Source organism: Nocardiopsis sp. NPDC055551 (assembly GCF_053619415.1).
In genome coordinates this window covers 157,160-214,024 of sequence record NZ_JBSHJJ010000013.1, presented here as the reverse complement: position 1 = coordinate 214,024, position 56,865 = coordinate 157,160, and the positions used below count along the sequence as shown (strand labels likewise).

Annotated in this window: 55 protein-coding genes (2 of these 55 only partly in view); 22 read left to right on the top strand and 33 right to left on the bottom strand. The window is 66.7% G+C overall.

The genetic code is table 11. The features are described 5' to 3' along the window. A protein-coding gene (locus ACWGSK_RS22960) for an ArsR/SmtB family transcription factor (RefSeq protein ID WP_067597387.1) crosses the window boundary here: on the bottom strand, positions 1–74 show its 5' portion. Its footprint begins 253 nt before the window's first position; the window shows 74 of its 327 coding nt (coding positions 1–74); the start codon lies at positions 72–74; the stop codon falls past the left edge of the window. A gap of 113 nt (positions 75–187) precedes the next feature. Between ACWGSK_RS22960 and ACWGSK_RS22955 the strand changes: the two genes are divergently transcribed. After that, positions 188–1,252, top strand: a complete 1,065-nt coding sequence (locus tag ACWGSK_RS22955) for an LLM class flavin-dependent oxidoreductase (RefSeq protein WP_452456700.1) — start codon at positions 188–190, stop codon at positions 1,250–1,252. Between the two features lie 174 nt (positions 1,253–1,426). Here ACWGSK_RS22955 and ACWGSK_RS22950 read toward each other — a convergent pair whose 3' ends face one another. The 5 genes from ACWGSK_RS22950 to ACWGSK_RS22930 form a co-directional block, all read right to left on the bottom strand. Then, positions 1,427–2,188, bottom strand: a complete 762-nt coding sequence (locus tag ACWGSK_RS22950; RefSeq protein ID WP_452456699.1) for an immunity 49 family protein — start codon at positions 2,186–2,188, stop codon at positions 1,427–1,429. Positions 2,189–2,310: 122 nt separating this feature from the next. After that, a complete protein-coding gene (locus ACWGSK_RS22945) occupies positions 2,311–5,910 on the bottom strand; it encodes a hypothetical protein (RefSeq protein ID WP_452456698.1) in 3,600 nt (1,199 codons plus the stop codon). A gap of 67 nt (positions 5,911–5,977) precedes the next feature. Continuing rightward, on the bottom strand, positions 5,978–6,361 hold the full coding sequence (locus tag ACWGSK_RS22940) for a DUF6507 family protein (protein WP_452456697.1): 384 nt from the start codon (positions 6,359–6,361) through the stop codon (positions 5,978–5,980). Beyond that, positions 6,358–6,582, bottom strand: coding sequence for a hypothetical protein (locus ACWGSK_RS22935; RefSeq protein WP_452456696.1), 225 nt, complete (start codon positions 6,580–6,582; stop codon positions 6,358–6,360). The genes ACWGSK_RS22940 and ACWGSK_RS22935 overlap by 4 nt, the downstream gene beginning before the upstream one ends. 387 nt (positions 6,583–6,969) lie before the next feature. Then, positions 6,970–7,212, bottom strand: coding sequence for a GntR family transcriptional regulator (locus tag ACWGSK_RS22930; protein WP_067597371.1), 243 nt, complete (start codon positions 7,210–7,212; stop codon positions 6,970–6,972). Between the two features lie 163 nt (positions 7,213–7,375). Between ACWGSK_RS22930 and ACWGSK_RS22925 the strand changes: the two genes are divergently transcribed. Both ACWGSK_RS22925 and ACWGSK_RS22920 read left to right on the top strand, forming a co-directional pair. After that, a complete protein-coding gene (locus tag ACWGSK_RS22925; protein ID WP_452456695.1) occupies positions 7,376–7,714 on the top strand; it encodes a hypothetical protein in 339 nt (112 codons plus the stop codon). After that, positions 7,711–8,067, top strand: coding sequence for a hypothetical protein (locus ACWGSK_RS22920; RefSeq protein WP_452456694.1), 357 nt, complete (start codon positions 7,711–7,713; stop codon positions 8,065–8,067). The genes ACWGSK_RS22925 and ACWGSK_RS22920 overlap by 4 nt, the downstream gene beginning before the upstream one ends. Before the next feature lie 58 nt (positions 8,068–8,125). On the opposite strand, the gene ACWGSK_RS22915 is transcribed toward ACWGSK_RS22920, so the two are convergent. The 4 genes from ACWGSK_RS22915 to ACWGSK_RS22900 all read right to left on the bottom strand — a co-directional run bounded on the left by ACWGSK_RS22915 (position 8,126) and on the right by ACWGSK_RS22900 (position 11,698). Further along, the gene (locus tag ACWGSK_RS22915; protein ID WP_452456693.1) at positions 8,126–8,479 is read right to left on the bottom strand and encodes a hypothetical protein; all 354 of its coding nucleotides are present in this window, start codon (positions 8,477–8,479) and stop codon (positions 8,126–8,128) included. A 532-nt stretch (positions 8,480–9,011) separates the two neighbouring features. Further along, positions 9,012–9,815, bottom strand: a complete 804-nt coding sequence (locus ACWGSK_RS22910) for an FKBP-type peptidyl-prolyl cis-trans isomerase (RefSeq protein ID WP_452456692.1) — start codon at positions 9,813–9,815, stop codon at positions 9,012–9,014. A 197-nt stretch (positions 9,816–10,012) separates the two neighbouring features. Further along, complete coding sequence (locus tag ACWGSK_RS22905) at positions 10,013–10,498, bottom strand: hypothetical protein (protein WP_452456691.1); 486 nt, start codon at positions 10,496–10,498, stop codon at positions 10,013–10,015. Between the two features lie 6 nt (positions 10,499–10,504). Beyond that, positions 10,505–11,698: a hypothetical protein gene (locus ACWGSK_RS22900; protein WP_452456690.1), complete on the bottom strand. Its 1,194-nt coding sequence runs from the start codon at positions 11,696–11,698 to the stop codon at positions 10,505–10,507. Between the two features lie 794 nt (positions 11,699–12,492). Between ACWGSK_RS22900 and ACWGSK_RS22895 the strand changes: the two genes are divergently transcribed. From ACWGSK_RS22895 to ACWGSK_RS22875, 5 genes are all read left to right on the top strand, one after another. Next, the gene (locus tag ACWGSK_RS22895; RefSeq protein ID WP_452456689.1) at positions 12,493–12,750 is read left to right on the top strand and encodes a hypothetical protein; all 258 of its coding nucleotides are present in this window, start codon (positions 12,493–12,495) and stop codon (positions 12,748–12,750) included. A 575-nt stretch (positions 12,751–13,325) separates the two neighbouring features. Further along, positions 13,326–13,838 (top strand): OmpA family protein, encoded by a 513-nt coding sequence (locus tag ACWGSK_RS22890; protein ID WP_452456688.1) that lies wholly within the window; start codon positions 13,326–13,328, stop codon positions 13,836–13,838. A gap of 7 nt (positions 13,839–13,845) precedes the next feature. Next, positions 13,846–14,373 (top strand): hypothetical protein, encoded by a 528-nt coding sequence (locus tag ACWGSK_RS22885; RefSeq protein WP_452456687.1) that lies wholly within the window; start codon positions 13,846–13,848, stop codon positions 14,371–14,373. Between the two features lie 129 nt (positions 14,374–14,502). Further along, entirely contained in the window at positions 14,503–15,084 is a 582-nt protein-coding gene (locus tag ACWGSK_RS22880) for an aggregation-promoting factor C-terminal-like domain-containing protein (protein ID WP_452456686.1), read from the top strand. A 1,412-nt stretch (positions 15,085–16,496) separates the two neighbouring features. Next, positions 16,497–19,028 (top strand): glycosyltransferase family 4 protein, encoded by a 2,532-nt coding sequence (locus ACWGSK_RS22875; protein ID WP_452456685.1) that lies wholly within the window; start codon positions 16,497–16,499, stop codon positions 19,026–19,028. Positions 19,029–19,117: 89 nt separating this feature from the next. On the opposite strand, the gene ACWGSK_RS22870 is transcribed toward ACWGSK_RS22875, so the two are convergent. Both ACWGSK_RS22870 and ACWGSK_RS22865 read right to left on the bottom strand, forming a co-directional pair. After that, a complete protein-coding gene (locus ACWGSK_RS22870) occupies positions 19,118–19,507 on the bottom strand; it encodes a hypothetical protein (RefSeq protein WP_452456684.1) in 390 nt (129 codons plus the stop codon). Next, the gene (locus tag ACWGSK_RS22865) at positions 19,504–19,689 is read right to left on the bottom strand and encodes a hypothetical protein (protein ID WP_452456683.1); all 186 of its coding nucleotides are present in this window, start codon (positions 19,687–19,689) and stop codon (positions 19,504–19,506) included. Before ACWGSK_RS22865 ends, ACWGSK_RS22870 begins: the two co-directional genes overlap by 4 nt. 172 nt (positions 19,690–19,861) lie before the next feature. Here ACWGSK_RS22865 and ACWGSK_RS22860 point away from each other — a divergent pair, with 172 nt between their 5' ends. After that, a complete protein-coding gene (locus ACWGSK_RS22860) occupies positions 19,862–20,149 on the top strand; it encodes a GntR family transcriptional regulator (protein WP_452456682.1) in 288 nt (95 codons plus the stop codon). A gap of 9 nt (positions 20,150–20,158) precedes the next feature. Here the strand turns inward: ACWGSK_RS22860 and ACWGSK_RS22855 are convergent, their stop codons facing one another. Further along, a complete protein-coding gene (locus tag ACWGSK_RS22855; protein ID WP_452456681.1) occupies positions 20,159–20,545 on the bottom strand; it encodes a hypothetical protein in 387 nt (128 codons plus the stop codon). Between the two features lie 386 nt (positions 20,546–20,931). Here ACWGSK_RS22855 and ACWGSK_RS22850 point away from each other — a divergent pair, with 386 nt between their 5' ends. The 5 genes from ACWGSK_RS22850 (at position 20,932) to ACWGSK_RS22830 (ending at position 25,465) form a co-directional block, all read left to right on the top strand. After that, complete coding sequence (locus ACWGSK_RS22850) at positions 20,932–21,303, top strand: hypothetical protein (protein ID WP_358504199.1); 372 nt, start codon at positions 20,932–20,934, stop codon at positions 21,301–21,303. A 322-nt stretch (positions 21,304–21,625) separates the two neighbouring features. After that, positions 21,626–22,720 carry a pilus assembly protein TadG-related protein gene (locus tag ACWGSK_RS22845; RefSeq protein ID WP_452456680.1) on the top strand — a complete coding sequence of 365 codons (1,095 nt, stop codon included), beginning with the start codon at positions 21,626–21,628 and terminating at the stop codon, positions 22,718–22,720. 361 nt (positions 22,721–23,081) lie between these two features. After that, positions 23,082–23,954, top strand: coding sequence for a type IV toxin-antitoxin system AbiEi family antitoxin (locus ACWGSK_RS22840; protein ID WP_452456679.1), 873 nt, complete (start codon positions 23,082–23,084; stop codon positions 23,952–23,954). Next, the gene (locus tag ACWGSK_RS22835; RefSeq protein ID WP_358504208.1) at positions 23,951–24,568 is read left to right on the top strand and encodes a hypothetical protein; all 618 of its coding nucleotides are present in this window, start codon (positions 23,951–23,953) and stop codon (positions 24,566–24,568) included. The genes ACWGSK_RS22840 and ACWGSK_RS22835 overlap by 4 nt, the downstream gene beginning before the upstream one ends. A 75-nt stretch (positions 24,569–24,643) precedes the next feature. After that, positions 24,644–25,465 (top strand): hypothetical protein, encoded by an 822-nt coding sequence (locus ACWGSK_RS22830; RefSeq protein WP_358504211.1) that lies wholly within the window; start codon positions 24,644–24,646, stop codon positions 25,463–25,465. 13 nt (positions 25,466–25,478) lie between these two features. On the opposite strand, the gene ACWGSK_RS22825 is transcribed toward ACWGSK_RS22830, so the two are convergent. From ACWGSK_RS22825 to ACWGSK_RS22800, 6 genes are all read right to left on the bottom strand, one after another. Continuing rightward, positions 25,479–26,642: a pectate lyase family protein gene (locus ACWGSK_RS22825; protein ID WP_452456678.1), complete on the bottom strand. Its 1,164-nt coding sequence runs from the start codon at positions 26,640–26,642 to the stop codon at positions 25,479–25,481. A 201-nt stretch (positions 26,643–26,843) separates the two neighbouring features. After that, positions 26,844–28,559, bottom strand: a complete 1,716-nt coding sequence (locus ACWGSK_RS22820) for an ABC transporter family substrate-binding protein (RefSeq protein WP_358504216.1) — start codon at positions 28,557–28,559, stop codon at positions 26,844–26,846. Between the two features lie 70 nt (positions 28,560–28,629). Further along, the gene (locus tag ACWGSK_RS22815; protein ID WP_452456677.1) at positions 28,630–30,798 is read right to left on the bottom strand and encodes a dipeptide ABC transporter ATP-binding protein; all 2,169 of its coding nucleotides are present in this window, start codon (positions 30,796–30,798) and stop codon (positions 28,630–28,632) included. A 15-nt stretch (positions 30,799–30,813) separates the two neighbouring features. Further along, the gene (locus ACWGSK_RS22810; protein WP_452456676.1) at positions 30,814–31,719 is read right to left on the bottom strand and encodes an ABC transporter permease; all 906 of its coding nucleotides are present in this window, start codon (positions 31,717–31,719) and stop codon (positions 30,814–30,816) included. A gap of 82 nt (positions 31,720–31,801) precedes the next feature. Continuing rightward, entirely contained in the window at positions 31,802–32,782 is a 981-nt protein-coding gene (locus ACWGSK_RS22805; protein WP_358504225.1) for an ABC transporter permease, read from the bottom strand. A gap of 603 nt (positions 32,783–33,385) precedes the next feature. After that, positions 33,386–34,936, bottom strand: coding sequence for a family 2 glycosyl transferase (locus ACWGSK_RS22800; protein ID WP_452456675.1), 1,551 nt, complete (start codon positions 34,934–34,936; stop codon positions 33,386–33,388). Positions 34,937–35,567: 631 nt separating this feature from the next. On the opposite strand from ACWGSK_RS22800, the gene ACWGSK_RS22795 reads away from it, so the two are divergent. Next, complete coding sequence (locus tag ACWGSK_RS22795) at positions 35,568–36,065, top strand: ATP-binding protein (RefSeq protein WP_358504231.1); 498 nt, start codon at positions 35,568–35,570, stop codon at positions 36,063–36,065. A 102-nt stretch (positions 36,066–36,167) separates the two neighbouring features. Here the strand turns inward: ACWGSK_RS22795 and ACWGSK_RS22790 are convergent, their stop codons facing one another. The 3 genes from ACWGSK_RS22790 to cmtR all read right to left on the bottom strand — a co-directional run bounded on the left by ACWGSK_RS22790 (position 36,168) and on the right by cmtR (position 40,738). After that, entirely contained in the window at positions 36,168–36,362 is a 195-nt protein-coding gene (locus tag ACWGSK_RS22790; protein ID WP_358504234.1) for a hypothetical protein, read from the bottom strand. A gap of 219 nt (positions 36,363–36,581) precedes the next feature. Then, a complete protein-coding gene (locus tag ACWGSK_RS22785) occupies positions 36,582–39,821 on the bottom strand; it encodes an efflux RND transporter permease subunit (RefSeq protein ID WP_358504237.1) in 3,240 nt (1,079 codons plus the stop codon). Positions 39,822–40,396: 575 nt separating this feature from the next. Continuing rightward, positions 40,397–40,738, bottom strand: a complete 342-nt coding sequence (gene cmtR, locus ACWGSK_RS22780) for a Cd(II)/Pb(II)-sensing metalloregulatory transcriptional regulator CmtR (RefSeq protein WP_358504240.1) — start codon at positions 40,736–40,738, stop codon at positions 40,397–40,399. Between the two features lie 89 nt (positions 40,739–40,827). On the opposite strand from cmtR, the gene ACWGSK_RS22775 reads away from it, so the two are divergent. The 5 genes from ACWGSK_RS22775 (at position 40,828) to ACWGSK_RS22755 (ending at position 45,840) form a co-directional block, all read left to right on the top strand. Further along, positions 40,828–41,739, top strand: coding sequence for a cation diffusion facilitator family transporter (locus ACWGSK_RS22775; protein ID WP_358504243.1), 912 nt, complete (start codon positions 40,828–40,830; stop codon positions 41,737–41,739). A gap of 312 nt (positions 41,740–42,051) precedes the next feature. Continuing rightward, complete coding sequence (locus ACWGSK_RS22770; RefSeq protein ID WP_452456674.1) at positions 42,052–43,467, top strand: TrkH family potassium uptake protein; 1,416 nt, start codon at positions 42,052–42,054, stop codon at positions 43,465–43,467. Positions 43,468–43,503: 36 nt separating this feature from the next. Further along, positions 43,504–44,175 carry a potassium channel family protein gene (locus tag ACWGSK_RS22765; protein WP_452456673.1) on the top strand — a complete coding sequence of 224 codons (672 nt, stop codon included), beginning with the start codon at positions 43,504–43,506 and terminating at the stop codon, positions 44,173–44,175. 103 nt (positions 44,176–44,278) lie between these two features. Next, a complete protein-coding gene (locus tag ACWGSK_RS22760; RefSeq protein ID WP_452456672.1) occupies positions 44,279–45,298 on the top strand; it encodes a metal ABC transporter substrate-binding protein in 1,020 nt (339 codons plus the stop codon). A gap of 308 nt (positions 45,299–45,606) precedes the next feature. Beyond that, positions 45,607–45,840, top strand: a complete 234-nt coding sequence (locus ACWGSK_RS22755; RefSeq protein ID WP_304074560.1) for a DUF397 domain-containing protein — start codon at positions 45,607–45,609, stop codon at positions 45,838–45,840. Positions 45,841–46,079: 239 nt separating this feature from the next. Here the strand turns inward: ACWGSK_RS22755 and ACWGSK_RS22750 are convergent, their stop codons facing one another. Together ACWGSK_RS22750 and ACWGSK_RS22745 are read right to left on the bottom strand one after the other, a co-directional pair. Then, on the bottom strand, positions 46,080–46,916 hold the full coding sequence (locus tag ACWGSK_RS22750; RefSeq protein WP_067597277.1) for a helix-turn-helix domain-containing protein: 837 nt from the start codon (positions 46,914–46,916) through the stop codon (positions 46,080–46,082). 247 nt (positions 46,917–47,163) lie between these two features. Continuing rightward, a complete protein-coding gene (locus ACWGSK_RS22745; RefSeq protein WP_358504256.1) occupies positions 47,164–47,661 on the bottom strand; it encodes an ATP-binding protein in 498 nt (165 codons plus the stop codon). A 318-nt stretch (positions 47,662–47,979) separates the two neighbouring features. Here ACWGSK_RS22745 and fabG point away from each other — a divergent pair, with 318 nt between their 5' ends. Continuing rightward, complete coding sequence (gene fabG, locus ACWGSK_RS22740; RefSeq protein WP_358504258.1) at positions 47,980–48,738, top strand: 3-oxoacyl-ACP reductase FabG; 759 nt, start codon at positions 47,980–47,982, stop codon at positions 48,736–48,738. Between the two features lie 67 nt (positions 48,739–48,805). Here the strand turns inward: fabG and ACWGSK_RS22735 are convergent, their stop codons facing one another. Then, positions 48,806–49,264, bottom strand: coding sequence for a nuclear transport factor 2 family protein (locus tag ACWGSK_RS22735; RefSeq protein ID WP_358504261.1), 459 nt, complete (start codon positions 49,262–49,264; stop codon positions 48,806–48,808). A gap of 94 nt (positions 49,265–49,358) precedes the next feature. On the opposite strand from ACWGSK_RS22735, the gene ACWGSK_RS22730 reads away from it, so the two are divergent. After that, entirely contained in the window at positions 49,359–49,958 is a 600-nt protein-coding gene (locus tag ACWGSK_RS22730; RefSeq protein WP_452456671.1) for a TetR/AcrR family transcriptional regulator, read from the top strand. A gap of 53 nt (positions 49,959–50,011) precedes the next feature. Here the strand turns inward: ACWGSK_RS22730 and ACWGSK_RS22725 are convergent, their stop codons facing one another. From ACWGSK_RS22725 to ACWGSK_RS22690, 8 genes are all read right to left on the bottom strand, one after another. Further along, positions 50,012–50,998 carry a serine hydrolase gene (locus tag ACWGSK_RS22725; protein WP_452456670.1) on the bottom strand — a complete coding sequence of 329 codons (987 nt, stop codon included), beginning with the start codon at positions 50,996–50,998 and terminating at the stop codon, positions 50,012–50,014. A 129-nt stretch (positions 50,999–51,127) separates the two neighbouring features. Next, positions 51,128–51,754 carry an energy-coupling factor transporter transmembrane component T family protein gene (locus ACWGSK_RS22720; RefSeq protein ID WP_358504270.1) on the bottom strand — a complete coding sequence of 209 codons (627 nt, stop codon included), beginning with the start codon at positions 51,752–51,754 and terminating at the stop codon, positions 51,128–51,130. Further along, positions 51,751–52,452, bottom strand: a complete 702-nt coding sequence (locus tag ACWGSK_RS22715; protein ID WP_452456669.1) for an energy-coupling factor ABC transporter ATP-binding protein — start codon at positions 52,450–52,452, stop codon at positions 51,751–51,753. The genes ACWGSK_RS22720 and ACWGSK_RS22715 overlap by 4 nt, the downstream gene beginning before the upstream one ends. Next, positions 52,452–53,084 carry a biotin transporter BioY gene (locus ACWGSK_RS22710; RefSeq protein ID WP_358504276.1) on the bottom strand — a complete coding sequence of 211 codons (633 nt, stop codon included), beginning with the start codon at positions 53,082–53,084 and terminating at the stop codon, positions 52,452–52,454. The genes ACWGSK_RS22715 and ACWGSK_RS22710 overlap by 1 nt, the downstream gene beginning before the upstream one ends. 235 nt (positions 53,085–53,319) lie before the next feature. Beyond that, the gene (locus ACWGSK_RS22705) at positions 53,320–53,967 is read right to left on the bottom strand and encodes an RraA family protein (RefSeq protein WP_358504279.1); all 648 of its coding nucleotides are present in this window, start codon (positions 53,965–53,967) and stop codon (positions 53,320–53,322) included. Positions 53,968–54,018: 51 nt separating this feature from the next. Then, positions 54,019–55,434, bottom strand: a complete 1,416-nt coding sequence (locus ACWGSK_RS22700; protein ID WP_358504282.1) for a TRAP transporter large permease — start codon at positions 55,432–55,434, stop codon at positions 54,019–54,021. Continuing rightward, positions 55,431–56,012, bottom strand: a complete 582-nt coding sequence (locus ACWGSK_RS22695) for a TRAP transporter small permease subunit (RefSeq protein WP_452456668.1) — start codon at positions 56,010–56,012, stop codon at positions 55,431–55,433. The genes ACWGSK_RS22700 and ACWGSK_RS22695 overlap by 4 nt, the downstream gene beginning before the upstream one ends. Then, positions 56,009–56,865, bottom strand: partial view of a C4-dicarboxylate TRAP transporter substrate-binding protein gene (locus tag ACWGSK_RS22690; RefSeq protein WP_358504288.1) — the 3' portion only. 262 nt of this gene lie beyond the right edge of the window; only the last 857 of its 1,119 coding nucleotides appear in the window; its start codon lies off the right edge, out of view; its stop codon occupies positions 56,009–56,011. Before ACWGSK_RS22690 ends, ACWGSK_RS22695 begins: the two co-directional genes overlap by 4 nt.

The following is a 56,865-nucleotide window of genomic DNA, read 5'->3' as shown; positions in this document are numbered from 1 at the left end:
GACAGGACCGTGACCAGTTCGACCTCGTCCAGCGCCGGATGCTCCGGCCCCTTGGACACACCCCGGGGCGCCAAGGCCCCACCTCCACTCACCCGTTCGGATTTGGTATGCGTTCAGGCGCGAGTGTACCGTCAATGTTCGATGATCGTCGATCATCGAACATTCGAGGTCAGTGGGGGTAACTGAGATGACCGAAGCCGAGAGCGCCAGAGTGAACCTTCCCGGATCGCCCGTACCCGGGGGTGGGCTCGCGCTGTCCGTCCTGGACCACGCGAGCATCGTCGAGGGTTCCGAGCCCGGTCAGGCCCTCCGTGACGCCCGCGAACTCGCCCAGAACCTGGAGAGCTGGGGCTACACCCGATTCTGGCTGTCCGAGCACCACAACATGCGCGCCATCGCCAGCGCCGCCACCTCCGTCGCCCTGGGCTTCATCGCCGAGGGCACCTCCACCATCCGCGTGGGTTCGGGGGGCGTCATGCTCCCCAACCACTCGCCCCTGGTGATCGCCGAACAGTTCGGCACCCTGGCCTCTCTCTACCCCGGCCGCGTCGACCTGGGGCTGGGCCGCGCGCCCGGCACCGACCCGCGCACCATGCGTGCGCTGCGCCGCGATCACTCCGCCTCCTCCACGTTCCCGCAGGACGTCCAGGAGTTGCAGGCCTTCTTCGAGCCGGCCGCCCCCGGCCAGCCGGTGCGCGCCGTGCCCGGCGAGGGGCTTCGCGTGCCGCTGTGGATCCTCGGGTCGAGCCTGTTCGGCGCCCAGTTGGCCGCCCACCTGGGGCTGCCGTACGCGTTCGCCTCACACTTCGCACCGCAGGCGCTGTACGAGGCCCTGGCCTCCTACCGGGAGAACTTCGCGCCCTCCGAGCAGTCGACGCGGCCCTACGTCATGGCGGGGGTCAACGTGTTCATCGCCCCCACCGACGACGAGGCGCGGAGGCTGTTCACGTCCATGCAGCAGTCGTTCCTGGGCACCCTGCGCAACGCCCGCGGGCTCCTGCCGCCGCCCATCGACCCCACGTCGTTGGACACCATGTGGCGGCCCGGGGAGAAGCAGCAGCTGGAGTCGATGCTGCGCTACTCGTTCATTGGTGCGCCCGAGACCGTCAAGGCCAAGATCGACCAGTTCGTCGCCGACACCGGTGTGGACGAGCTGATGGTCTCGTCGATGATCTTCGACAAGAAGGCCCGCATGTACTCCTATGAGGCGCTCGCCGACCTGTACGACCTGGGGGCGGTCAAAGAGAGCTGAGGGGACACAAGACCCTGGTCGGGGGAACTGGGTCAAGGGTGGCGGAACCGGGTCAGGCAGGACCCGGACCGTCTCCCCCGGCCACCGGGGTGTGGGGCGAGGTCGCGAGGGCCTCGCCCCACACTTATGTCCAAGGTTCGGGGTCGGGCAGGCTTCTGCCCGGACAGCGGCCGATCACGTGGGGAACTCGCCGTACCAGGACCTGCGCACGAGATGCTTGGGCAGATACCCGGATTCGACCTCGAAACTGAAGTCAGGATCCACCTCCGCGGTGTCATAGGCCAGGCACGCGAGGGCGAGGAGACCCAGGTGGAAGACCCCATCGATCTCGTTGACGCGGTCCTCGGTCGTCCAGAACTCGGCATGCGACACCAACCCCTCGGCCAGCGCCTCGTTGAACCGGTCACTGTCCCGCTCCACCAGGTACCGGAAGGCGTTCAGCTGGGGGAAGATCAGCTTGTCGAGGCTCTCCGCGGTACCGATCTCGGACTGCTCAGGCGCGGACAGCTCCATCGCCTTGAGCAGGTTCTCACCCAGATCCGGTCTGCCCAGAACAAAGTCTTGAAGAGCGGCGATCCAGTAGTAGACGTAGGGGTTGTAGCGGGTGCCCTCCGACTCCCCGTACTCACGAAGCGTCTCCACCGAGATCTCACAGAGCTCCCGGTATCGCTCCTGCTCACGACAGATCACGGCCAGGAAGAACGCGGTGGTCCAGTTACCCGCGTTGGCCGAGTAGTCCGGCCCGAACCCCTTCGTTTTCCGCACTTTATGGTGGATCATCAACTCCAAAGGCTCACCCTCAGGAGAGGTCATGATCTTAAACAGTGCGTAGTGCATCTGCATATCGATCACCCACGCCTCCCAGGTGTCCAACTCAGCCACCTCAGGATCCGCCAAAGTTTTATAAGTAGTGGCGACGTGAAAAGACCCGACCATGACATCAATCCTGCCAGGGTACTCTTCTAGGACTGGCGGATATTTGTCTCGATTACCACGCATCCTCTCCATCAAGTCAGACTCTTCACGGTGCCTAAGGTCATGCGCAGGGATAAAATAGGTCATTTCCGCCTCTTTTCAATATCATAAAACCTCATAGAATTCCCTTGATAGTCTCCAGTTTCACCTGGATTACCCCTGCCTTCCACATAGTGGATAGAATCTGGCTCCAATACAAGCTTGTCGATAATTTCTTGAGCAAGCGTCGCTTCCTCCCCGCCCCTGCTTTGCATAAGTCTTAGAATCTCATCAAAGTACTCGCGACTACCCTGGGATACCCACTTGGGCTCACCCTTACCATCAACAGGCTTGAGCAGACGCTTGCCCAGTGGTGTGTCCTGGCTGCTCTTCGCCTCGACGATGACGTACCCGATCTTCCCATCACCGAGGTCAGTGCGCCAGATCTGATCGAACTGACTGTTCCCACTCTTCGGCGCGCTTTCACTGGCCGGGATCGGGTTCGGATTTGCTTCAGTACTTTCAGCGAGCTCCGGAAGCCGGACTTCCCGACTTTCTACGATCGGTTTACCGTTTTCGTCTTTGACGATCCTTCCGTACTTATCTCTTTTCACCTCCTCAAGGGTGACATTCTTTCCCGTGAAGTTGTCCAGCACACCTCTATGCGCGGCCTTCTCTCCGAAGCTTTCAGTGAGCCTCGTTTTCATCGCGGCCATCGGAGAGCGAATGGCACGGGCGACTTCGATTTTTTTCTGGTGCTTTTCGATTTGCCCCTCGGTCATTTTCGACTTATCATTTTTAAGCTTTTCCTTGAGAGCCTGGACTCGCTTATCCAAGGGATTGTGGGCGATCAAGGACGCCTTGCGCATCGCTGCGGCTATATCCAACTTTCGAAGAACAGCGGCCCCGAGGCCAGCCCTTGTCCCGGTTGCCGTTCCGAAAAGATAGTCCGGCGGCTTGGGAGGGAGCAGGTCATCACGAGAGAGCCAGGGGCCTTTATCCCCCGCCCGAACAAGGGTGGGGATGGCTTCCCCGTTGATCTCAATGTCGGTTCTATAGCGATGACCGTTGGAGAGATAGAATGCTCTTTCCAGGAGCGGTCCGTACTTTTTACTGTTGACAAGGTCGACGAGGTTGTTCCGGAACTCTCTCCCGGTTCCCAAGTCCATGTCCCGGAGAAGGTCGTAAGCCTTGTCCTGTGCGTCGAACCTGTCCTTGGGGACAGAGACAGGCTTACTGTCCTTATTGTCCGTCGAGTCCTTATCGGATGTAGAGGGGCCCGTCCCATCCTTGTCATTGTCCCGAGAGTCCACGGTCGGATGGGGACCCGGCACCCGGGTGTCGCCTCCCTCATTCGGAGAACCCTTGGGCGAGCCCCCGTCCTGATCTGTGCGCCGAGGGCCGGTGTCCCGTTCAGAGGCATCCTTGCGGGGTTCAAGATCAGGGTCGATGCCGTCTCTACGTCCGCCAGGAGGTACCGGACCGTCACCTCTTCGACCTGTGGTCGAATCCCCGCCGTCCCGCTGGGTGCTTCCATATTCTCTAGAGTTGATCGGGTCACGATGGCCCGAGGTGCCCAGATCGGGTTTGGCCGAGTTGAGGGATCCCCCGTCTTGGTTACGGGCGACAGGGTTGTTGTCGTGCATGTCGGTGTTGCGGTTCCCAGATCCCTCGGCGATCTCGTTACCGAAGGGCCGACCGCCTCCGAACTCGTTACTGCCGGCGAGCCACATCGGTTCCGGGAAGATCGGGGGGTTCCTGGACGCGGACGCCCTCAGGGTGTCCGGCGAGTGACCAGCACCCACTGTCGCCAGGGCCTTGCCCGCGTTCGGGTCGCGGTTCTGATCGTTGTCTTCGACCCTGCTGAGGGAGTCGTCCGTGGACTGCGATGAAGCCCCGGAAGCCTCCCGCACCTCCGGTGAGAAAGGAATCTCGGGTCGGGAGCTTGCGCGGTCCCGGTCCACTGTGGCCAGGTCCCTTTGGGCTGCGGGGTCGGACTTGGTCTTGTTGTCGATCTCGGCGAGGTCGGGGTGGTTGAGAATGTCGTCACCGACCAACGCATCGCCCACTGTGGGGTCCTGCGCCGGACGCTGGGTCGGGCGCTGTTCGTCCTCCGCGGTCGCCTGCACGGGCCGAGCACCAGCGGAGCGGCCACCATCCGCTTCCCCTGCGCCGTGCTCAATGAAGACCGTCGCATCACCCGCCGCAGCCGTACTACTCCCGCCCGAGTCAGCAGTAGCGGAGACCTGTACCGGACGCCGGATCGAACGGGGGTCGGCCTCCCCAACGGTCTGCGCCGAACCACGACCACCACCGGCGGCTTCCCCGGCCGTCTGCGTCGAGGCGGAACCGGCCGGCTCAACCCCGCTATGCCCGGACGGCATCAAGCGGTTGACCATGGCCTTGAAATCGGCCAACTGGCTCGGGCCGAACCCGGTGGCGTCCAGCGCCCTGCCGGCCAGGTTGATCAGCGGCGACCCCGAACCACCGAACTGCGGCACATGGGACACATCGGGCAGATCGATATCCACCCCACCGGCACCGCCGCGACCCGAGCCGCCCATCCCGTCCACGATGGACATCCCACGCCAGGCCATCAACGGCACACCCACCACCGCACCCACACCCGTGGCCGTCAACGCCGCACCACCCACCAGGCCGATGACGTTCAACGCCGCCGTCCCGATCACATAACCGGGCCGATCCCCCCACTCCTCCCACGGCACCACCGAATGCGCCAGGTCCTTCCACGCCTCACCAACGCCCTCCCCGCCGTTCCACCCCAACGAGTCGGACTCGGCGTCATACATCCCCACCAACGAGGCCGCCGAGGTCAGGTTGTCCCAGTGGTACTCCTTGAGCGCATCCCCCCACGAGGCCTGGAACCAGCCCTCGGAAGAGTGCGCGCCCACCATCGCGCCCACACCCTGCACCGCGTCCACACCGAAGTCCCACACCGCATGGCTGACATCGACCCACCACCCGTGGTCGGTCTGGGCACTCTCATGCCCCCACGCCTCGGCCAACTCCGACAGGTCCTGATCGAACCCGTGGTAGAACACGTTCGGGTCGAGCTCGGCGTCACCCTCGGGCTGCTTCTCGAAGTTGGTACGACCGGAAATCCCGGCGTTGATGGCGTTGGCGCAGGTGTTCTCCACCTCGGTGTAATCGGTGATGATCGTGCGGCCCTGCTCGACCAGGGCGTCGTTCTCCTCCTTCAACGGGGCATCACCGAACCCGAGGAACCCACCACCCTTGTCCCAGTCATCGCCCTCGGCGGCGATACGCGAGCGCAGGTCATAGGCCTCCACTCGCAGGTTGGACCAGCGGGTCTTGATGTCGGCGACATCCTCGGCGAAGTTCTCCAACGCCCGGGCCACCCGGTCCAACTCCTCACCCACGGTGTCGCCGTCGGTGGCCACCGGGTCCAGCACCGAGAACAGGGTCTCGGCCTCCGGAGCGGAGTAGTGAGCACTCAACCCGGCCCAAGACCCGGTGATGTCGTTACCGGTGTCGGCGATCGAGGTACCCAACTCACGCAACCCCGAGGCCATCGCCTCGACATAACCCACCGACACCGGCGGGTCGGGGAAGGTCAACGGGCTGATGATGCCATCGCCGTCCTTGAGACTGTCTTCCTGCTCCTTGACGCTCAGAGGGGGTGCGGGAGTGGCCGCACCCGCACCCGGGTCCGCGATCGGCACAACGAACTCCAAAAACAAGACAGGGGGAAGGGGGAACAGAGGAACCAGGAATCAGGGGGTCAGTGGGTCAGACGGGTCGGCCCGCGCCGGGACCGTCCACAGGTCCGGACGGAGCGTTGGGGTCGGGGATATCGCCGGCCTGGGCCTGGGCTTCGGCGGCCATGTCCTGATCACCCTCGACATAGGCGATGGTGGCCTCACCCGCGCCTTGCAGACCTGAGGCGGTCAGCGAGAGCATGTCGCCCAACATGGCGAAGTTGTGCTCGGCGAACTCACCGATCGCGATCCCGATGGGGGCGCTGTTGATGTGGGAGTTGACCGCGGTGATCCGTGTTTCCAGCTGGCTCATGTGTCCCATGAGCCCGGAGCCGCCACCCTCCTCACCCAGATGTTCGGCGGTTTCGGAGAGCACCGCGCCGACCTGGACGGGGTCGATGGACCACTCACTCACGGTCGGCTTCCCTCGGTCGGAGCGCGGAACGCCTGGGGGCGGAACATCTCGTCCTGGTCGACCTCATCGCTCGCCCAGTCGATCGCCTGGCCGGAAGCGTTGGGCGATGTGGAGTCGTGGACCGAGATGGTGTGCCACATCCGGTCCAGACATGCCAGGGTCCGATGGAAGTCGGTGGCGCCTCGGGTGCGCACCCGTTCGGCGGCTACGGCGATGCGCACAGCGGGGTGCGGCGGCCGGTCCGATCGTTGTTCCTGCTGTTCCGGGGGTGGGGGTGTGTCCCCGGTCGGATGTGTGCTCCCCGTTTCGTCATAGACGAACGCGAACCTCACGGGCCTGCCTTCCCAAGAGTCGATATGCGCCTGTTGTCAGATTGGTTGCCTGAATCGTCGATGTGGTTGCGATTCTGGTGATTTTTCCGCGTCGGCGCACGCTTGGGGAGCCCTGGGGTGGCGTGGGGTGGCGCTGGGCAGCCCGGGGGCAAGGAGCGGAACCTCCTCATCACTCCAGGTCACGACATGTGGGCTTCGACGGCACCCCGAGAGGACGAGGGAATCGGGTGACGAAGGCCACTACGAGGGAGCGGCGGTGGGGGCAGGGGCCGACACTCAGGTATCCGACGTCGGTGCGACGAACGTTCCCCGCTGGGGCAACGTCACCACCAGCCCTTCATCACGAAGGAGCGCGATTGCGCGGCGGGCGGTCTCCCGAGCGATCCCATAGTCAGCGACCATCGCCGCTTCCGAGGGAAGCGGATCTCGTGGTTTGAGCTTGCCAGCTTGAATCTGTTCACGGAGTTGGTGTGCCACCTGCATGTACAGAGGCGTGGGATCGAATCGGTCGACATGCATGCTTGCGACGTTAGGTACATGGCGCACAGCCTGCATATGGCAGACGTGCTAGACGACCTAGACAAGATAGACGTATAGTGAGGCCTTGACCTGATCATGAAAGTGGCCCGACGGTGCGCCAACACCCCGGGCCCGGACAAGCGAAACCTTAGGAGCGCTTGCCATGCCATACGTTACTGCCTTGCTGTCCCTACTCATCCGGCTGTCGCGGCCCACACGAGGGGCGCACACCACCGCCTTCGGGTACCTGCGGGAGCTGGGTGGCGAGATGCGTCGTCGTCGATCTCGCCGGGTCCGCCGCTACGTGCTCGCCCCGGCCGACCTCACCACCGCGTACTCTCCCGATCCCGAACCGCTGCCGCCCACTCCTTCGGTTCCCACTCCCCCGGTCCCAGCACCTCGGCGACCGATCGAGGACGCTTCCCTGCGAGTGGAGATCGTTCGGGGCCCTTACCGGGCCTGGGAGAGCCGGCGAGCTCTCCTGCAGGGGGTGCCCGCATGATGCGCGCCACTGACGCCCTCGCCGACCGGCTCACCCGCCTGCTCAACGAATCCGACCTGCCCGCCGACGCCGTCACTCGGCTCGTCTCGGCGGACGCGGTCTTCGGACGCCTCGACCATCTCCTTCGCTCCGGCGATGACCTGCCCGCACCCTGGGGTATCCGGCTCGGTGGCGGGGGCGTGGAGTGCGTGGAGGTGACCGAGCACTACGACGCACTATCCGAAGCACTCCGGGAGACCGGCGGAGACGCCGCCTGTTGGCGGGCGCTCTGCCGCGCCCGAGACCGCTGGGGGATGCTGCGCACCGCCATCGCCGGCGGCTCGCCGCTTCCCGAGCCCTGGGAGCGCGGCTGACAACGCCTTGAGAGCCCGGCCGGAAGTGGCACCCCGGCCGGGCCCACGCGGTTCCGCTTCATCCCGGCTCCGTGTTCGGAGATTCATCTTCCAGTCGGGCAGCACGCTGATTCAGTTCCTCCGCCTGGTGGTCCCAGTCCGGTCCGTGGAGGTAGAGGTCCGACGCGGCCATCCGGAGCAGGTACGGGTCGTCCGGCCGCTGTAGGCAGGCCAGCCGGTAGGCCAGGTTGCGTGCCCACACCGGCAACCCCCAGCGCTTCTCGAAATCGGTGCTGAGCATCTCCAAGATGTCGTCTGCGGGGGCGAAGGTCAGCTTCTCCACGAACTCCATGACGGCGACCTGCCGGTCCTGGTCCTCGCGAGGCCCCTCAGGGTCCACCATCGCATCAGCCGACCTGGAGAGTTCGGACATACGTCCCTCCGTTCATCCGCCCACACGCCGGCTCATCGGCTCTCCAGAATCGATCACCAGCCGGGTCTTACCAAACCCCGGATCGATCTCCATTCGGTCTTCGCCCGTGTCGAACCGCAGATCAACGGAAAGGATCTCGTCGGCTCCCGAGTCGCCGGTCCCCTCCCCCTGAACGAACTCCCACGCCTGCGGTGGCCATGCCCTGGTCGGAAGCTCCGGCCACCGTCCCGCGTTGATGCCGAGGGTCTAGTCGGTTCCATTCCACAACAGCGCCGAAGGAGGATCGTCCATGAGGAGATCGATGCCTTCACAGGCTCCGATCTCCCAGTACAGGGCCCGCACGGACCGACCCCTCAGAAGGAACTCGGCAGAAGGATGATCACCCATGCCTCCGCTCCCATCGATCGCGGGCATGGCGCCGGAACGCGTGGAGGCGCAGGGGATCAAGTCGTACGAACCCATAAGAGCAGAGCAGCGGCCCCGGGGAGTGGTGCACACGGGGTGGGACGGCGATCAGACCCATTGACGAGGATCAGGAGGATGGGACGACGTCGACGATGTCGATCACGTACACCAGCGTCTCATCGGGGCCAACGTCCACCGCTTCGTTCCCACTGGACCCGTACCCCGACTCAGGTGGAACGATCAGCATGACGCGGCTGCCGGCCCGCACGCCCTCCAATCCGTCGAGCCAGCCCTCGATCACCGAAGTCGGTTCCAGCGCGAAGTTCTTGGGAACGGCTCCATGCTCCCAGGTGGAGTCGAACTCCTCGTCGTCATCCCAGGTCTGTGCGTGGAACTGGGTGATCACCGTGGACCCTGCGGTGACGGTTTCCCCATCTCCCTCGATCAGGCTTGTCGTGATCAGTTCATCGGGAGGTTCGATGTCCGGCACGCTCACCTGGGGTTGTCGCCCCTTCGAGACACGAACGTCCGGCAGTTCACCGTCGCCGTCGAAAATCGCCAGGTTCTCCTCTTGGCCCACGGTCGCCCCGGCTTGGTAACGGTCCACGATGTCGTAGACGAACAGCGTCGACGTGTCACCCTCATCGGCTTCCACCTCGCCCTCGGGGTCCGGAGAAAGCGCGGAATGAGAGGGTGGGAAGACCATGGCCATGCGCGTTCCCACTTCCTCACCCTCGAAGGCCACAGCCGCTTCGGGGGCCACTTCGGCGAGGGCGGTCACGGAGATGAACAGGGGGTCGTCCTCGTAGCTGGAGTAGGTCTCGCGCACGTATCCGTCCGAGCCCCACTCATAGATCACCTGGTGCGATGCCACCAGGTCGTTCGAGGCGACCGTACCATCGGACCCGCTGGTGACGACGAGGGTCTCCACCCTGTCGATATCGGGGTCTCCGGTGAATTCAACGGTAGGGGTTCTTCCAACATCCCCTGAGATTTCCGGGAAGGTGGCCGTGGTGTCAGAAGAGCACGCGGTCGACGCGACCAACAGGAGCACGGCGACACCGGCGCACGGGCGCCAACCTCGTGCGCCTCGCCAGGTGAGCGCGAGGGGGCGGGGGGAAGTCACCTCTACCGCCCAAATTCTTCCGTCACGGCCCACACCGAAACTCGCTCCGCTTCTGGAAAGCTGAACACGACACTGCGGTCGACGTTCTCACCCTGCTTGGCTGATGAGCATTTGTGGGGATCGATCAGTTCCGTTTCCCCGATGAAGTGGCGCTCGTGCTGTTCATCGAGCAACTCACCGCCGGAGACGGGAAGGTAGTTGCCAATGCTTCCGCTCTCACAGAAGGCTCGGGCATCTTCTTCGTCGGGCAGGGTGAAGGTGGCGACGTACGTGGGAAGCGAATCGACGTCACCGACAGAGAAAACCTCGACGGACTCGGCGGACTCAGGGATCTCAGCACCGGAGAGCGATTCGAAGTCACTCGGCTCGGCTTCTGCCGTGGTGTCAGAATCAGGCTCGCGATCGGCTTCCTCTTCAGCGCCGAAACAACCGGCCAGAAGCACCGAAAGAATTACGGCCAGTGCAGGAAATGTAGCTCGTGGTGTCATCAGCGCTCACCTGGTCCCCGGGCCGCTTGAGGACTCATCATGCGGCCCCTCGTCCGAATCATACGAACCGCTGCGGGTGACCGAGTCAGAAGTACCGTACATGGTGTACTCCTGAGCCAGTCCTGCTCGCGTGAGCTCCGCCAGCTCCTCGTCATTGACTTGACCCAAAAAGGGGATGGTGACCCCCAACCCTCCGTCGTCATCCCCGTGCCAATCGTACTGGTCTCTCATATGAACCTGGGTCTCCATATCATAGGACCAGCTCCCGTCGTCCTCACGGGTGACGGTGATCTCCCCGGTCTGGCTGTAGCTCCAACTCCCCGAGCCGTAGTACCAGTCCATTCCGTCTTCCTCTTTATCCCCCACATGCACTGACCAATCAGTCCTGACAGGGAATGTGTAGGGACCGTTGCCGCCCTCCTCGTCGGCCTGACGGATCGCTCTTTCGAGGAGGTCCTGCTGTTGCACTTCAGCGGCAGCGCTGAACCTGTCGACAGAATTCAGCATATCGTCAACGTCCTGCTCCAGAGGCTCCCCACTGTTCGCGAGGAAGTGGATCATGTTCTTGGAAGCGTTGTCCAGACGGATTGCGCCCGCCATCGCGGCTATCTGCGCCCAGGTGCGGTGTGAATCCTCGTGCTCCTCCGTGACCTCCACCGACCCATGTTCGTTGTGGCCATCTGGAGCCTCCCACTCCAGCGGATCTATTTCCTCTCCGGTTGAGGAACCCTCGACCAGAGGGCCCAAACCGATCTCATCGAAGTCCTCGTCCGGCCCGCTTCCACCTGTGCCATCTTCGGTGAGTTCCGTCTCGTACCCGTCGTCCCGACGGTTTCCACTCTCGGCACCGACCTCCGCGACCACGGCGTCGTACGAACCGTGTGTCGGTGTCACCCCGTTACCTGCCTCTGGCTGGTAAAGGAGTGGCTGTGCCTCGTAGCCCTCGGAACCGTCGAGGAGAGGCAGCGCCTCGGTTCCCCCTCCGGGAGTCCCTCCGCCAGGTGCACCATCACCGTTAAGGGGCTGATCGGAGTCGCCGGGGTCGACCTCACCGGGGTCACCCCCCGAAGCGGTCGCACCACCATCGAGAGCATCGCCTACAGCATCGGCTATCCCATCACTGATGACTCGGGGCAGTCCAGAGAGGAAGAAGGCCGCTGCGATCGCTGCCACCAGCACGATCACTGCGGCGTATTCCACAAGGGATGCTCCACGATCGGAGTCATGAATACGGCGCAACACAAGACATCCGCTCGCAGGGGGAATGACGGGGCGGACATCAGAGTAGTAGCCGGCCCCCCACGGTCGGCAACGTCGATAGATGGCCAAAACCGGCCACCGACCACAGACAGGCTCGCAGGACCGGTTCGGTTGGGGCGGTCATGGCGACAGGTACCCAGGGTGGGGCCAGGGCAGAGGCGGGTCCGAAGAGCTGTCCCACGGTGAGAAGACCGAAGCCTCCGGGTGGCTTTCCACCCGCTGATGCGCACGGTGAAGTTGTGACCTGCGGGGAGAAGGAGTCGCTGACCTGCTCGGCGATATGAGCGACCGACTAGTTGGAACCAGGTACCAGAATATGAGCGGTGAAGATCGTCCACGTCTGACGCCAACGCTCTGAACTGGGTGAATACACCCACTCGTGACGTATCAGAGAAGTGCGTGCGATCATGGGAGCTGAGGGAAGTCGAGCGGTCACACGAAGCGGCGGCCACGTGAACACAGAACTCAATGCGCACCGGCATTCACCTGGGATTTCACGGAAACCCCCAGAAATCTCAGGCTGGCTGCGCTGCAATGAGCGTGACGTCAACAGGCCTGGCCACATCCGGTCAGAGGCCGGCGTAGTGCACCGCCTCCTATTCGATAGTGGAGTGATGAGGGGTCACAGAGCCCCCACCACAAGCGCCGGCGGGCCCAAGCCCCAGGTCCGTCATCGGATTGCCGCGCAGTAGCGGTAGTCCATATAACCCCCACCCCGTTAAGGAGTCACCCCCATGAACTTCATCCAAAAGTTTTGGGCCAAGGCCAGCACCATGGTCATTCCGCAGGATACCGAGCACAAGGACAAGGGCGCCGGTTTCGTCGAGTACGGGGCCATCATCGTGTTCGTCGGCATCGTGGCCGCTGTCCTCTATGGAAGCGGCATCGGTGACACCATCGTCCAGGGCATCACTTCCGCGATCGGCAATGTATTCAATGGCGGATCCGCCCCTACCAACCCGGTTGAACCCGCGCCAACGACAGCCAACTAACCTGCATTAATTGTGATCGCAACCCGCCGACAAACAGCCAAGAGGCATCTTTCATCCTTATGGTAATTCGCGCTCCGGATAAAAAATATGTTCAGACTTCGATACTTGCTGTATTAATTTTCCTTACCACTGGCTGTGTAACAACCCCAGAAACACATCACGAGGATGAAACCACCCCACAGCCCCCTTCCTCAGAAAGCTCTAATGAAGATACAGGAAATACTCAAGGCAGCTCAATAGCATCAACCACCACAACTTCAACAGAGATTGGCTCAGACCTACAGATAGACATTCACTCACTAGAGAGATTCGCGAATGACATACTACTACTACAACTAGTCGTGGCCAATAATTCACCCGAGGCGTTCGATCTTGGGTTTCGAATGGCCGAAACAAGCGACCATCTATCCGGTAGTAATATCAGCCTTATAGACGAGGCAAACCAGAAAAGACACATAAGTCTTGACCAAAGTGACGGAAAATGTTTCTGCGGCAACCTAGGAGGAGAGATACCACCTGGAGAAAGTGCTGACCTTTGGGTAACTTATCCTGCTCCGGAAGCAGATACTGATGCGATGACCATCCTCACCCCGATCACCCCTCCCTTGACTGATATTCCCATCAGTGAGTCAAGCGAGTCACTTGAAACAGGGGACCTCGGTGAACCACAAATCCTGACTCTTACAGCAATTTCCGATAGCCTCGAGGAAGATCAGACCGGGCGCACCGAAAGCTCCGAGGAAGTAAGTGTCATTCTATCTTCTGACGTTCTCTTCGAAACCAATAGCTCTACCCTAAACGAAGAGGCTGCGGAAATTCTGGAGCAAGTTTCCCAAGAGATCGATGACGCCAGCGCCTCCGTGGTCTCAGTAGATGGCCACGCAGATAACACGGGCAATAATTCGATCAACCTCCCACTGTCCGAAGAGCGCGCGGAAAGCGTCGAATCGACCTTGGTCGACCTCATCAGCCGGGAAGATGTTTCCTTCGAGGTTACAGGGCACGGATCCGCTGATCCCATCGCCGACAATGAAACCGAAGAGGGGCGCGAGCGCAACCGCCGCGTAAGCGTAACATTCGAGAAATAGAGGAACCATGATAAGAAGTACTCGCCTCGCAATATTCGCGGCACCCCTAGTCATACTCCCCTTTATCTCCTCTTCTAGCGCTCTTGCTGTTCCTGCCCCTCAGACAGAAAACCTCGACTCACTCGGCTCAGCAACTTCAAATGATGAGATAAGCTCCGACTTCACTGCCGAGGCACATCTCGCCGATCGTAGCGAATCAGGAACCTTTGTTTCAGTAACTTGGAGCGTAGAAAATAACGGGGAATCTAACATTTTTTTTAACTGGCCATCTGGCACTTCATATATGTATAGTGATTCAAATTACTTCTCCGGAGTCACCGTCACCTCCAACAATGGGTCAGAACGCCATCATCCTCTTATGGATGCAACTGGAGAGTGTCTATGCTCCGGAAACCTATCTTTCGATTTCAAAGATGAGATTCAGCCGGGCGAGCAGGTCGCCTACTGGTCCATGTACTCCGTGCCTGAGGACGTGGACGCCATCACCTTGGAGATTCCTGGCTTCGAGCCGATCGAGGACATCCCGATCTCCTGACCACTGACCCGACCACCTGTTCCCCCACACCCCCACACATGGATTCCGCTGGAGGCGGCGTTGACCACTCCCCACCGCCCCGAACTCGGGGATTCACGACGGGACTCTTCGACCAGGCCCTCAGGCCGGGTGAATCGCCGGCTCAACAAAGCCCTGCGCCGACTCCGTCCTGCCCAACGGGAGAACGGTGACCGTGGGGCGGGTTTCGTAGAGATCGGTGTCGTCACCGTCTTCGCCGCCGCGATCATCACGCTCGTCTACCAGAGCGAGATCAGCTCCACCTTCAACAACGGGGTACGCCAAATGGTCTGCCTGGTCGGTGGACCCGAATGCGGTGACGAGACCTGGGTGGATCACGACCGGCCCGAGGACCCCGAGGAATACGAGTGGGGTGGTGGCGGCGACAACAACCACGCGGACAACCAGAACATCGCCATGCAGTCCGCCACGGCCTACGGCTGGACCGACCAGGAGTGGACCTGTCTGGACAGTATGTGGAGCCAGATGTCCGGCTGGGACCCGAGCATCGTCGACCCGGAGTACGGCACGCACGGCATCGTCGGATTCAACCCGGCCGTGCACGGTGCGATGCCGGATGGCTTCCAGAACAGTGCCTCGGTGCAGATCGACTGGGGGCTGAGCTACATCGAGAGCACCTACGGCACCCCATGCCAGGCCTGGTCGTATTGGCAGAGCACCAAGTCCTACTGAGGCCGCCGCAGCTCCCCCACCGAAGCAGCCCCGGCGGCGCGCGCTCCGAGCTCGCTCACACGCGACTCTCCAGCCATCCGTGAGTCGGCCCGGAGACCCATTTCGCCGTTTCCTGGCCCCGGCCCCCGGCCTTCACCGCACCGGCCGCGCCGATTCCCAGGGCAGCACAGCCGTATCGGTGTCACTCACCCTCTGCGACCTGCAAATCCCCCATGCTGGCCGGATTCGGCCACGGAAAGTCACCTTCGGGCCACGACTTTTTCCCTCTCATCCGGCAGAGTGTCCATCGAAGGCAACGCAGCGTTGCCAAGCATGGAACATGAGAGGTGGCTCTTCCACCACACGTTTGCTCGGTGGATAAGGAAGTGGCCTACTTCTCCGCGTCCCGACGGACCCACGGGTGTTGCCCCCGCATCCGCCCTCGGCCCGTCCGACAACGAGCCCCCGACTCGTCAGGAACCGTCTTGGACAGCACACCTGCCAACATGTCCTCAGCGCCCGGCGCCTCCCCCACCACCGCTGCGGTCTCCGGCGCTTCCGCCGCACCGGACGCACCCGTCTCACCCGCCTCACCGGGCACGGCCTCGCCCCTGCCCAAACGGGTGGTTCGAGGCCCAAGGCCCCGGCACGCGGACACCCTGGCGCGAACGCTCCAGCGGTTGACCCTCCTGAGTTTGATCGCCGTCCGTAACCCCCCGACGCACGGTGATGCACCCCCACCCCTCACTCCCGGCGAGGCCGAAACCGGAGCGCGCCGACGGCCGCTCACCGTCGAGCCCGCGCGGCCGGCCATGGCGCCCCCTGAGGGCGTTCGGATCTCGCGGTCCCCGCTCGGCGGGTGACCTCGGACCAGGAGGCGACGCCGGTGTGGGGGGCGGGCCCCACCCGGTAGGTACGGTTCCGCGGCCTGGGGGTTCCCGAACCCCGGAGGGTCGTTCGGGAACCGTTCCGGTCTCGTACCGGACGAGTCGGAATCCACCGTGTCGCCTCCGCCCCGCTCCCCTGTCTCTTCGAGCACCCCTTGCAAAGGCGGGGGAGCGGGTTCTCAGACCACGGGTATCTCTGCGGGTTCCCGTGCCGTGGGCGGGCGCACGACCGCGTGTCGTGTCCTCCTTGTCGTGCGTCCGCCCCACCATCTCGCCGGCTCTCGCCCTCCCCCGTGGCACGCTGTCGGCCCCACTTTCACCACTCCGGTTTCCGCTGTTCGGAATCGCCGCAAAACACTTACAGATACCGGCAAATCTTCGGACAGTAGTGGACAGATCAGAACTTTTGCCCCCATTCCTCCTCATAATCTGATCGCTCACCCCCGCACCACCTCCTCTGGGAGGCGCGGCTCGGTGTGGGCGCAGGGAGACACGGGCGTCGCCTTCGTGGACGTGCGAAGGGTGGTGCCGGAGCATGGGGGCTCAATGAAGATCGCCTATCTGATCAACGACATGTACGGCATCGGCGGCACCGTGCGTACGGTCGCCAACCAGGCGGCGGCCCTGTCGGCGCGGCACGAGGTGGAGATCGTCTCGGTGTTCCGGCACCGCGCGGACCCCGTCCTTCCCGTCCCCGCCCAGGTCACCCTGCGCCCCCTGGTCGACATCCGACAAAAGGACGACCAGGCCACCGGAGTCGGCGGGCGTCCGCTGTACGAAGGTTCGGAACGTGCCGGTCTGCCACCGATCCTCTTTCCTCCGGAGGACGGCCGAGGCTCCACGCACAGCCGCCTCACCGACGACCGGTTGGAGGAGTACCTGGCCACCACCGACGCCGACGTGGTCGTGGGCACCCGCCCCGGGTTGAACGTGGTGATCGCTCGGGCGGCGCCCAATCGGATCGTCAAGGTCGGCCAGGAACACCTCACCTACGAGCAGCACTCCGACGAACTGCGCCAGGTCATGGCGGAGGAGTATCCGCACCTGGACGCCTTCGTCACGGTCACCGAGGCCGACGCGCGCACCTACTCCGAGCGGATGCCGTTGCCGGGTGTGCGGCTGCTGTCCATCCCCAACTCGGTGCCGGCGCCGCCGTTCACCGTCAACGGGCACAACACCCGCACGATCGTCGCGGCGGGCCGGCTCGCCCCCAGCAAACGCCACGATCTGCTGGTACAGGCGTTCTCCATGGTCAGCGACGAGTTCCCGGACTGGACCCTGCGCATCTACGGGCGCGGCAGCAGGCGCGGGGCGATCGGCAGACTGGTGGGCAAGTTGGGGTTGCAGGACCGGGTGTGGCTGATGGGTCCGCATCCTCGGGTGGAGGAGGCGTGGGCCCAGGGCGCGTTCGCGGCGGTCACCTCCAGCGAGGAACCGTTCGGGATGACCATCGTGGAGGCCATGCGTTCGGGGCTGCCCGTGGTGAGCACGGACTGCCCGCACGGGCCGGCGTCGATCATCCGACACCAGGAGGACGGCCTGCTGGTCCCCAACAAGTCCGCCCCGGGCATCGCGGAGGGGTTGGCGCACCTGATGGGCGATGACGGGTTGCGGCGGCGCATGTCGGCGGCGGCGTTGAGCGATTCGGAACGCTTCGACCCGGTGAACGTGGTGCGCCGGCACGAGGAGCTCTTCCACGACCTGGCCGGGGCGAGCATGCCCGCGAACCCGGTCCCGCACCTGCCGATGCCGCGGGCGGAGACACCGGCGTCGTGCCGGGTCCAGGTGGGCCCGGACGGGGTGACGGAGTTGGACTTCGGGCCGAGCACGGAGTTCGGGGAGGTGCAAGATCCGCTCGACTCGCGGGTGCCGGACGCGGTGGTGCTCACCACGGAGAAACGGCGGGTGGAGCTGATCCCGGAGCCCGGTGGCCGGGTCCTGGTGGACGCCGCCGAACTGGACCTGACCACCGGGACCTGGCAGGTGAGCCGGGTCGATGGTTCCTCGGAGCGGACGGACGCCATGGACGCTGCGGACGCCCTGAACCGGGAGGTAGGGAAGGAGACCCCGGTACGGGACGTGACCATCCACCAGCACGGGTTTCCGCTGTCCAGCGCGCACATGAGCGATCTGGCCCTGGTGATCCCCGCGCGTTCCCCGAAGGGTCGGTTGATCCTGCAGGTGCGGAGTTCGCGACACCACGCCGAGGTCGAACACGTGGAGGTCGCCGATGGTCTCATCACCGTGCAGGGACGGATGCTGGGACGGTCACAGCCCGACGCCCGGGCTCGCATGGTGGTGCGGTTGCACGGCTCCCCGCAACCCCGCCACGAGTTTCCGTCGGCGATCGCGCACGGGGGCGAGTTCACGGCGGTGATCGACCCGGAAACGGTCGCACGCGGGCGACACGGCGACTCCGACAAGTGGCAGTTGCGGCTGGTGTTGTCCGACGGGACCGAGTGCACCGTGGGCCGTCACCTGTCCGGTGTGGTGGGTTACAAGAAGATCATCGAGTACGCCGCCCAGCCGGTGAAACCCACCTATGGGCCCGGGACCAAGGTGCGTCCGTACTACACGATCAACGACCGGTTGGGGTTGAAGACGTCTCCGTTGGCGCCGACGATTCCGGTGGAGTCGGTCCGGGTCCGTCCGGGCGGGCGACGTGGGGAGGATCTGAGCCTGGAGGTGCTGCTGGGTTCGTCGTTGCCCGAGGGGGTGTCGTACGCGCTGGAGGTGGTGCGCGGCACCGACGCGGGCCGGCGTTTCCCGTTGGAGGCGGTGGCGGCGGCGTCCGGCCAGGAGGAGGCGCGGTTGGTGGGCCGGTTGCCGTTGCTTCGGCACGACGACCACCTGGGGACGAAGGTCCTGCGGGCGCAATGGCAGCTGCGGTTGTTGGCCGGGCCGCCTGGGGCGTTGGGACGGTTGGGTGCCAATGCGATCTTCCCGAGCACCAATCGCGCGTGGAGTCGCGGCGTGTACGTGCGGTCGGCGACGGTGGCGCCGTTGGACTCGGGGGACGTGCTGTTGACCGTCGCCGACGTGCACTTGGTGGATGGACTGAATCGACGGTTCCGCTGACGGGACCGGGGGCGAGTGGTCGGAGCACGGTCGACGGGGCGCGGGTGGTCGAACCCGCGCCCCGTGCGTGGCCCAGGATGATTCAAGGGTCAGGGCGACGGCCACCAGGGTTCGGGCAGGGGCGCCCCGAAGCGGAGCGCGGTGTCGAGCCTGCCCCACCGATCCCCCGCCCGGGTCAACGCCCGCAGGGAGAGGTTCGTGTCTCCGAGCGTGCGCAGTTCCTCGCTCACCTGGTCGTACAGGTCGGTGATGCGGGAGTGTTCGGTGTCCGAGGCGTAGGGGTCGATGTGCCAGGAGCTGGGCAGTGACCGACCCTGTCTGAGCATCCCATCCAGTCGGGAGAAGGTCATGTCCGCCCGGTCGAGGTCGGCTCGGGCGTGCACGGGACCGCCGGGGTGCCGTAGGAGGTGGGTGAGGTGGCGGACCAGTTCCTCGGTGTGGGCGCTGTCGTCATGGGTGAGGATGTCGAGGGCTGTCATGCGACCACCTCCCCGAGGGTGGGGAGTGACTCGACGTAGCGACGTACGCGTCGGGCCCGGCGCACGCGACGTGCGCGGTCTACGTTGAGTTCGGTGCGCAGGGCGCCCAGGTAGGTGTCGTAGGTGGTGTGCCAGCCACGGCTGGGCCGGGACAGTCGTACGAGGAGAGCAAGGATTGCCATTAGGGTCTTCATGTCGTCCTGCTCTGTTCAGGTCGGCCACGGCCCCGGGACGTGCTCTAACACGTCGCCGGGGTCCCGTCGTTCACGGGATAACAGACCCTATATCAAATGCATAGCTCTGTATAGCCTTCCATTCCTTCTTGCAGGTCAGGTGAGGTCTAGCGTGCTTGCCATGGATGACGAAGACGCCCCACGAATCCCCATCGACGGTCCCGGGCTCCGCTACATGGCGGTGGCGGACTACATCACCGAGCAGGTCGACTCCGGGAAACTCCCGGTGGGCGCGAAGCTTCCCTCCGAGCGCGACCTCGCCGAAGAGTACGGAGTGGCCTATCTGACCGTCAGACGGGCGATGAAGGAGTTGCGCGAGCGCGGAATCATCGTGACGGTGCACGGGCGCGGCACCTTCGTTGCCGCCCGCCCCGACGCCACCCCCACGGGCGGGGACGACCACCCCTGACCGGTGCCGCTACCCGTCGCCGGGGACGACCGTGCGTTGCGGGCGGCTGAGGAGTCTGGGGTGGTTGACGGCCCAGGCGGCCAACGACAGACCCACCACCGGCAGCAGGTACACCCCGACCGGAGCGGACCACAGCAGCCACACCACCGCCAAAGGTGCGAGCAGTCCGGCGGAGACCAGCGAGGCCAGGTGGCGGACGTCGGGTGGCATGAACAGTGGGAACAGGGCCACCAGGAACACCACGTACCCCATGGGCAACACGGCACCGTTGGGCAGTTCGATCGCGAAGACGTCGAAGATCCGCGCCAATGGGCCGATCAACAGGGCCGCCACCGGTGGCGCCGCGCAGGCGGCCAGGGCCGCACGCGGGTAGGGCGTGGTCGGGAGCTGTTCCATGGGTTCTGGTGGACGGTTCACGGCCGCTGGACCCTCCCTGCGTTCGACCACGGCCGAGGGCGGCCATGGCCTGGCCAGCAGAATACGCCGCGGTCGGCTTCCCTAGATTCGGCCGAGCGCGACTTCCCACGGCAAGGGGTTTCGGACAGCGCACGGACGTTCACGGAGAGTTTCGGTCCTATGTGTCGAGGCTCGTTCCGGTGCCTTCGTACGCGGCGGTTCCGGCGCATTCCACTCAAAGCACCACCGGGCGAGCCACCGCTTTTACGGGCGCAACGACCGAGCGGGGAGTTTTCCACAGGTTCCGCGATCTCGCTTGTCCCACCCCTGGGAACAGCGCATGCTCTACCCATGTCCCCCGGTCCACCTGCGATGAGGTGAGTCGAATGTCCTGTGAGCCACTGTGCCCCGAACCGTCCACGGTCCCCGAGGCGTCCGTAGTGGAGCCACCGGCCGACGGGAAGGCCCTGCGCGCCGCGGTGCGTCGGGTGTCCCCCGACGCGCTGTCGACCTTCGACATCCAGCACCGCTACGTCCGCGACCTGTGTTCGCGTACCGGCGATCCGATCCCGGTGCGCATGTTCCTACGCCGGTGGGGTGTGTTCGTGGAGTTGCGCAACTGCCCACGGCGGGCGGCCCGGCTGGCCCGGCTCGAACTGGCCGCCGCGGAGGCCACCGACACCGAGACCGCCCGGGCCGCCGCCCAGGAGATCGCGCACATCCTCGACGACGCCACCCATCGGTCGCCGGCCCCTTGACCGAGTCCGCTCGACCGAGACCACGTGAGCGGCTCCGCGTGACGTGAGTGCCGTGGGTGGTCTCCCGAGGCGGTCACTGGCCGCCTGTGGTCACCCCACTCCGCGCGGCACCGCCACCACCTGCGGTGACGACCCCGCACCGGACGCTATGTCCCGGTCGACCCTGTACCGGTGGAACCGGCCGGGTTAAGCTGCCCGGCGCAGGGGTGTGCGCGATTCGTGTTCGGTCGCCTACGTCCCCGTGCCGCTCGTTGCCTTCGGCTCGTGCGGCCCCGCCCGAGCCCCCGCCCCGCTCCCCCGCGGGAACGACCCCCGGACCAGCATGCGACGTATCCTCCGCAGCCCCGAACGACCCCGAACGCGGCGTCGACGGCACCTCCAGGGACGCCGCGACGACGGCCAGGCCAACATCCTCCTGTTGTTCGGCATGACCATCGCCCTGTTGGCGCTCACCGTGCTGTTCATGCGGGTGGGGTTCGCCAACGACCAGCGTTCCCAGGCCCAGACGGCGGCGGACGCCGCCGCCCTGGCCGCGGTGAGCGCCCTACAGGACAGCGCGTCCGACCAACTCGCCGGTGGTTCCTATCCGATGCCCCGATACGACGAGGAGATCGCCGAGTCCCGGGCGGAGGACTTCGCGCGGGAGAACGGGGCGGTGCTCACCGACATCCGGGCCAGCGACAACGTGATGGGACGTTCCGGCAACATCGTCCGGGTGGAGGTACGTGGCGCGCTCTGCCAGCGGGAGCTGGAGCCGAACGCCTCGCGGCACTGGAACGACATCGTCTGCGAGGGCGAGGAGGACATGAGCGAGACGTCCTTCGGCAGCGCCGCGGCGATCGCGATCATCGAGCTCGACGCGGACTGTGGTCGTGACGACGACGGGATCAACTGTGACGGTTCGCCGGTGGGCGACTCGGAGCAGGCCTCGGGGTTGTTCGACGTGCACCTGGTCGACCAGGAGGGTCAGTACGAGTTCGATCCGAACTCGGTGTTCGGTGGAGGCGCGATCGTGGACTGCGCGAACCTCGGTAGCCTGCACCCGCAGATGTGCGCCGCCCACCAGGCGCTCAACGACCAGTTCCCGGGCTTCTACCTGTCCGCGGGCGGTTACCGTGACGAGCCCACCAGCGATCACGGGCACGGCCAGGCCGTGGACTACATGATGGCCGAGTTGGGCGCGACGCCGACGCCGGACATGCACGCCACCGCCATCCAGGTGATCGACTGGCTCATCCAGAACCACCAGGAGCTGAACGTCAAGGGGATCATCTACGACTACCACATCTGGAGCCCGGCACGGGACGCGGTGGGACCGTGGGAGAGCGTGAGGAGGTCCGCCGGGTACCGGGGAAGTCCGACGCAGGACCACGTGGACCACATCCACCTGTCCGCCGGGCCACCGCCCTTCCGCTAGTCCTGTGGCCGGAAACGTTCGCCCGGGTCGGCTCATGAGTTCTCATCTCCCGTGATCTTGCTACCAGAAGCAAGGAAAGAGCTTTCCTTGCTTCTGGTAGCAAGATCACGGGGACAGGTCGAACCGGTGAACCTTCTCGGTCACCGCACTAGGCCTGGAAAGCACACCCGAGAACCCCCTCTGAGCAGGGGGTTCTCGGTTATCCACAGGTTCGGGATCGGGGCTTGCCGCGACGGCACGGGCCGCCGAAACTTGAGATATGACGCGAGAACACGTCGTACCTCACGGAAGCATCCCGCTCTTCCCCCGTCCTCACAGCACGCCTCCCCCGCCGCGGCCTCGTCACCCGGGGTGGCCCTCGGTGCCGTTGGGCACACCACCTCCCGACCGCGAGCTGCTGTCGGGCGTCCTGCGGCCGGTGTTGGCGGAGCTGTCGGGGGACGCGTTCGCCTTCGGTCGCACCGCCGCCTACCTGTGGGGCGTGGGCCTGTATCCACGGGGCACCAGGGTGACCCGGACACGGCTGCACGTGGCGGTGCCGGCCGGGGTGGAGAAGGTGTCCCGGCACTCGGTGATCCCCCACCGCGAGCTGCTCGCCCCGGCCGATCGGGCCCTGCTGAGAGGGGTGCGGCTGACCACGCCGGCCCGCACCGCGCTGGACGTGGCACACAGAGCCGAGAACCTGTACGGCGCCACGGCGGCGCTGGATCGGTTCCTGGCCCTGGGACTGGTGGATCCGCAGGGGCTGGGCGCGGCGTTGTCGCGGCACCCACGCGGTGCGCGGCCCCGGCTGCGACGGGCGGTGTACCTCTCCGATCCGGGCGGTCGGTCCCCGGCGGAGAGCTGGACCCGGGTGATGGTGTGCGCATCGCGTCTGCCCCGGCCCAGGACCCAGTGTCCGGTGGAGACCGCGCAGGGGCTGTTCCACGCCGACCTGGGGTGGCCTGAGCACCGGGTGGCGGTGGAGTACGACAGCGCCGCCCACCATTCGGCCCGGCACGAGCGCGCCAGGGACCGCGTCCGCTACCGGGCGATGGCGGACGCGGGGTGGCTGGTGCTGTCGATCGGGGTGCACGACCTGCAACGTCGTCCGGCCCGGTTGATGCGTCGGCTGCGGGACGCACTGCTGGCGCGGGGTTGGAACCCGACCCGGGCCGAACGCGAGCGGATCCGCTGGGCCATTCGCCGGTTGGAGACCCGCCCGCCCAGGCCGGTCGGGGAGGTGGGCGCGTGAACCGGAGTCCGCACCACCGGGACGCGAAGGCACACGACCACCGCCCACCACACCCGGACCAGGGCGCGGGGGTGGTGGAGTACGCCGCGCTCCTGACCCTCATCGCGTCGCTCGCGGCCACGCTCACCGTGATCGCACCACGGGTGGCCGAACCGTGGGGAACTGCCGCGGAGCGAGCCCTGGACCCGGGATCGACCACGACCGACCACGAAGGCACACCGTTCGGTGACGGGGACCCGGACCCGGTGGAGATCGCGGAGACGGTCCTGCGCTGTCTGCCCACCCCGGACCCGGTGGGGAGGGTGGACTGCGCGCTCGCCCTGTTGGGGCTGTTGGACTCGGACCTGTTGGAGGCCACGCTGTTGCGCCTCACCCCCGAGGAACTCCACGACCTGTTCGCCGGGGGCGGGTTCGACTCGACCGTGGCGGCGCGCACGGCGGTGCGGCTGGTGTGGGAACACGGCTCGCGACGCCTGCTGCGGGCGCTGGCGGAAACGGAGACCTTCGGCTTCCTCCAGGGGTACCTGGAGTCCCCTGAGATCCAGTACACCCTCCGTTTCGTCGGTGTCGGAAGGGATTATGTGCGGGTCGTGCTCGAACGGAGCGGTGAGTGACCGCGTCGTACTCCCCGTAGGCGGTACACCCCCACTTCGAACCGCAGAAACGAGGCGTTGTCAGTGTCGACATCGATGCCTTTCACCGACCCGGCGGACCAGGCTCCGACGCAGAGCCCGGACTGGCCGATGACCCTGCTCGTGGTCGCGGTCTGTCTCACGGTCATCGCGAGTGGTTGGGGGGTGTCCCGGCTGGTCCTCAACGGCGGTTCACAGGGGGTGTCCACCCCGGTGGAGGACCCGAGTCCACAGACCCATCCACCCGAGGAGCGGAGCGGGGAAGCCGACCCCGCGGACGCGGAGGCCGTCCTGGAGATGGCCGCGGAGGAGCTGAGATCCTCGCCCTCGGTACAGGTGAGCTACGCCCAGTACTCGCAGGGCACGGAGGCGGGCCGGGGTTGGGCGCGCGCGGGCGAGGACCTCGACGTCGAGTTCGAGCACTACCACCGGACCGGGGAGGGCGTGGAGGTGTTCCGGTACGAGCTGGCCGACGCGGGCCACCTGATGACCGCGGAGAAGGGCCTGGACGGGCTCACCCTGCTGGACCCTCCCACGGAGGCGGACCTGCGGTTGTGTTCGGTGGATTTCCTCCTGGCCACCATGGACGCGCTGGTGGAGTCCGCCGTGGGACTGGAACTGGTGGAGATCGAGGAGGTTCGTCTGCCAACGGGCCCGGAGGGGGTCCCGGCGAGCACGCACACCGCGCACCGGTACTCGGGGAACTTCCCCGCCTCGATGGGCGGCTACGACAGCGACACCGGCCGCAACACGCTGACGCCTCTACCGAACGCCGAGTTCGACCTGTGGGTCGACGAGGAAGGTCATCCCCGCCGGCTCAGCTACGAGACGGCCGACGGGGACGGGGAGACCTACGACTACCACGCGGTGACCGAATGAACGGTCGACCGGCTCAGAGCGCTCCGGCTCGCGCGGTGACCAGGTCGGGGACGCTGACGGTGTCGTCGAGTTCGTAGGCGTAGGGCGGGTCGGGGACCTCGCCGCGCAACTCGGGCTGTTCGGAGTCGACCAGCAGGTTGTCGCGGGTGACGACGTCGCCGGGTTCGTCGTCCTCGCTGGAGACCGACAGTGGGGTGCGTTCGAAGTAGTTGCCCTCGACCAGCACCTTGGAGCCCTGGGCAGAGCTGACCCCGTACTCGGGGTTGTCCCGGAAGTAGTTGTTGAACACGTGGACGTGCTCGGCGTTGCGGGCGCGCGGGTGCCGGGAGGTGGTGCCGTCGAAGAAGTTGTGGTGGACCGACACCCGCAGCGCGCCGGTGTCGTCTTCGGCGGAGCCGATGGTGACGGCGGCCTCGGCCTCGACGAAGTGGTTCCAGGACAGGGTGACGTGGTCGGCGCCGTCGGTCACCATGACGAGGGCGGCGTCGCCTTCACCGGTGAAGGTGGAGCCGTCCACCCACACGTGGTGGGCGTCGCCGTGGACGGCGATGGCGGTGCCGTCCACGTCCATGCCGACGTTGGCCACGATGACGTTCGTGGAGCCGTCGACGTCCAGTCGGCCATTGGTCAGTTCGGCGCCCTCGCCCACCCCCAGGACGGTCTTGTCGGAGCCGACCGCGATGGTGCCGTCGAGGTCGATGTCGCCCTCGACCTCCACCACGAGGGGTTCGTCGGAGGAGAGGTGTTCGGCGAGGTCGTCGGCGTCGGTGGCGGTGACGGTCTCCCCTTCGGCGCCACCGGTCACCCCGGGATGTTCGGCGTCCTGGCCCTCGGCGCCCTCCTCGGTCTCCTCGGCCTCCTCGGCCTCCGCACCGTCCCCGCCGCCTTCGCCGTCATCGGCGTCTTGGCCGTCTTGTCCGTCCTGGCCGTCCTGGCCGGCAACCGCCTCCACCGCTCCGGGCTCGGCCGCCCAACCCACCGGGATGCCGTAGGGCCATTCCTCCTCCGGTTCCTGCGGCGGTGGACTACTCTCGTCGGCGTCCTCCGGGCCGGGATTCACGGCCGCTCCGGTGGGCGCCTCGGGTTCCTCGTCGGTTTCCTCGGAACGGGAGCAGGAGACCAGGGCCGCACACAGCAGGACCGCGAGACAGGACGCGGCGAGGGGGTGGATTCGCATCTGGAACTTTCCAACGAGCGGGGAGGGAGGGGGTCGAATCGTACCGATTCTCTCAGGCCCGGGGAGAGCGTGGGCAAGGCGGTCCCCGGCCGCGCACGAGCGAGGGCGCCGCCCCCTTGTTCGGGGGACGACGCCCTTTCGGTGGTGTTCGGGGCCGCCGGGACGCTCACCGCGCCCGGAGGTCGGAAGCGACCGTGGAGGTTACTCCGCGGCCCAGCCGATGTCCTCGTACACGAAGTCGGCGGCCAGACCGAACTCACCGAAGTTGTGCAGGTCGTCCTTCATGACCCAGAAACCGGGACGCTCGAACAGCGGGATGGTCAGGACCTCTTCCCACAGCAGGGCGTCGATCTCGTTGGCGATCCGGGCGTACTCGTCCGGGTCGGTCTCCACCGCCATCTCGTCGAACAGCTCGTCGACCTCCGGGACGGAGTAACGGCTGACGTTGGCGCCCCAGTTCTCGCCCTCCTCGTCCACGGGCATGCCGTAGTTGCCCTTGGAGTCGGAGGAGAAGGGGGAGGTGCCGGTGTAGACGAAGGTGGCCAACTCGTAGTTGCCGGGGGTCACGTACTCGGAGAAGAGCGCGTTGGCCGGCACCTGCTGGACGTCGACCTCGATGCCCACCTCGGCGAGCATCTGCTGGGTCATCTCGCCCTCGTCGACGGCCAGGTCCATGCCCTCGGAGGCCACGTAGGCCAGGGTCAGGCTGTCGCCGTCCTCGTTGGTGCGGACCTCCTCACCGTCCTCCAGGGTCCAGCCGGCCTCGTCCAGGAGCTCGGCGGCGCGGTCGAGGTCACGCTCGCCCAGGTCACCGCTGTTGTCCTGGTAACCGTTCTGGCTGGAGCGCAGGAGGCGGTTGACCTCACCGGTGATCGGCCAGTCCACGGCGCCGAGGGCGACCTCGGCCATGGTGTCGCGGTCCATGGCCAGGGCGACGGCCTGTCGGACCTTCTTGTCCTCCAGGCGCGGGCTGGAGCCGTTCAGCGCGGTGAAGCGGTGCCCGTGGTTGACGGCGCGGGTGAAGTAGGCACCCTCGCTCTCCATGTCCTTCACGCGCTCGTAGCCGGCGGCGTCGTAGCCGAGGTAGAAGGCGTCGACCTCACCGTTGGCGAAGGCACCGGACTGGGCGTTGGTGTCCAGGCCCGCGAAGATGATGCGGTCGAGCTTGGCCTCGTCGCCCCACCAGTCCTCGTTCTTGTGAACGGTGATGCGGGAGGCGACGTCGTCGAACTCCACGTCACCGAACGGACCTGCGGTGACGGGGATGTCCTTGTCGTAGCCCTCCAGGAAGAGTTCCTCGTCCTCCATGTACTCCTTGGGGTACAGGGGGGAGAACAGGGTGGGCCAGTCGCCGAAGGGCTCGCTCCACTTGATGGTGAAGGAGTACTCGTCCTCACCCTCGACGATCTCGTCGATCCGCTCGTAGCCGGTGCTGGAGAGGATCTCGAACTCGCTGCCGCGCTCACCCTTCATGGTGGTGGCGAGGGCTTCGTAGTCCTCCCAGGTGATGGGCTCACCGTCGGACCACACCGCGTCGGGGTTGAGCACGAAGTCGGTCTCCAGACCGTCGTCGCTCACCTCGTAGTCGAGGACGTAGTTCTCGTTGGCGGCGAACCCGCCCTCGGCGTCGAAGCGCATCGGGGACGGCATGACCGCCGCCATGACACGACGCACGTCGCCCTTGTTGCCCTGGACGTGGTGCATGTTGTGCTGCTCTTCGTACTCGCTCAGGGCCCAGATGAAGTCACCTCCGTCCTTGAGGTCGTCGCGGTCCGCGGGGTTGAGGTCGTCGGCCGGCAGGGACGCCTGCTCTGCCTGGGCGTCGCCCTCGTCTTGGCCGTCGTCGCTCGCGCAGGCACTGGCCAACAGCACCAGAGCGAAAGCGGGGGCGAGGTAACGCGCCTTCCCGATACGCATGGGGATTTCCCTCCTAGGGATGGTGTGACCGGTGCGCGGGGCGGCACCGGCCGTGCCTTCGAACCGTGGATCAGACAAGGTCGCTACGCCGTTCCGCGAAGTGGCAGGCGGATCCCTGGTCCCCACCGTTGGTGGGACGGATCGTCGGTTCGACGCTCATGCACTGCTCCTGGTCGGACTCCGAGAGAGTGATGAACTTCTGGCACCTCGTTCGGAAACTGCAACCCGAGGGCGGATTCGCGGGACTGGGGAGGTCCCCTTCCAGAACGATGTGCGTGCGTGCCCGTTCCCGTTCCGGGTCCGGAACGGGGATGGCGGACAGCAGGGCTTGGGTGTAGGGGTGACTGGGCCGGGTGTAGATCGACTTGGTGTCGCCGATCTCCACGATCTTGCCGAGGTACATGACCGCCACCCGGTCGGCGATGTGCCGGACCACGGACAGGTCGTGCGCCACGAACAGGTAGGCCAGACCGAGCTTGGCCTGGAGCTCCTCCAGCAGGTTGATCACACCCGCCTGGATGGACACGTCCAGTGCCGAGACCGGCTCGTCCAGGACCAGGAGCTTGGGTTCCAGGGCCAGGGCCCGGGCGATGCCGATGCGCTGACGCTGACCACCGGAGAACTCCGCGGGGAAGCGGGTGGCGTGCTCGATGTTCAGTCCGACGAGTCGGATGAGCTCGTAGACGCGCTCGGTGACCTCCCTCACCGGAACCTTGTGGGTGCGCAGCGGCTCGGCGATGATGTCGAAGACCGGCATACGCGGGTCCAGGGAGCTCATCGGGTCCTGGAACACGATCTGCATGTCGCGACGCAGCCCGAACCTCTCGCTTCGGGAGAGCGTGCCGACCTCACGGCCCATGACCTCGACACCGCCGCGTTGGGGCCGCTCCAGGCTCATGACCTCCATGAGGGTGGAGGACTTGCCGCAGCCGGACTCCCCCACCAGGGCGAGGGTCTCCCCCTCCCTGACGTCGAAGTCGATGCCGTCCACGGCGTACACCGTGCCGACGCGACGCTTGAAGACCGCGCCCTTCATCAGGGGGTGGTGCTTGATCAGGTCCTGGACCCGCAGCACCTCGGCGAGGTCCTCCCGGTCGCCGGTGGCCCTCGACGGCTCGGGGATCTCCGGAACCGGGTAGATGTCCTGGGCGCTCCACCCGCCGGCCTCGATCTCGGCGGATCGGACGCACGCCACACGCTGGGCGTCGGTGTTCTCGTCCTCGTCCGCATCGGTGTCGGCGGCGCGCGAACCGATGGTGAGCAGCTCCGGCTCGGACTCATCACACTCGGGCCGCGCGATGGGGCAACGCGGAGCGAAGGGGCAACCCGGGGGCAGGTCGGACAGCGACGGCGGGTTGCCCTTGATCGGCACCAGCGCGCCCTGGTCCTCCAGGTCCATCCGGGGGACCGCGCCGAGCAGGCCCATGGTGTAGGGCATGCGGCTGCCGTAGTAGATCTCGTCGACGCTGCCGATCTCCACGGGACGGCCCGCGTACATGACCAACAGTCGGTCCACGAACCCGGCGACGACGCCGAGGTCGTGCGTGATCATGACGATCGCGGCCCCGGTCTCGCGCTGGGCGGTACGGAGCAGATCGAGGATCTGCGCCTGGATGGTGACGTCCAGGGCGGTGGTGGGCTCGTCACAGATGATGACGTCGGGGTCGTTGGCCATGGCCATGGCGATCATGACGCGCTGGCGCATACCGCCGGAGAACTCGTGCGGGAACGAGCGGTACCGCGCCTCGGGGTTGGGGATGCCCACGAGGGTCAGGAGTTCCACCGCGCGGTCCCGGGCCCTGGCCTTGCCGGCCTTGGGGTTGTGCACCAGGAAGGCCTCGGCCAACTGGTCGCCCACGGTGTACACGGGTGTCAGGCCCGACAGCGGGTCCTGGAAGACCATCGAGATGACCTTGCCGCGTTTGCGGGCCATCTCCCTGTCGTTCTTGCCGAGGAGCTCCTCGCCGTGCAGGCGCACGGAACCGGTGATCTCGGCGTGCTCGGGCAGCAGCCCCATCGCGGCCATGGAGGAGACGGACTTGCCGGATCCGGACTCGCCGACGATGCCCAGGACCTCACCGGAGTGGACGGCGTAGCTGACGCCGCGCACCGCCTTGACGTCGGGGTTGTTGTTCATCCCGGGGAAGGTGACGGTGAGGTCGGTGACCTCCAGAACCGGGGTGCGGGCCGTGTCGTCGTTGTTCGTGGACTCGGTTTCCACGATGGTCTCGGTGCTCATTGGTGTGCCTTCCCCCTAGGACCGACGCGACTTGGCGGCGGGGTCGAGGGCGTCGCGCAGCCCGTCCCCGATCATGTTCACGGCCAGGACCAGCAGCACCAGCAGCACCGTCGGGAAGATGAAGACCCAGGGCGCGGTGGTGGCGAACGAGGCGCCGTCGGCGATGACCACACCCAGACTGATGTCGGGCGACTGAACGCCCAGACCGAAGTAGCTCAGCGCGGTCTCGCCGATGATCGCGGCGCTGACCATGATGGTGGCGTCCGCGATGAGCAGCGACGACATGTTCGGCAGGATGTGCCGGAAGATGATCTTGTGCGGGGGGACGCCCATGAAGCGGGCGGCGTGGATGTACTCGCGTTCACGGAGCGAGATGGTCAGTCCCCTGACCATCTTGGAGGTGACCATCCAGCTGAACGCCGCCAGGAGGATGACCAGAATGAGCCAGCCTCCGTTGCCGACGAAGTGCCGGGACAGGATGGCGAGGATGACGAAGTTGGGCAGCACCAGGGCCAGGTCGGCGATCCAGGTGAGGGCCTTGTCGGTGAACCCGCCGAAGTAGCCGGCGAAGGCACCGATGACGGCCGCCATCGCGGTCGAGATCAGCGCGACCAGCAGGCCGATGAGCATCGACTTCTGCAGACCGGCCGTGGTCTGGGTGAAGATGTCCTGGCCGGTTCGGTTGGTGCCGAACCAGTGATCGGGTGAGATCCCCTCCAGGAGCGCGGTGTAGTCCCGCTCTCCCACTCCCCAAGCGCTGATCAGCGGCCCGAGGAAGGCGAACAGGGTCAGCAGCACCAGGATCACGATGCCGACGATGACGCGTCGGGTCTCGATGAGCTGGCGGGCGATGTCCTTGAACCGGTTGGGTGCCGGTGGCGCGGTGGGCACGTCCGGTGTCGTCTCGGTGACGGTGGTCATGGCGTGGTCTCCAACAAAGCTGCTGCGGGGGCACCCTTGTGGGGCGCGAGGAGGCTGGTCGGTTCGGGGTCGCGGGACATCGTCACACCCTCACCCGGGGGTCGAGCCAGGCGTAGAGGATGTCCGAGAGGAACGACGCCGCCATGATGGTGACGGCCATGAACCAGGAGACCGCGGCGACCACGTGCACGTCCTGGCGGGAGATGGAGTCGATGAGCCAGGCGCCCATGCCGTGCCAGCCGTAGATCTTCTCGGTGAAGGTCGAACCCGAGACCAGGGCGCCGAAGGTGAACGTGAAGTAGGTGATGGTGGGGATCAGCGCGGTGCGCAGGGCGTGCTTGAACAGCGCCCGGCGTCGCGTGAGTCCCTTGGCCATGGCGGTGCGCACGAAGTCCGATCCGAGGACGTCCAGCATCATGTTGCGCTGGTAGCGGGCGAAGGCGGCGAACAGGGCCAGTGCCAGCACCAGGGTCGGCAGGATCGCGTGGTGGATCCGATTGAGGAGCAGCTCCCACGCGTTTCCTTGGAAGCCCGCCGAGTACTCGCCGACGTACTTGAGGAAGGTGAAGCCGAGCCCGTCGTTGATCGCGACCGCGATGACCTGGATGACGATCGCGATGACGACGGTGGGGATCGACAGCACGAAGAAGGAGGCGCCGGTGGCGGCCTTGTCGAAGGCACGGTACTGACGCACGGCGGCGTAGGCGCCGATGGCGATGCCCAGCGCGCTGCCCAGGACGGTGGCGACGGTGATGAGCCGCAGGGTGACCCCGGCCTTCATCCACATCTGGGCGGAGACGTCGCCGCCCTGGATGTTCTTGCCGAAGTCACCGGTGACGACGCCCTTGAGCCAGGTGACGTATCGCTCGGCGAGCGGGGTCTGGTCGTTGAGGTTGAGGGTGTCCAGCTGGGCGTTGACGACCTCGGGCGCCGGTGGCGGCTGCATCTGTTCGAAGTACACGCGCGGCTGCAGGTTGGTGGCCGCGAGAAGGTACGCGAAACTCGTCGCCAGAAAAATCAGGACGACGTAGTTCAGCAGCCGCCTGGCCAGGAACTTGCCCAAAACTATCTCCGAACCTCACACCGAGCCCGGCGCTTGATCTGTGCTTGTGAGTCACCACCACTGGGAGTGATCCGGGTCGGGCAGGGGTTCGCTCGCGCTCCAACCGTAAGGACGGCTAAGCGTTCGCGGTCTCCCGACCCCACGAGGGTCACTCCCAGTGATCGAAGAAACACACTGACATCCGATTCACGTTCCGTAACCGGAATGTCAAGAGTCTGCGCGACGTCTAGACACTTGCCGGTAACCGACGCATCAAGAAAGGACAACGGTGGCAATTTGGGCGGCAAGCACTTGGTGAAATGTCGAATTCCACACAGACGGCACTCGCCCGAACACACTTCGTCATTAAGGTCATCCTGGACTGGGGAAACGTTCCCCACGCAGGGGTATTTCGGTAAACGGCGTTTACAAAAACCGGGCTCTCCGCGACCCTCGCCCACGGAAACGTCGGCGCTCACGCCACACGCGGAACAAGGCCCACCGGAGCGACGTCGCTCCCCCGAAGACGAGGCCGAATATCACGCAGGGTCACGAGAACCGGCATCGGGGACCCCGAAGCCCGGCCGCCGAACACCCGAATATTCTCACCGTGTGTGACACGTGTTAACGCTGACTAACGGTGGAGGTTGACCCGGGCTTGCGCAAGGGGATCGAAGAACCCCCTCCCACCTGCCGGGATACCAAGGACGTGGTCGAAACCGGCGGTCGGGGACGTGGTACCAGCGGGGCCACCGAACCGGAACGCAATACCCCCCACCAGGTACCGAACGCACACGCCGCGTCCCCGGCGACGGACAACCCCGTCCACGCCAGGGGACCCACCACCGCGGCGCCGTGTCGGCGTCGCCAGGAGGCCAGATGCGGCACGGTCAGCAACGCGCCCGCCACCAAGGCCCGACGACCCGCCCTTCGACCCGCGCCGGCCCCACCGCTCCGAGAGCGACCACGCGCCCAGGCCAACGCACCGCCCACGGCCACCCCCGCCGACACCGGCCACCAGGTCGTCCGCACCTCCCGCGCGAGCGCCCGCACCGTGTGCGCGGACTCCACCAACCCGGGACGCACCGCGTCCACCGGCGACAAGGCCACCCCCGAGCGCAGGGCCCCGGCCGTGGCCACAACCCCCGCGGCGGCCACGGTGAGCCCGATCAGGGGGTGTCCGGCCGCGGCCGGCGCCACGGCGGCCAGGGCGGTCGGGCAGACCCGCGGACCGGTCGCACGCAGGCCATGACGTCGGGCCAACGCGGCTCCGGCCGCCCCGAACTCCCAACGCGCGCGCAGGTAGGCGCCGAGTCCGGCGGTCATGGGCATCCGCACCCGGGAGCGGGGTTCGTACCGCACCGACCAGCCGCGCCCGGCCAGTGCCCAGACCAGGTCGGCCTCGGCGACCGCGCCCAGGGCCGGGTCCGACCGGGTGGGTTCGCGGCGCACCACCAGCGCACGGAACGGTTCCAAGGGGGTCGAGGCGAGCACCGGCCCGGGGTCCGTGCCACGGTCGGAGCCCGACGCCCGCAGGGCCGCGATGGTCATGCCCAGGTTCCCGTGGGGTTCCCGAGCGGCCAGGACACGCGGCACGACCGCCGCGACGTCGGGGTCGGCGAAGTGGCCGAGCGCGGCGCGGAGCCAACCGGGTCCGGGTTCGGAACCGATGTCCAGGAAGGCCACGAACTCGGCGTCGCAGGCCCACAGCCCGACCGTCCGGGCGGCGGCGCCCTCCGTGGGCCCCCGGACCACGCGCGCACCGTGTCGAAGGGCCACCTCTTCGGCCGCTCCGGTCACGCCGACCACGAGCACGCGCACGTGGGGGTGCTCGGCGTGGAGGAGGGTCAGGGTCGCGTCCAACGCGCCGGAGTCGATGTCGACGCCGTGCCCGACCAGGACGACCTGGGTGTCGGCTCCGGGTTCGGTGGGTTCGGGGCGTGGGTGGGCCAGTCCGGCGTCCACGAGGATCCGGGCCAGCACGCGTTCATGGTGATGGTCGGGCCGAGCCCCGCTGAGCCGGCGGATCACCGAGCTCACGCCCTCGGCCGGTAACCGCAGGGCGTGGGGTGGGGACCCACCGACGAGGACGTGGCCCTCGTCGGTGAACCGGACGGCGCGATCGATCTCGACACCGAGACCCATGGGCAGTGGTTCGGGGGTTGGCACGGCCATGACCCATACCTTGGCCCGTGATGATGGACACACGCAAGAGTGGACGAAGTGGCAAAATTCGACCCAGTGTCATCTAATTGTTATCTTGTTACGAGAGTCCGCCGGAGCGCCGTTCCCCGCTTCGATCCAACGGTCGAGGACCGTCCCGGACCACTTCATCCCCCCTTTATCCAGTTCAGGCAGGGTTACCCTGTCCGAACCAGGTCGACTGGGTTTCCAGGGAGGCACGGAGCGTATGCTGAGCGCGAGTAGGCCCTTCAGTGTCGTAGGGCACACCGAACACCGGACATGACCATCGCCCATGGGCTGCCCGCAGGCCCCACCACCACACGGCGTGAAGCCCCGCGGCTTCGCCGCCGACACATGTCGCCGCCCTCGTACCGCACTCCCGGCGATACCGAGACGCTTCCCTCCCTGACCCAGGGGGCTTCGCCCCGTGTGTCCACGCGCCGTGACCCACAAAGGGCATGGACGCTCCGAGGGCCAGGCTTCCCATCAGCCCTGCCCGCGCACACACATCCCCGGGGAGTGAACCCACATGTGTGAGACCGCCACCCCTCGTTCCGCGCCCTCGGACCACGACCACTCGACTTCGGCCCCTCTCCACCGTTCCCAACGCCCGGCGAGACCCATGGCAGAGTCCAGAAGCACCCAGAACGCCACCACCCGACAGGACGGCGGCGATCGACGCTCCGCCCGTACGGGGTCCATTCCCAGACCGGCCCGCAGACGCTTTCCCGGTCTGCCGAGCCAGATCTCCTACGCTCGCAGATTCGTGGCCAGGCAACTGGCCGAGTCACCGGAACTGACCACGGCGACGCTGTTGACCAGTGAGCTCGCCACCAACGCCATCAGGCACAGCGCTTCGGGGTGCGACACCGGCAAGTTCGAGGTGTGCGTGCGGCTGGCGCCGGGTTGGGCCCGCGTGGAGGTGCGCGACCTGGGCAGCACGACGGAAGCGCCCCTGCCCCAGCATCGGGACCCCTACGACACGGCCGAGCACGGCCGGGGACTCGACCTGGTGGAGGCGCTCGCCAGCAAATGGGGCACCGAGCCACGACTTGACGGCCGAGGCCGCCAGGTGTGGTTCGAACTCGAATGGGACGGCGACGACCGTCCCTGTCCCTAGGGGTGTTCGGGCGCCCTAGGTCGGCAATGGGTTACGGGAGACACCGTGGCGCCCGAACGGTGGCCCCGTGGTCTCCGTGACGGTACCGAGGGCGTCGGGCACTCAGCCCTCCGAGCCGGAGGCGGGTTCGGTCGGGGCCGCGGGGGCGGCCGGGGCCGGGTTCGCGGTGGCGGGGTCGGTGGCGGGGAGCTTGAAGCGCTCGTACAGCTCGCGGGCGTAGTCCTTGGCCTCCTGCGAGGGCTCGTCTCCGAGCTCGTCGCGCAGCAGGTCTTCGAGGTTCTTCTTCGCGTCATCCATGGGGGGAAGCCTGCCTGGAGTGCGCGGATAGCACAAATCGACATACCGGTGACACAGAGGAAGCGTCCGAGATCCCCTGATTCACAGGGGTTTCCGGACTTTGGTCCACCCCCGCTTCCGGGCGTGTCGCGACGATGTCACCGCTACGGGCACGGACGACGAAGGGGGCGCCCCGCACGTGGTGTGCGGGACGCCCCCTTCTCGTCGGTCGCGCTCGGGTCAGCGACCGTGGCCGGAGTCCTCTGAGGAGGTCTCCTCAGGCACCCGGTCGGCCTCACCCGTGGCGGTGTCGACCCCCGCCTTGGCACGGGCCTTGGCGCGGCGACGCTCGTAGCGGGCCTGCCCCCTGGCCTCACGCTTCATCCGGCGCACCTCGACCAGCTGGTAGAGGACGGGCACCAGGATCAGGGTGAGCAGCGTCGAGGTGATCAGACCACCGATCACCACGAGGGCGACGGGTGCGGACACGAACGCTCCGCCACCGGCCAGGCCCGTGGCCATCGGGATGAGCGCGGCGATGGTGCCGACCGCGGTCATCAGGATGGGCCGCAGGCGGTGGCGCGAACCCTCGACGATGGCCTCGCCCAGTTCCATGCCCTTGTTGCGGTTCTGGTTGATCAGGTCCATCAACACGATGGCGTTGGTGATGACGATGCCGATGAGCATGAGCATGCCGATCAGGGCGGCGGCGCCGATCGGGGTTCCGGTCAGCCACAGCAGACCCAGCGAACCGGTGGCGGCGAACGGGACCGAGATCAGCAGCATGAGCGGCTGCATCAGGCTCTTGAACGTCGCGACCATGATCAGGTAACAGATGACGATCGCGGCGAGCAGGGCCAGACCCAGCTGGGCGAAGCCCTCGGTCTGGTCCTGGCTGACACCGCCCAGGTCGGCGGTGGCGCCGGAGGGCAGGCTGAGCCCGTCCAGGGCCTGGGTGATCTCGGCGCTGACCGCGCCCAGGTCGGAGGCGCTCGGGTTGGCCGACACCGTGGTGCTGGTGACACCGTCGATGCGGGTGAGCTCCGGCGGCTGCTGGACCTCGACGACCTCGGCCACGTCGGTGAGCTCGATCAGTTGCCCGGTGGGCGTGGCGATCGGCAGTTCTTCGAGCTCGGCCACGGTCTGCGGTGCGTCCTGGACCAGGACGACCACGTCGCGGCGGATGTCGTCGATGGTGGCGGTGCCGACGTTTTGACCGTTGAAGGCGGCGGCGACGGTCTGGCCGACCGCGGCCTCGCTCAGCCCCTGCTCGGCGGCCTCCTCACCGTCGACGTGCACCTCCAGGGAGGGCTGCGACTCGGAGACACCACTGGTGACGTCGTCGGCGCCGTCGATGGCGCGCAGCTCGTCCTCCACCAGCTCGGCGGCCTCGGCCAGGGTCGTCTGGTCCTCGGCGGTGACCCGCACCTCGATGCCGGAGCCGCCCATACCGCCCGTGGAGTCCAGGCGCGGTTCGTGCTCGGTGTCCAGGTCGGCGAAGGTGTCGCGCAGGACCTCGCGGTTGCGCAACTGGTCGGTGTCGGGGTCGGCGGTGATCGTGTAGTCGATCTGGTCGGCGGCCCCACCGCCCATCATCGGGTTGCCACCCACGTTGACCTGGTAGGTGTCGATCCAGGCCATTCCGGCGAGTGCTTCCTCGACCTTGGCGGCCTCGGCGTCGGCGGCCTCCAGGGAGGTGCCCGGTTCGAGCTCCTGGATGGCGGTGTAGCTGTTCTCCTCGGCCTGGCCGAGCCAGTCGGTCTCGGAGGTGGCGGCCAGGGCGACGGTGCCGACCAGGATCGCGACACTGGCCGCGAGGGTGACCGCGGTGGCGGTCTTGCGCTTGGTGGTGATCCAGCGGATGACCGGCAGGTAGGCGCGCTGCAGCGGGGTGTGCATCTCGCGCTCGTGCGCCTTGCGCTCGATCTCCTCGCTCGGGACGTCCCCGACCTCGGCGGGCCGCAGGAACCAGTAGCACAGCACCGGCGTGATGGTCAGCGCGACCAGGAGCGAACCGGCCAAAGCCAGGCTGCTGGTGACCGCGAACGGCATGAAGATCTCGCCGACCATGCCGCCGACGAAGGCCAGGGGCAGGAACACGGCGATGGTGGCGAAGGAGGAGGAGGCCACGGCCGTGGCGACCTCGCGGACGCCGTCCTTGACGGCCGACATCCGTTCCTTGCCGTAGTCCATGTGTCTACGGATGTTCTCCAGGACGACGATGGAGTCGTCCACCACCCGGCCGATCGCGATGGTGATCGCGGCCAGGGTGAGCATGTTCAGGGTGAAGCCGAAGGCCTGCATGCCGACGAAGGCCGCCAGGACCGACACCGGAATGGACACCGCCACCACCAGGGTGGAGCGGATGGACAGCATGAAGACCAGGATCACGATGACCGAGGCGACGAGACCGTAACCGCCGGCCTCGAACATGTCGGTGATCGAGTCGTTGATGAAGGGTGCCTGGTCGAAGACGACGGCGAGTTCGACGTCGTCACCGAGAAGGTCGGACTGCTCATCGAGCACGTTCTGGACGCCGTCGGAGACCTCGACGGTGTTGCCGTCGGGGGTCGCCATGACCATGAGGGCGATGCTGGGGTTGCCGTCGAGTCGAGCGATGGAGGAGGCATCCTCGGTGACCATCTCGACGTCGGCGACCTCGGAGAGCCGCACCGCGGAGGGTGCCGCGGCCGGCGGGGCGCCGGGAATCGCGGCCGACTCGTCGGCGGCGCCCGCGGAGGGCTGCACCCACAGGTCCTCGATCGCTTCGAGGTCGGTGTGCTGGTCGCCGGTGGTGACGCTGAGGCTGCGACCGTCCTCGTCGATGGAGCCGCCGGCCATGAGCAGGCCGCTGGACTCCAGCGCGTTGGACAGGTCCTGGACGCTCACGCCCGCGTCGACGAGTTCGTCCTCGTCGGGGGTGATCTCGACGCGCTCCTCCGGCAGACCGGTCAGGTCGGCCGAACGGACGCCGGGCACCGACTCCAGTTCGGGGATGAGCACGTTCTCGATGGTGGACGCCATCGCCTGCTCGTCGCCGTTGTCGGAGGCGGCGGCCAACAGCATCACCGGCATCATGTCCATGCTCATGGACATGACTGAGGGATCGACGTCCTCGGGGAGCATGCCGGCGATCTGGTCGACGGCGACCTGGGCCTCGCGGACCAGTGCGTCCTGGTCGCGGCCGTAGTCGAACTCCGCCATGATCTGGGCTGAACCGGTGCTGGAGGTGGAGGTGATCGTGTCGATGCCCTCCACGCCCTGCAGCGCCTGTTCGAGGGGTTCGGTGACCTGTCCCTCGACGACCTGGGGGGTCGCGCCCTGGTACTGGGCGGAGACCATCACCATCGGCAGGGTCATCTCGGGGAAGAGTTCGCGCTTGGCCGAGAGCGCGGCGAAGGTGCCGAAGAGCAGCACGGCCAGCGTGATGAGGAGGACCAGCGCCCGGTTGCCGAGCGATATGACCGAAAGGCGGTTCACGCGCGCATCCCTTCCGCGTGGGGGGCGGTGGGTCCGTCCGGGTACCGCTCGCCGTGTGCCGTGATGGCCGGTCTGGACATGAGAGGTGCTCGCTCCTAGCTCGCCGGGTGATGGGACGGTTCCCGGACCGGGGGTGCGCCCGTTCGTGGTCGAACGGGCGACCTTGGGCACGGGCCGATCCGCGAGTCGTGTGATGGGGGATGCGGGTGTTCGTTTCGTCCGGGGCGGGACGCCCGCTCGGGTAGACCCGTCGTCGGGCCCCGCATCCGCCGGGCGCACGCTCACCTTACGTCGCGTTATATCGGAAGTTGCGCCGACTCCGGAGAGTTCAGGGAACTATCAGGGAGATGTCAGTCTTCCGTCAGGGTCGGTATCGACCAAAGTTAGGGACACTCGCCGGGTGAGGGGGACCCACTGGCCCGAAGTGGATCTTCACGCCGACAGGGGCGACTGCCGAAGGTGTAACGGACATCACGATGACCGATTCCGGTCATCCGGAAGCGAGCACGGGGGGTACACGCGATGCGCACCCGTACGCATGCGTCGGGTGAGCGGCGACGGCGCGGCGGGGTGGTTCAGACGGCTCGGGGCTGTTCCTCTGAGGGGGCGAGCGTCTCGTGGGGCTGGGTGGTGCCCCAGACCACGTGGAGGAGGTCGTCCAGGGCATGGACGAGGGATTCGTCGACCAGTTCGTAGCTGACCTGCCGACCCTGGGCGTGCGTGCGCACGAGTCCGCAGTCGCGCAGGCAGGCCAGGTGGTTCGAGACGTTCTGCCGGGTGAGCCCGAGCCGGTCGGCGAGCCCGGCCGGGTAGTCGGGCCCCTCCAGGAGGGCCAACAGCAGACGGCACCGGGTGGGATCGGACAGTGCGCGTCCGAGGCGCTGGATCGCGGAGAGGCGTTGCTCTGAGGTCAACATGAAAACCATTGTACATTTTTTGCTGTATAGACAGTGCAGGCTGTATAAACAGTCTTGAGTGTACTAATGGATCTGAGGACGGGGGAACGATGGGCGTGGGACACGACCACGGGCCGATCACGGCCGGGGCCGCCAACAAGCGCAGGCTCGCCGTGGTTCTGGTACTGATGCTCACCGTGGCGGTGGTCCAGGTCACCGGGGCCGCGTTCAGCGGCAGTCTCGCCCTGCTCGCCGACGCCGGACACACCGTCACCGACTCCTTCGGGGTGGCCTTGGCACTGGTGGCCGTGTGGATCGCCGGTCGGCCGGCCACGGGCAGGCGCACCTTCGGACTCCAACGCGCCGAGATCCTCGCCGCGGCCGTCAACGCGATCGTGCTGTTCGTCCTGTGCGGGTTCATCGTGCTGGAGGCGGTCGACCGGTTCCGCGAACCCGCCCAGGTGTCCGGGCTCGGCATGATCGTGGTCGCCGGGTTCGGCCTGGTGATGAACATCGTGGCGATGTTCGTGCTGAGGTCGGGCGCGAAGGAGAGCCTCAACGTCAAGGGCGCCTACCTGGAGGTGATGAGTGACGCGCTCGCCTCCGTGGGCGTGATCATCGGCGGTCTCATCGTGCTCTTCACCGGGTGGCAGCAGGCCGACACCCTGGTCTCGCTCGCCATCGCCGCGATCATCGTGCCCCGCGCGTGGTCGCTGCTGAAGGAGGCCGTGCACATCCTGCTGGAGGCCGCGCCCAAGGGCATGGACCTGGCCGACCTTCGCTCGCACCTGATGGGGCACCCCGCCGTCATCGACGTGCACGACCTGCACGTGTGGACCATCACCTCCGGGGTCCCGGTGATGTCCGCGCACGTGGTGGTGGCCGAGGAGGACCTGCACGACACCGGACGGATGCTCGACGAACTGCACGAGTGTCTGAGCGGACACTTCGACGTGGACCATTCGACACTGCAACTGGAGCCGCCGGGCCACGCCGACCACGAGGGCGCCCGCCACGACTGAGGGCGGGCGGGAACGAGCCGTCGGCGCGGCGGCCCAAGGGCTCGGGAGCGCACGAAGTCGACCCGACCCGGCACGTGTGCGGGGGAGCTCGATGGGGGCGACTTGGATCAGCGCCACGATGACGTGGTCCTCCTCACGCGGGAAGCGGATCATGCCGCGAACCGTCGATCGATTCATTGACCGAACCTCGGATGTGTCGGTTCGGCCGGCCGAGCCTGTGTGCCCCATGACGGGGAGGTTTGGCAGAATCGTTCGGGTCACCGAGCAAGGAGTATCCGTGGACATCGCATCCGAGCGTCGGCCGGCACCCCGGTGAGCCGGCCGTTCCCCCGAACGCGTGCCCGATTCCCCTTCCGGCTCCCCCGCCCTGGGCTCTCGAACTCCCACGGCACCCGCGAGGCCAAGCCATGGCACAAGCCGGCGCGCCTGTTCCTGCTGATCTTCGTGGGCGTCGACCTGATCGGCGCACTGCTGCTCACCACCCCCCTGGCCACCGTCGACGGTCGGGGGCTGCCCTTCCACGAAGCGTTCTTCACCGCGACCTCGGCGCTGGCCGTGTGCGGGACCAGCGTGATCTCCCTGGGTCGGGACCTCACCGGCTTCGGTCAGGGCGTGGTGCTGGCCCTGGTCCAGGGCGGCGGCATGGGCATCATGACGCTGGCCTCCCTGCTGGGCGCCGCCGTCATCCACCGCTTCGGACTGCGCATGCAGCTGACCGTACAGACCGAGGTGCGTGCCCTGTGGGTCGGCGACGTGCGCGAACTGGTCAGTCGGGTGCTGACCATCTTCCTGGTGTTGCAGGGCCTGACCTTCGCACTCATCACCCCGCGCATGTGGCTGGCCTACGACCTCACGCTCCCGCAGGCCCTGTACTCGGGGTTCTTCCACTCGATCATGGCGTTCAACAACGCCGGCCTGTCGCTGTACGACGAAAGCTTCACCCGCTTCTCCGGCGACGGGTTCATTCTCTTCCCCGTGGCGTTCGCGATGATCCTGGGCGGCATCGGTTTCCCCGTGCTCATCGAACTGCGTCGGTGGGTGGTCCGCAATCACCGGTGGTCCCTGCACACCAAGCTCACCGTCACCACCACGCTCATCCTGTTCGCCGCCGGGATCCTGCTGATCACCGCCATGGAGTGGAACAATCCGAACACCCTGGGCGGGCTGCACTGGTGGGCCAGGCTCACCGACGGATTCTTCACCGGGGTGATGCCGCGCAGCGGCGGGTTCAACGCCGTACCCATCGACGAGATGCAGGACTCCACCCTGCTGGTGACGATCATGCTGATGTTCGTCGGCAACGGCAGCGCCGGGACCGCGGGCGGCATCAAGGTCACCACCCTCGCGGTGATCTTCCTCGTGGTCAGGGCCGAGGTGCGGGCCCACGACAAGGTGCACGTCTTCGGGCGTCAGCTGCCCACGGAGGTGGTGCGACAATCCCTGAGCCTGGTGTTCCTGTCCGCCACCGCGGTGGCCACCACCACCGTGGTGATGCTGTGGGCCACCGATTTCACACTCCTTCCGGTGTTGTTCGAGGTGGTGTCGGCCTTCGGCGTGGTGGGCCTGTCCATGGGCATCACCCCGGACCTCGCCGCGTGGAACCAGTACCTTTTGGCGATCCTCATGGTGGCCGGCCGGATCGGACCCATCACGTTCGTCACCGCGTTGGCCTTCCGAGACCGACAACGTCGTTACGCCCTGGCCGAGGCCCGACCGATCGTCGGTTGAGTCCCACCACGAACCCAAGCCCCGAGGAGACAGACCATGCCCCACCGCGATCGAATCGACGACAAGCGCGTCCTGGTGATCGGCCTGGGCCGGTTCGGCAGTTCGCTCGCCCTGGAACTGGTCAGACACGGCTGGGAGGTGCTGGGCATGGACTCCAACCCGCGTCTGGTGCAGACCTACGCGGACGCGCTCACCCACACCGTCATCGGCGACGCCACCGACGAGGAGACCCTGCGGCAGGTGGGCGCGCCCCAGTTCAACCGGGCGGTGGTGGCGATCGGCAGCCACCTGGAGGAGAGCATCCTCACCACCTCGTTGCTGGTCGACCTGGAGGTGGCCGGTATCTGGGCCAAGGCCACCAGCCGGCGGCACGGGCGCATCCTGGAGCAGGTGGGCGCGGATCACGTGGTGTTGCCCGAGCACGACATGGGCGAGCGGGTGGCACACCTGTTGTCGGGGCGGATGCTCGACTACAAGGAGGTCGAGGAGGGGTTCGCCGTGGGCAAGACCCGGGCCCCGGAGTCGATGTTGGGCCGGACCCTGCGGGAGACGCGGGTTCGGCAGAAGTTCGGCATCACGGTGGTGGCGGTCAAACGGGTGGGCTCCTCCTTCACCTACACGACGGAGGAGACGGTGCTGCACAAGGGCGACGTGATCCTGGTGGCGGGCCGCAACGAGGACGTGGAGCGCTTCGCCGAGAGCAGGTGACCCGGGCGGCCCCGAAGGGCCTCGACCCATCGGGGCGCGCACCGGGAAGCCCGAGCAAAGCGGACAAATTGACAACCGTTTTCATTTTCCCGAAAATGGTCCCATGAGAACCAGGACCTCCGTGCGCACCGCCGCCCTCGGCGCCGCCCTCACCATGATCATCACCGGCTGCGGAAGTGAGGGCGGTTCCAGCGGTGACAGCGGGATCTCCCCCTCCGACGCCGACCTCACCGTCGTCACCGGGGTCTACCCGCTCGAATGGCTGGCCCAGGAGATCGGTGGGGACACCACCGCCGTCATCCAGCTGACCGAACCCGGGGCCGAACCGCACGACCTGGAGCTCACCGGCCGCCAGATCGCCGAGGTCAGCGAGGCCGACATCGTGTTCCACGTGGGCGGCCTCCAACCCGCCGTGGACGAGGCCGTCGCCCAGGAGGGCCAGGACGCCTCTCTCGACGTCGCCGACCTCGTATCGCTGCGCCCCGCCGACGGCGGCGAGGACGACGACCACGATCACGGTCACGACCATGACCACGAGGGCGAGGACGACCACGCCCACGATGAGGAGGACGGGCACGAGGAGGACGGGCACGACCACGGCGAGCACGACCCCCACTTCTGGCTGGACGTGGACCTGATGGCCCAGACCGCCGAGGCGTTGGCCGAACGCATGGGAGAGGCCGACCCCGAGGGCGCCGGCACCTACCGCCAGGAGGCCGAGCGGGTCGCCGACGAACTGGCCGCCATCGGCGATGAGTACGAGGAAGGGCTGTCCTCCTGCGAACACCGTGAGGTCGTCGTCGGACACACCGCCTTCAGCTACCTGACCGATCGGTACGACCTGGAGCAGATCGGTGTCAGCGGGGTCGACCCGGACAGCGAGCCCTCCCCCGCGCAGATCGCCGACATCGCCGACATCGTCAACGAGCGCGACATCTCCACGATCTTCACCGAACCACTCATGCCCGCCGAGACCGCGGACACCATCGCGGCCGAGACCGACGCTCGGGTGGAGGTGCTCGACCCCCTGGAAGGAGTGACCGATCAGTCGCCCGGCGACGACTACCCCTCGATCATGCGCGGGAACCTGGAAGCGCTGACCACGGCGCTCTCCTGCGAATAGCCACCGGCCCCCGCAAGGCCCCGTCGATACTTCGGCGGGGCCTTCGCGCGTTACCGAGCGTTCATCCGCGTCACTTTCAGACCAAGGTCCCAAAGCAACTCGCAGGCTTCTGAACAGCAACGAAGCCATGATTGAGCACCTTGCCGACGGCGCCACGATTACATAGCGCTTACATCCGACCAAACCCACGGACAAGTGGCGAGCATCACGCTATGCTCGTGAGAGTGATGGTGCTGATGCACGTGCATTCGTTAATGCATTAGCACGCACGCTTTCCCTCAGTCGAAGACGCAAGGAGCGACAGGAACATGACCGCACACAACGGTATCCGCGCGACCGACCTGACCGAGGCCTCCTGGCAGAAGGCCAAGCGCAGCAACTCACAGGGGGCCTGCGTCGAGATGGCACGTCTGCACGACGGATCCATCGCAGTCCGCAACTCGCGCTTCCCCAGCGGTCCGGCCCTGGTCTACACGCAGGAGGAGATCGACTGCCTGATCCTGGGCGCCAAGGACGGCGACTTCGACAACCTGCTCGGTTAGGGCGGCCCGCTTCGCGCGGAACGGAGGGGCCCACCCGTATCTCGTGGCACGACGGTGCGACACACCGTGGGGCGGTGTACGTGCCGATCCGGTAAGCCACCCCCCTTGCTCTCTCCCGGGTCACCCGAGCTACGGGCTCCAGCGAGAAGAGGGGGCTCCGTCGCAGACGGAGCCTTCTCTTGCCCCACCCACCGGGGCGAAGAGGTTCTTCAGCAAAGGGTGTGGGGGCTGGAAGGGGCTCAGGCCTCGTCGAGGTCCTTGAGCATGTCCTTGAGCATCGAGACCGTCTCGTCAGGGGTGGCGGCCGAGACGCTGAGCTTGGTCATCGCCTTGGTGTAGGCCTCGACCGTGGACCGCTTGTCCACGATGTCGCCGTCGGTCAGGTGCTCCAGGTACAGGACGTCGGACAGTTCGAAGTCGGAGAAGCGCAGCAGCGTGAAGGACCCGGCCTCGGCGGCGTGCGCACCCACCTCGAACGGGATGATCTGCAGGGTGATGTTGTCCCGGTTCTCACAGATGTCGATCAGGTGGCGCAGCTGACCGCACATGATCTCCTTGCCGCGCTCGCGGCCCCCGATGGGCCGACGTACCGCCGCCTCGTCGAGGATGATCCACATCTTCTTGCCGCTGTTGAGGTGTTCCTGTCTCTTGAGTCTGGCCTGGATGCGCTGCTCGGAGAGGGTGTCGGTGTCGACACCACCGGAGATGACCTCGCGGGCGTAGTCCTCGGTCTGCAACAACCCCGGCACGAACTGGGACTCGTAGACACGGATCTGGTCGGCCGCCTCCTCGAAGCCCACATAGCGGGTGAACCACTTGTGGAGGGCGTCGCCGTACTCCTTCCACCAACCCGGTTTGTTGGATTCGAGGGCCAGTTCCTTGAATTCCCTCAGGAGCTTACGGTCGGTGACCCCGTACATCTTGAGGAGGTCCTCGATATCCCGAGGCTTGAATCCGACCCGCCCCAGTTCCATACGGCTGATCTTGGAAGCGGAGGCTCGAATCCTCTCGCCCGCTTCCTCACGGGAGATGCCACGTAGTTGCCGGTACCGTCGAAGCTGCTCTCCCAGGAGCATGCGGCGCACGGTGGGGCCACTCCCCTGACGCAAATGAGCGATATCCACGTTCGCCGCCTCTCTTCTTTCTCCGAACAAGAGTATCGGTTCGCCCGGTCCCCTTTGTCGTGCGACCGGGACACTACACCTCCACGGTATCGACGGCGTCCCGTTCCACCCTCGCCCGCCCCTCCCCGGGGCGGCCCACCCGGCCGACGGCCCCGCCTCGCACGGCGGGACGCCCGGCAACGAGCCCCGAGTCATCGACTCACACGAATTGTGCCCAAACGAACTTTCCACCGGGCGGCGTGGGAATCACTCCCCACTCTCGCGCGAAAGCACTCACCAGGGCAAGCCCTCTGCCTCCCTCGACCCCGGAGATCGCTTCCCTTCTGCGCGGCAAGTGATCTCCACCGTCACGAACCGCGCAGATGAATTCACTACCGCTGCGCATGAGGGAGAGCTGAATACCCGATCGGCCCCGTTCGGTCAAGGCGATCGGGCCTCCATGACGTACCGCATTGGTGACCAATTCCGAAACGACGACCGAGACATCGCTCGACAAGTGCTCCATGCCCCATTCGAGGAGCAGGGCGTCGGAAATCTCCCTGGCCGCGCCGACCGTCCGTGGGCGGGGCTCGAAAGTCCACGTGACGGCGTCGTGCCGATCACCGCACACCGGTGTGTTCCAGCGTGGGGACCCGTGGGTCAGGACCCTGAGCCACCATGCGTCGGCAGGCTCCGCCACCGCCTCCGCACACTCCATGCCCTTCAACTCCTCACTGACGCACCGCACCGCAGACCACAGAATGGGTGTGAAGCTCGTGCTGCTGCACGGGCCGAATGCACGTGCATCTCAGTCTTGGATGACATCGTAAGCCACGGCCCGATCACGCGCAGGCAAACGGCGGCACCAACCGAAAAGCTTTGCGGCGGCGCAGGTCAACACCATTACGGACGACTGAAGAAGTCATGGAACGCCGGTTTCCCGCAGAACTGAAAGGCGTACCCGGGTACGTACCGACCAGTAGGCATGCGGATATGATTCCTCCGCGCCCACCACGTGATCAATGGAGGTAACACCATGTCCCCAACGCCTCGTGTGGCGATCGTGACCGGCGCGGCCCGCGGCATCGGCGCCGGCACCGCCGAGCGCCTCGCCCGTGAAGGTCGCTCCGTCGCCGTTCTGGACCTGAAGGAGTCCGACGCCCAGGAGGTCGTGGACCGGATCACCGCCGACGGTGGCCAGGCCATCGCGGTGGGCTGCGACGTCTCCGACGCCGACCAGGTGACCGCCGCCGTCGACACCGTCGCCGAGCGACTCGGCCCTCCCGCGATCCTGGTCAACAACGCCGGGGTGCTCCGCGACAACCTGCTGTTCAAGATGTCCCCCGACGACTGGGACACCGTCATGAACGTGCACCTGCGGGGTTCGTTCCTGATGAGCAAGGCCGCCCAGGCCCACATGACCGCCCAGAAGTGGGGCCGGATCGTGAACCTGTCCAGCTCCTCGGCGCTGGGCAACCGCGGCCAGGCCAACTACGCGGCGGCCAAGGCGGGGTTGCAGGGCTTCACCAAGACCCTCGCCATCGAGCTGGGCAAGTTCGGTGTCACCTGCAACGCGGTGGCCCCCGGTTTCATCGAGACCGCGATGACCCGCGCCACCGCCGAGCGGATCGGGATCAAGTACGACGACATGAAGGCCTTCAAGCAGGCCGAGATCCCCGTGCAACGCGTGGGCCTGCCGGAGGACATCGCCAACGCGGTGGCGTTCTTCACCGGTGAGGACGCGGGCTTCGTGTCCGGCCAGGTCCTCTACGTCGCCGGCGGCCCCCTGGACTGACCGCTGGGAGAACATGTGCCCCACCGGCGATGATGTCCGGTGGGGCACTGTCGTTTCGGACGAACACTCAGGCGGAGTGGCCGGCGCGCTCGGGGAAGGGGGTCGCCTCGGCGGCGGATTCGCCCGTGTTCTCCTGGGCGGCCAGCGGGTCCCAGTAGTCGCGGTACTCGATGATCTCCCCGTCGCGTGCGATCACGACCGCGATGTAGCGCATCCGGTAGTCACTTCCGGTCTCCTTGGCCACACCCTCCACTTCGAGCTCGGCGATGGCCACGTTCGGGTCGGTGGTGACGTGCACCGCGTTCCGGTGGACCGCCCGCACGTCCAAGTGGTCGGTGTAGTGGCGCAGGTACTCCCGCACCGCCGCGCGCCCCTCGAACCACCGGGGCGCGCCGGGTGGCGCGAACGGCAGCTCCATGGTCCCCTCCTCCGCCCACAGGTCGGCGAAACCGAGCATGTCCTTGGCCAGAATCAGCCTCAGGCCCTCGTCGATGAGGTCGGAGGCGTTCTTGAGCGGTGCTCCCATGGCATGCACCTTTCTTCCATTTGGACGGTACGGTACCGTCCCGACGTGACCTTACACGGGACGGTGCCGTATCGTCCACACGTATGATGGCGACATGAACGACCACACCCGGCGCACACCCACCGGAGCCGCCGTCCTGCGTCCCCAAGTCACCTCGGCCATCGCCGAGGCCGTACTGGACGAACTCGCCGAGCGCGGATACGGGCGCCTGTCCATGGAGGGCGTGGCCAAGCGCGCCGGGACGGGAAAGAGCTCCCTGTACCGCAGGTGGTCGTCCAAACAAGGGATGGTCATCTCGGCTCTGACCGAATTCAGCGTGCCGCCGGCCGAGATCGCCGACACCGGGTCCTTCGAGGGCGACCTGCGCGCCACGTTGGAGGCGGTGTACGTGTGGCTCACCCATCCGCGGTTCGCGGCGATCCTGCCCGACCTGGCCGCCGAGGCGGGGCGCGATCCGGAGCTGGTCCAGGCGATCGAGAGCGCCATCGGCGTGCGTCGCCGCGCGCTCGGGGAGGCCACTCTGCGTCGGGCCATCGAGCGTGGGGAACTCCCCGAGGACACCCACGTGCCCCTGGCCCTGGACCTGATGGCCGCGCCCCTGTACTGGCGCTTGAACATTCTCCGGGCCGAGGTCGATCCCGACTACCTGAACGCCCTGGTCACGTACCTCCTTCGGGCCCTGAACGCCCGCTGATCACGAGGGCACCGAGTTCTGTGTCCTCTCCTCCCGGGAGGAGTGACCGTTCCTCAGTGGGACGTGGTGCCGACGGCGACGTGGTCGTCGTGGGCGCCGGGTCCCTCGATGGCCTCGACCACCTCGGTGACCAGATCTTCCAGGAGGGTGATCCCGGTGGCGTAGTCGGTGTTGTGGTCCGACATCACCGCGATCAGGTACTCGTGCTCGGGCCCGGCCACGTAACCGACGCTGTTCATGATCCACAGTCCCCCGTTGGACTCGCGTGGGGTCCACCCGTTCTTGAGTCCGACGGTGTCGCCGCCGGTGGCGACGGCCGACACGCCCCACGCCTGTTCGGGGCCGACCGACTCCATGAGCCCCCGGACGTGCGCTCGGTCCTCCTCGGTGAGCGGCCCTTCGTCGGTGTACAGGGCCCGCAGCAGGCGGATCTGGTCGGAGGGGGTGGTCATGGTGGCGCCCCAGGAGCCGCCCGGATGGGGTTCGGTGCCGGTGAACCCCAGGGATTCGGCGTGGCGCAGGAACCCGTCGGTGAACCCCAGGCGCAGATAGAGACCGTCGGTGACCTCGTTGTCGCTGAAGCGGATCATCTGTTCGACCTGGGCGAGCTCGGTCGCGGTGAGGTCCCGCCCCTCCTCGTCGGCGCTCAGGTGCAGCATGGTCAGCACGGTCAGCTTCGCCACGCTCGCCGAGGGGAAGCGACCTCGTCCGTTGTGGCTGTAGGTCGTCCCGGTGCGCAGGTCCTGGACGGCGATGCCGAAGTCGACGCCCTCACCCAGGGCCGCGACACGGTCGTCGAGGGCGGCGCGGGTCTCGGGGGGCAGGGAGGAGCCTCCGGTGGCCGGGGCGGGCAGCGGCGCGAAGGGCACGAGCGGCACCCGGGAGTCCACGACCAGTGGGGCCAGCACCGCGTTCGCGGGGAGCGCGGGGACGGCTCCGGCCGGGGTCGCGGCGGGCAGGAGCAGGGCGATGCAGAGGGCGAGCGGGACGGACGCGGCCAGGGGCCGGGTTCGTCTTTCGGCGAGGAGACGCCGGAGCACGCGATCACCGGTTCGTTGCGCCTAGGGGATGGGGGAGGCATCGACCCGGCGGGACGGGCCGTTCGGATTATTATCCACAGCCACCGAGGAGAAATCACCCACCCGATATTGAATCGGTACGGAGTCCCCTCAGGGGCGTCCGGTTCGGGCGTCCTCGTCGATCCCCCGCGCCACCAGCGCCTCTCCCGTGGCCTCGGCCATCCGCAGCAGGTGCACGATCACCGGCACCACCAGGAGGTAGGGCCGCCCTCGCAGGCCACGTGCGCGGTAACCGTCCCCGGCCGCGGCCCAGGCGGTCGCGACCATGGGGATGGACCGGATCGTCAACGCCAGCACCAACGCCACCCGGTCCGGGTCCACCCCGACGTGGCGCAGCGGCCGGGACAGACGTTCGAACAGGTCGAGCATCTCCTTGACCCGGGTGGACAGGGTGATCGCGTTGGCGAGCAGGACGAGTCCGGCGAGCTGAGCGCACAACCGCACACCTTCGGTCCACTCGCCCACGAACAACGCCTGGAACACACCGATGGCCAGCAGGAACGGCCACAGTGCGCGCAGCACGGCCAGTGCCCGGCGCAAACCCAGCCGGGCGGCCGGGTAGAGCAACAGGGCCAGGAGCAGGGTGGCCAGGGCCGCCCACAGGTTCGCGGCGACGATGAGCACCACACCGAGCACGAGCAGGGCGAGCAGCTTCGGGCCGGCCGGAATCCGGTGCAGCGGACCACCGCCGGGGACGTACAGCCCGACCACGCTCACGAGGTCCGTCCCGATGTCGGCCCGTCGTCCATGAGCTTGGTGTAGAAGGCGATGGCGTCCGCCGGCACACCGTCGAAGACCACCCGTCCCTCGTCCATGACCAGGACCCGGTCGAAGTCGGCGATCAGGTCGAGGTCGTGCGTGAACAGGACGACCTGCTGCGCGAGACCGTCCAGGGTGTGGTGCACCATACGGGTGTTGCGCAGGTCCAGCAGGGTGGTGGGCTCGTCGCACACCAGCACGTCCGGCTCGGTGACCAGTACCGACGCCAACGCCAACAGCTGCTTCTGCCCACCGGAGAGCAGGTGTCCGGGGTGGTCGCGGTGGCCGTCGAGGCCGTGTCGCACGAGGATCTCGTCGACCCGGCGCGCGGTCTCCACCCGGCCCAGGCGCAGGGGCCGCAGTCCGATCTCCACGTCCTCCACGACCGTCGGCATGATGATCTGGTTGGCGGCGTCGGAGAACACGAAGCCGACGCGGCGTCGGATGTGCTTGGCGTGCCGGCGGGTGTCCCACTCCCCCAGCGACACACGGCCCTCGTCGGGCAGGACGAGTCCGTTGAGGGTGCGGGCGAGCGTGGACTTGCCCGATCCGTTGGCCCCGATCACACCGATGCGGTGCTGCGCCAGGTCCAGGGTGATTCCGCGTAGGACCGCGCGGTCGTCGTAGGAGTGGGAGACCCCCTCGATGCGGAGCATCAGGTGTTCTTCCCCGTCTCCGTACCGGAGGTGACCGGGCGACCGGCCGGCGGGATGGGGTAGGCGCGGAACACGGTGGCGGCGATGAGCGCGGTCACCACGGCCTTGACGACGTCACCGGGCAGGAACGCGACCATGGCCGTGGCGGTGGCCAGGACGCCGTCGCCCAGGACGACCCCCATCCACGGGACTCCGATGGCGTAGATGACGATGATGCCGCCCAGGGCGTTGATCAGCAGCCCCTGCCAGAAGCGGTACTTGCCGCCGCGGACCATGAGGTCGGTGAGCAGGCCGATGACCAGGGCCGCGAACACCCAGCTCACGATGAACCCGGCGGAGGGTCCGGCCAGGACCGCGAGTCCGCCGCGACCACCCGCGAACAGGGGCAGACCGGCCAGGCCCAGGGCGAGGAAGGCGACCACGGCGAGGGTTCCGCGCTTCCAGCCCAGGAGACTCGGGGCGAGCATGATGCCCAGGGTCTGGAGGGTGATCGGCACCGGGGAGAACGGCAATGGGATGGCGACGGTGACGCTCATCGCGGCGATGAGCGCCGCGAAGATCGCGATGAGCGCCAGGTCACGGGCGGTCAGACCGCGGTGACGGACGTGCTTCCTGGTCCCGGTGTCGGGCATGGGTGGATCCTCTCGGGGAGGTGGTGGGAGGTGGTCGTCCCCCATTGTCCGATACCGGGGCCTTCGAGGCAGTGGCCGGGGCGTACAGAAGCCGGGCGGAGGTGTTGTGGACTTCCGTCAACGTCGCGGGGCGACCCGGGGCCGGCCCGGAGAACATGACGAGGGCCCCGGGCGCGCGACGGTGTGAACCGCCCCGCGCCCGGGGCCCGGGTGAGAGCTCCCGTGGGAGCGTTTCTCAGGGAAGGTAGGTGGCCGCCCCGGAGAACTCCGCGAGGGATCCACCGGCCGAGATCGACTCCCGCGCCGGGATCTCGGCGTCCTCCTTGGCCTTCAACAGGTCGCCCAGGCCCACCGCCTCCTCAGGTGTGAGGAAGGCGGCGCCGTCGGAGTCCGCGAAGACGACGTCACCCGGGTGCACGACCGCGCCCGCGATGGTGACCGGCACGTTGATCGCGCCCTCGATCCCGCCGATGCGGGTGGTCAGCGGGCTGAATCCACGCGAGACCACCGGGAAGTCGTAGGCCAGGGTCTCGTCGTGGTCGTTGATCGACCCGTCGATCACCGCTCCCACCGCACCTCGGGCCTTGGCCGTGTAGGAGACCAGTCCGCCGAAGCACGAGCGCTGTCGGTCACCGGACTGGTCCACGACCAGCACGTCGCCGGGGCGCAGCATGTCGACCGCCATGTGGACGGCGGTGGAGTCCAGGTGCGGGATGCGCACCGTGACCGCCGTACCGACGAACTTGAGCGGGCGCCTGTTCGGCTGCAGACCGAGCGCGAAGCCGTGGTCCCGAAGATGACCGAGCGTCGAGACGCACGTCTTCTCCAGTTCGGTGACGATCCGACCATCGATCTGTTCGGGCATGTCGTTGACGACGAACACGACTGTTCCTTTCTCAGGGTGCTTGTTTCAAGGATTTCGAGGAGCGGTGGCTCACTTCGCGCTCGAAAGCTCGGGGATGAAGGTGACGATGTCGGGCACCATGATGAGGATGGCCACGACCACCAGGTCGGCGATGATGAACGGCACGATGCCGCGGAAGATCCGTCCCAGACCCGCTTCGGGGACCGCGCCCGAGTAGACGAACGCGTTCATCCCGACCGGAGGCGTGATCAGCGCCATCTCGGCGACCTTCACGATGAGGACGCCCAGCCAGAGGCCCTCGAAGCCGTATCCGCTCAGGATCGGGTGCAGCAGGGGCGCCGCGACGAGGATCATCGAGATCCCGTCGAGGAACATGCCGAGCGGCAGCAACAACAGCAGGCACAGCACCAGCACGACGTAGGGTTCCAGGTCGGCGGCCAGGACCGCGTCCACCACCGCCGTGCTCGCCCCGGACAGGGCGAGGAAGTAGGTGAACACCCCGGCGCCGGCCATGAGCAGGAACGTCATGGCGGTCAGTCCGACTGCCTCGGTGACCGACTCCTTGATCGCGCTCATCCAGCGGGGCGGCCTGGTGCGGATGAGCAGGATGACGAACGCGGACACCGCACCGAAGGAGGCCGCCTCGGTGGCGGTGGCCAGACCGAGGTAGATCGTGCCGATGGAGACCATGAAGATGACCACCAGGAGCATGAACCCGAACAGGTCGAGTTTGGGCTCCGGGGTGCCCTCACCTGTGGCCTCCCCCTCGGCGGCCACGGTGGTCTCCGAAGTGGTCGTGGCCGATGCCGACGACCCACCGGCCATCGCCGGTTCCCTCTCCATCGACGCGTTGGCCCGGTCCCGCTTGCGGCGGGCGGCCAGGACCATCAGCACGATGGTGATCCCGTAGAGGAGGATCGTCAGTAGGCCTGGGCCGATGCCCGCCAGGAGCAACTCCCCGATACTCTCCCCGGTGACGACGCCGTACAGGACGAGCACGATGGACGGCGGGATGAGCACACCCAGGGTGCCGCCGGCACAGACGACTCCGGCCGCCAGACGGATCCCGTGGCCGGCCTTGACGATCGCGTCGGTGGACACCCGGGCCATGGTCGCCACGGTCGCGACACTGGATCCGGTGACCGCGGCGAACAGACCCGATCCGGACAGCGACGCGAGCGCGGCGCCTCCCGGGAACCGGCGCAGCACCCGTGAGGCGAGGTCGAACCCCGCCTGGGCCAGCCGGGCGTGGACGGCGAACACACCCATGAGGATGAACAGCGGGATGATCGTCAGGGAGTAGTCGGCCGAGGTCGAGAACGGCTGGTTGGCCGCCGTGCTGACCGCGGCGTCGGTCCCACGCATGAGGACGATGCCGACCAGGCCCGCCACCATGAGGGAGAGTCCCACGTGGAACCGGATCGCGAGCAGTCCGAGGAAGAGCGCCAGGACCGCGATGACGATGAAGAGTGTCGCAGCGGTCATGAGGTGCCCTCGCTGTCTTTGTGTTGTGCGGCGGAGTGGGCCTGTTCGATGGCGGCGTCCACCTCGTTGCTCTCCAGCACCTCACCGGAACGGAACGCGCGGAACTCGAGGACTTCCTTCCAGACCGCCATGACGAAGAACAGGAGGAAGGAGAGGAAGAGCACGAGCTTGGCCGGCCACGTGGCCAACCGCAGGATGTCGTTGGTCGTCTCCCCACGCTCATAGGCGCTGATCAGGACCTCGCCCATCCCCCAGACGATGAGGACGCCCAGGACCAGCATCAGGACCAACCTGATCCCGGAGAGGACCATGCGCGTCCTGAAACCGAGGCGCGCCTCGACGAGGGTGACGGAGACGTGCTTTCCGTCGATCTCGGCGGAGGCCAACCCGAGGAAGGCGATGGTCACCAGGAGCAGTGTCGAGATGTCCACCGTGCCCAGGACCGACTGACCGAACACACCGCGCCCGACCACGTCGGCGACGGTCAGGAACATCAGGGCCAGGAGCAGGAGTCCGGCGACGATGTTGAACGCGGTGGAGGTCCCTCTCACCGGCCGTGGAAAGCTGATGCGGCTCACTCTTGCCGTCCTTCCATGCAAGCGGCGAGCGGGCTGACGTAGTCGGAGACCCGGGTCTCCTCCTCGATGATCCGCCGGTAGTCGTCGAGCACGGACTGCGCGTCGTAACCGCGGTCCTCGTAACGCGACACCCAACTCTCCGCGACGCCCGACTCCTCCTTCCACCGGGAGGTCTCCTCCTCCGGAAGGGAGAGGAACTCCGTCCCGCTCTCGGTCATCTCCTGGCAGGAGACCTCACCGAGTGCGTCCATCTCCTCCAAGCCGATGGAGATGCCCTGGGCGGAGGCCTCCAACAGCGCCTCCTGGTATTCCTCGGGCATGCCTTGGAACAGCTCCTCGTTGATGACCGCGATCGAGGATGCGTACGCACCGATGCCGGGGTCCATGAGGTAGGGCGTGGTCTGCGACAGCCCGAAGGTGGGCAGATTCGCCAGGGCCAGCGAGGTGTAGCCGTCCACGACACCACGGCTCATCGACTCGTAGATGTCGTTGGCCGTCATGCCGATGGGGTTGGCGCCCGCGGTGAGCATCACGTCCGAGGTCAGGCCGCCGGCCCGGATGCTCCTTCCCCTCAGGTCGTCGAGGCTCTCGGCCTCCTCCTTCAACCCGATAGCCGCGATACCGAGCGGAATCGGAAAGAGCGGCCGGACGCCCTGACGGTCGAAGTCCTCCCGGTAGGTCTCGTTCTCCTCGTACAACCGCTCGATCGCGGTCATCTGTACCTCGGGGTTGTCGGTCTCGAACGGCAGTTCGATGACCGTGTACATGGACAGGTCCGAAGCCGCGTAGATGGACCCGACCTGAGCCATGTCCGCGCGGCCGTCCAGGGTCGCCTGGGCCGATTCCTCCGCGC

Bases quoted from the DNA above. Each gene is read 5' to 3' on its own strand.
- ACWGSK_RS22950 (WP_452456699.1), bottom strand. From the start codon at position 2,188: ATGGTCGGGTCTTTTCACGTCGCCACTACTTATAAAACTTTGGCGGAT.
- ACWGSK_RS22755 (WP_304074560.1), top strand. From the start codon at position 45,607: ATGACCGCACACAACGGTATCCGCGCGACCGACCTGACCGAGGCCTCC.
- ACWGSK_RS22920 (WP_452456694.1), top strand. From the start codon at position 7,711: ATGATGCGCGCCACTGACGCCCTCGCCGACCGGCTCACCCGCCTGCTC.
- ACWGSK_RS22885 (WP_452456687.1), top strand. From the start codon at position 13,846: ATGATAAGAAGTACTCGCCTCGCAATATTCGCGGCACCCCTAGTCATA.
- ACWGSK_RS22765 (WP_452456673.1), top strand. From the start codon at position 43,504: ATGCCCCACCGCGATCGAATCGACGACAAGCGCGTCCTGGTGATCGGC.
- ACWGSK_RS22890 (WP_452456688.1), top strand. From the start codon at position 13,326: ATGACCATCCTCACCCCGATCACCCCTCCCTTGACTGATATTCCCATC.
- ACWGSK_RS22930 (WP_067597371.1), bottom strand. From the start codon at position 7,212: ATGCATGTCGACCGATTCGATCCCACGCCTCTGTACATGCAGGTGGCA.
- ACWGSK_RS22820 (WP_358504216.1), bottom strand. From the start codon at position 28,559: ATGCGTATCGGGAAGGCGCGTTACCTCGCCCCCGCTTTCGCTCTGGTG.
- ACWGSK_RS22955 (WP_452456700.1), top strand. From the start codon at position 188: ATGACCGAAGCCGAGAGCGCCAGAGTGAACCTTCCCGGATCGCCCGTA.
- ACWGSK_RS22915 (WP_452456693.1), bottom strand. From the start codon at position 8,479: ATGTCCGAACTCTCCAGGTCGGCTGATGCGATGGTGGACCCTGAGGGG.
- cmtR (WP_358504240.1), bottom strand. From the start codon at position 40,738: ATGTTGACCTCAGAGCAACGCCTCTCCGCGATCCAGCGCCTCGGACGC.
- ACWGSK_RS22775 (WP_358504243.1), top strand. From the start codon at position 40,828: ATGGGCGTGGGACACGACCACGGGCCGATCACGGCCGGGGCCGCCAAC.
- ACWGSK_RS22925 (WP_452456695.1), top strand. From the start codon at position 7,376: ATGCCATACGTTACTGCCTTGCTGTCCCTACTCATCCGGCTGTCGCGG.
- ACWGSK_RS22710 (WP_358504276.1), bottom strand. From the start codon at position 53,084: ATGCCCGACACCGGGACCAGGAAGCACGTCCGTCACCGCGGTCTGACC.
- ACWGSK_RS22810 (WP_452456676.1), bottom strand. From the start codon at position 31,719: ATGACCACCGTCACCGAGACGACACCGGACGTGCCCACCGCGCCACCG.
- ACWGSK_RS22860 (WP_452456682.1), top strand. From the start codon at position 19,862: ATGGATGACGAAGACGCCCCACGAATCCCCATCGACGGTCCCGGGCTC.
- ACWGSK_RS22815 (WP_452456677.1), bottom strand. From the start codon at position 30,798: ATGAGCACCGAGACCATCGTGGAAACCGAGTCCACGAACAACGACGAC.
- ACWGSK_RS22850 (WP_358504199.1), top strand. From the start codon at position 20,932: ATGTCCTGTGAGCCACTGTGCCCCGAACCGTCCACGGTCCCCGAGGCG.
- ACWGSK_RS22865 (WP_452456683.1), bottom strand. From the start codon at position 19,689: ATGGCAATCCTTGCTCTCCTCGTACGACTGTCCCGGCCCAGCCGTGGC.
- fabG (WP_358504258.1), top strand. From the start codon at position 47,980: ATGTCCCCAACGCCTCGTGTGGCGATCGTGACCGGCGCGGCCCGCGGC.
- ACWGSK_RS22895 (WP_452456689.1), top strand. From the start codon at position 12,493: ATGAACTTCATCCAAAAGTTTTGGGCCAAGGCCAGCACCATGGTCATT.
- ACWGSK_RS22875 (WP_452456685.1), top strand. From the start codon at position 16,497: ATGAAGATCGCCTATCTGATCAACGACATGTACGGCATCGGCGGCACC.
- ACWGSK_RS22825 (WP_452456678.1), bottom strand. From the start codon at position 26,642: ATGCGAATCCACCCCCTCGCCGCGTCCTGTCTCGCGGTCCTGCTGTGT.
- ACWGSK_RS22745 (WP_358504256.1), bottom strand. From the start codon at position 47,661: ATGGAGTGTGCGGAGGCGGTGGCGGAGCCTGCCGACGCATGGTGGCTC.
- ACWGSK_RS22760 (WP_452456672.1), top strand. From the start codon at position 44,279: ATGAGAACCAGGACCTCCGTGCGCACCGCCGCCCTCGGCGCCGCCCTC.
- ACWGSK_RS22845 (WP_452456680.1), top strand. From the start codon at position 21,626: ATGCGACGTATCCTCCGCAGCCCCGAACGACCCCGAACGCGGCGTCGA.
- ACWGSK_RS22715 (WP_452456669.1), bottom strand. From the start codon at position 52,452: ATGCTCCGCATCGAGGGGGTCTCCCACTCCTACGACGACCGCGCGGTC.
- ACWGSK_RS22795 (WP_358504231.1), top strand. From the start codon at position 35,568: ATGGCAGAGTCCAGAAGCACCCAGAACGCCACCACCCGACAGGACGGC.
- ACWGSK_RS22800 (WP_452456675.1), bottom strand. From the start codon at position 34,936: ATGGCCGTGCCAACCCCCGAACCACTGCCCATGGGTCTCGGTGTCGAG.
- ACWGSK_RS22730 (WP_452456671.1), top strand. From the start codon at position 49,359: ATGAACGACCACACCCGGCGCACACCCACCGGAGCCGCCGTCCTGCGT.
- ACWGSK_RS22735 (WP_358504261.1), bottom strand. From the start codon at position 49,264: ATGGGAGCACCGCTCAAGAACGCCTCCGACCTCATCGACGAGGGCCTG.
- ACWGSK_RS22830 (WP_358504211.1), top strand. From the start codon at position 24,644: ATGCCTTTCACCGACCCGGCGGACCAGGCTCCGACGCAGAGCCCGGAC.
- ACWGSK_RS22750 (WP_067597277.1), bottom strand. From the start codon at position 46,916: ATGCTCCTGGGAGAGCAGCTTCGACGGTACCGGCAACTACGTGGCATC.
- ACWGSK_RS22870 (WP_452456684.1), bottom strand. From the start codon at position 19,507: ATGACAGCCCTCGACATCCTCACCCATGACGACAGCGCCCACACCGAG.
- ACWGSK_RS22905 (WP_452456691.1), bottom strand. From the start codon at position 10,498: ATGACACCACGAGCTACATTTCCTGCACTGGCCGTAATTCTTTCGGTG.
- ACWGSK_RS22790 (WP_358504234.1), bottom strand. From the start codon at position 36,362: ATGGATGACGCGAAGAAGAACCTCGAAGACCTGCTGCGCGACGAGCTC.
- ACWGSK_RS22700 (WP_358504282.1), bottom strand. From the start codon at position 55,434: ATGACCGCTGCGACACTCTTCATCGTCATCGCGGTCCTGGCGCTCTTC.
- ACWGSK_RS22855 (WP_452456681.1), bottom strand. From the start codon at position 20,545: ATGGAACAGCTCCCGACCACGCCCTACCCGCGTGCGGCCCTGGCCGCC.